The sequence below is a fragment of the Alkalimonas cellulosilytica genome, from assembly GCF_036325985.1.
GTDB classification, from domain to species: Bacteria; Pseudomonadota; Gammaproteobacteria; order Enterobacterales; family Alteromonadaceae; genus Alkalimonas; species Alkalimonas cellulosilytica.
The window spans coordinates 346,029-392,349 of sequence record NZ_JAUHLI010000001.1 but is presented as its reverse complement, the minus strand read 5'-3'; the positions used below and the strand labels follow the sequence as shown (position 1 = coordinate 392,349).

The following is a 46,321-nucleotide window of genomic DNA, read 5'->3' as shown; positions in this document are numbered from 1 at the left end:
GCTGTCATTCAAACTACAAAACACCAACGACCGCAAATAGCACACACAGACGATCAACGCTATGAGCGAAAAACGAGCGATAACGCCGCACCAATGGCGGCGTTCCCACCGCTCGATTAGCAAGGCACTGATGAGAATAGCGCCATAATCTAATCATAAATCAATAATTTTTGATTTAATTGTCAGCTTGATTAGATTACCCCCTTTATTTTAATCATATTTGATGCTATTTTGATTAGAATGAAGCAAGGGTAACACGATGAGTGTAAAATATAACTGGCAGCATCCCAACTGGCCCAAATTTACCTATAAGTCTGATGGATTACATAAAGTCATCGCACAATACAGGCATATTTCCTCTCATCTTCAAGGACAGGTTGCACAGCTTAACCAACATAATAAGTCTGAAGCTTACATTTATCTGATGGTGGAAGAGGCCATCAACACCAGTGAAATTGAAGGTGAAAACCTTAATCGTGAAGAGGTACGTTCCTCTGTTGCCCGTTATTTAGACTTAGATCTTTCGCAGCCAAAAGGTCTCTTCCATAAAGAGAATGGTATCGCGGCTTTGCTGGTTGATGTCCGGAATAAATTCCTCCATGACTTATCTAAAGCCATGATTTGTGACTGGCATAAACTACTCTTTGCCGGTCAAGAAAGACAATATGCGAAACGAAACGTCAAGGTTGGAGAGTATCGCACAGGGCCGGTAGATATTGTGTCGGGTCACGGCGATTACCAAGAGGTTATTTTTGAAGGCCCGCCAGCTGCGACCGTAGAGGCTGAAATGCCAGCCTTTATTGCCTGGTACAATGCCACCTCGCCATTAAATATAAAGAATGATGGCGATTACATGCCGGGCCCTGTGCGCTCTGCTATTGCCCATATGTGGTTTACTTCCATACACCCTTTTGGGGATGGCAATGGGCGTATTGCGCGCGCTATCTCTGAACATGCGCTTTTTCAGGATTTTGACATCCCGCCATTATTTAGCATATCGACAGCTATTAATGAAAACCGTGATGATTACTACCAAATGCTGGCTGAAAGCTCTCGACTAAACCCATCAGTAGATTTAACAAATTGGGTGAAATGGTTCGCTGAAACGACCCGGCAAGCGCAAGTCGACTCAAAAAATAAGATTGATTTCATCCTGAAAAAATCGATTTTTTGGGACCATCATAAAGAGACCGAACTGAATAAACGCCAGCATAAGATCGTGAGTAAATTTTTCGAATTTGGTGAAAATGGCTTAATCAAAAATGGTATTAATTCTGAACGCTATCAAAATATGACCGGCTGCTCTTCAGCCACCGCTACCCGTGATCTGAGGGATATGGTAGGCAAAGGCGTTCTGGAAACCTCTACTTCGGGTGGTCGCAGTATGCGTTATTATCTAAAGCTTATTGAGTCCCAACCCGTATTTGCAGTGCTTCCCAAAAGCAACGACAAGAAAATGCTTGAAATCAGCTTAAGTAAGCTTGCAGATGATATTAAGAGAAACATTGATTTTTTCAAAGGGCCAAATGCCAAGCTCAACAAACTGGTTAATAAGTACAAAGAGTTTTCTGATGGCGACGATCTTCACCTGAAGAGATTGGATCAGCTCTTGTCGCAATTAGATAATGGTGGCGATAGGCAAAATGAGTAGATAACGTTATTTGTTCACTTGACCAGGCCGATTCTCATGTTGTTCCATCTACGCACATGAAAATGGCTAATCTCATGTGCGGCGTTTTTGGGGTAAAAAATCACCTTCCAGAACTCGAGCCGAAATCCACCCCAAAAATGAATCCAGGTAGATGTGCTTCGCGCACATGAAAATGGCCGATCTCATGTGCGGAGTTTTTAGGGTGAAAAATCACCGTCCAGAATACAGCCGAAATCCGCCTCAAAAATTAATCCGGGTAGATTTCCTTCGCGCACATGAAAAAGGCCGATCTCATGTGCGGAGTTTTTGGGGTAAAAAATCACCTTCCAGAATTAGAGCCTCAAAATCCACCCGAAAATTAATCCAGGTAGATGTGCTTCGCGCACATGAAAAAGGCCGAACTCATGTGCGCAGTTTTTGGGGTAAAAAATCACGCTCCAGAATTAGAGCCTCAAAATCCACCCGAAAATTAATCCGGGTAGATTTCCTTCGCGCACATGCATGAAAAAGGCCGAACTCCGTCATGTGCGCAGTTTTTGGGGCATAAAATCACGCTCCAGAATTAGAGCCTCAAACCCACCCGAACATTAATCCGGGTAGATTTCCTTCGCGCACATGAAAAAGGCCGATCTCATGTGCGGAGTTTTTAGGGTGAAAAATCACCCTCCAAAATTAGGGCCTTAAATTCACCTAAAAATGAAACCGGGTAGATGTGCATCGCGCACATGAAAAGGGCCGATCTCATGTGCGGAGTTTTTAGGGTAAAAAATCACCTTCCAGAATCAGGGCGAAAATCACGCCCAAAATTTTCATGGATTAACTGGCTCAAATCTAATCTGACAGACATCCTGAAAATCGGGTCACTGTCAGAGCAAGTCTGAGCTAGTACAATTTAAAGCCACAAAATAATTGGAAACTTACATTACTCGATGCAATGCCGTACCCCGGCCTGCTGCGTCAAAAAGTCACTCCACCACTGCATCAGGTCGCGACGGCGCTCCAGGTAATGAGCTCGGTTGTAGGCGCTGCGTACCTGGTTCGGATCACTGTGTGCCAAAGCTGTTTCAATCACATCGTGATCAAATCCGCGATCATTGAGCACTGTGCTGGCCAGGGCGCGTAAACCATGCGCGACTAACCGTCCCCGGAAGCCATTCCGTTTTAGCGTGTTATTGACAGCCTCTTTGTTCGCATGCTCATGAATTGACGCCAAAGACGGAAAAATATAGCGGCTAGACCCTGAAACCGCCTGCATTTTTTGCAATAGTGTCAACATTTGCCTGGAAAGCGGTACCGCATGAGTACGCGCCATTTTCATTTTGTGCGCAGGGATCTGCCAAATTTTTTGCTGCCAATTGATCTCGCTCCAACAGGCAGTTGCCGCCTCACCTGGCCGGACCATGGTATGCAGCTGCCACTCAAACAGGCCTCGAATAAACAAATGAATATGGTCCTGACGCATGGTTGTGAGCAATTCTGGCAGCTCAGAAACATCGATGGTTCGCATATGCAGAGTACGCGGGGATAAAAACGCTGCTTTAATGCCTGCCAAACGATTGTGCTCAATAATCCCGACGTTAACACACCAAACCATTAATTCATTTAACCGCTGGCAAAGCCTGGAAAGCGTCTCGAGTTTTTTTAGCGCCTCTAACGGGCGCAACGCAGCAATGACCATCGGAGCGGTAAGTTTATGCACCGGTGTATCACCGAGTGACGGAAACAGATGCTGCTCGAACATCCGCTGCAAATTAAAGCCATATTTTTCTGAAATGGCCGGAAGCTTTACCCTAAACCAGTCCCGAGCAACCGTCTCAAGCGTCTGCTCGCGCAGCTCTTGTTGCTGTTGCCGCTGCTCCTTTTGAAACTCGATTGGATCAATCCCTTGCGCCAAAAGTTGCTCTTGTTCCAAACGCAGCTGTCGGGCATCTGCCAAGCCTACCGCTGGGTAAGTGCCCAATTTTAGGTTTTGCCGTTTTTTCCGCAAAGGATGGACATAGTTGAAATACCAGGTTCGAGTACCGGATGGCAAAATGCGCAATTGTAGGCCGTCTCCGTCATACAAGGTATAGCTGACTTCTTTAGGCTTGCTCTTTCTGATCAAGGTGTCGGAAAGGGGTTGAATGTGTCTAGCCATTAGCTTCCTCCTGCTTAAAAAGCCAGAGTAGCGCCCAAAATCTGCATGCTGAAATAATGAAACAACTGCATAAAAGTTTGCAGAAATACACGACCAACCAAACCCACACCGGACATTCACGCACAAATGCGCATCGAAATGTGGACAATTTAGGGTGCAAAAAAAGGGTTCTGCCCGGACGGATACCGTCATAGCACGATGGTTTGACCAAACGAAACAAGCCGGATCCGAGAACGGAATGGTGCCTGAAATGGCGTTCAAGCAAATGACGTAAGTACTTTGATAATGTTGAGTTTTTCACTGTTTTAGTAACACCGATTTTGATGGCGGCATCTCGTGTTACCATTCGTGTTACTAAAATCCGAAGATTTAGTCGCATCATGGTGGACAACCGAAGTAGCCGCAGGCCAAAAAAAGTGATTTACTACAGTGATTTAAATGCTTTCCAGGATAAACTCGGAACACTTTAGACGTCTAGATGGCTGCCCCAGCAGGAATCGAACCTGCAACTGCCCCTTAGGAGGGGGCCGTTATATCCATTTAACTATAGGGCAACAGCGCTGGATTCTACCAGAAAATGACTAGCAACCAAAAGCCTTGATTTATGGGCGGATTTGATTGAGTACCAGGTGAGGAATAAATGCACTGGCACTGCTGCTGATAGTCTGAGCATCCAGCTGAACGACCCGGGCCTGAACTTCCATCCCACGCTCTGTCGTGATGAGGGTACCCGTAAGCACAGCATCCATCTGTAGCTGTCTGGCCAGCAAGCGGGTATCGCGCGATAAGGCAAAATCGCCCTGGGCTCCAACCCATAACTGGCTGGTCAGCTTGTGCTCTACCACCAGAATGCCATGCTGTGGTAAGGCTGTACGCAACAGCTCGGCCAGTTGATTGCCCAGTGGCGTACTCTGCGTGAGACTTTCATCCAGCTCCACAAAGCTGCTTATGACTATCCGCTGTGCTTTGATGGCATCGCTTTGCGCCAACTGATAGGCCAATTGGTCTACATAGTGCTGCAAACGTTTCTGACTTTGGGGCAAATAAGGCAACCATGCTGCATCGGACGCATGATTTGAGGAGGCAACAGGTTGACGATACCAGCTTGCTGGCTCAGGCAGTTTGGCCGGATCATGTTCCATGTGCTGACAGTGATCATCACGACAGAACGAGAGCTGACTGCACCCACTCAGCAGTATCGGGCTCAATAATAGCATGGTAAGCAGTAACAGTCGGTGCATTAATCAGCGCCTTGTTTTAATAACACCCGGTGATGACGCTCGGAAGGCTGCAAACCGGCAATCACTGGCTGTGGGATAAAGCCTTGCGCAGCAGCCAGTACCCGCTTGGAGTCGATGCCTACCAGGCGGGCATTGACCATCACACCGGACTGATGACGCACCAGGGTTCCCGCCAGCACGTACTCGATGGGTTGCTCTTCGCGCAGTTCCAGAAAGTCCCGGCTAAAGACAAAATCGCCTTGCGGTGTTACCCGGATGAAGTCGGTGGTTTTAAAATCGATTTGATGCAAACCAAACTGATGCACTTCGTGGATAAAGCTTTCCGCCAATTGATTACCGAGCAGATCACTTTCATCATAAGGGCCATCCAGGTAGACAAAGCTGGTGACAGCAAAAACGGAATTGGCGATTTTGGGGTCCATCACAGCCATTAAGTCGTGCATCATGCCCTGGACATAGTGATTGAGCGACATACGCTGCTCACCCTGATACCGTTGCTGCAAGCGTGCCTCGGCGCGCCGGTTGCTGCTGTAGTTCGCTTGCTGTGCAGTCAGGCTCTGATAGTAACTGGTATCTGGTTCCGCTGCGGCTGGTGGTGGTGTTGCCCTTAAAGTGCGCTCCCGGTAATCCTGCCACTTCTGCTGCGACGCACAGCCACTGAGCAGCAATAAAGCGACCAGCCCGATAACACCCTGCAGGGTTATGCCGCCGTGCCTGATACTGCTGCCTATAATCTTGCTACGCCTACGATTGCTCAGCATGGTGCCCCCTGCTTTCGAGTTAATGAGATGACCGGTAGATCCTTTGTTGGCGCAGCTGCACCTGCTCGGCAGATCCCAACACAGCGGTTGGGATTTGATCGGCGGCAGCAGCCACTACCCGGTTTGTCTCTGTATCGACCAGCCGTGCATTAACTATAGTAAAATCTTCGTGTTGCGACAGGGTACCTGCAATCACATAACGCACCGACTGCTCCGCTGCCAGCTCGGACAATTGCCGGGTAAGCAAACTATCGTGCTGCGCATGCAACTGCAAGGCATTGCCGGCACGAAACTCAGTGACCTGATAGCCTAACTGGCTGGCCACTGTCAGCATGCTTTCCTGCAGCTGCAACCCCAGGTGGCGCATGCGCACATTGGTGTGATCCGGCTGCAAGGTTGCGCTGTCGGTGAAAGTAACCGCTGTCATGCTGCCATGCGGTAAGGGCGGCAAGCCGGTCAGCAGTTGATCGGCCAGTCGTTCGGTATAGAACAACACAGGATCAAGGCGTGGTTTTGCCTCTGGTGCGGCAGCTTGTTGCCTTACCGCTGTCTGGCTGCAGGCGCTCAACACCAGCACAATCATCAGGAGTAGCCCGTTTTTCACAATAACGCCTCAGCTTTTAACCACAGATAGCAGCGCTCATTCAAAATCGGTGCCAACACCACAACATCACACTGAAAACGGATACTGGATAGCCGGGTGGCACTGATAACCTTCCACCGCAAAATCATCCAGCGTGACCCAGGTTTCCAGATCTTGCAACGACTGGATCTTCGGGTTGATGGTAAGTTTGGGCGACGGGAAAGGCTGCCTTTTTAGCTGCACATCTCGCATCAGCGGCAATTGGTCTTCATAAATATGCGCATTGACGATTTTGTGGTAGGCCACACCCGGTTTTAAGCCACAAATTTGCGCCATCAGTGCCAAAAAGGTAAAGACCTGGACCTGATTGAAGTTCAGCCCCAAGGGCACATCGCAGGAACGCTGATAACTGGTCAGGTACAGCGTATCGCCCAGCAACGAAAAGTTGTGGGTGTGCATGCAAGGTCGCAGGCAGCCACGGTCAAACTCTCCGGGGTTGTAGAAGGTGATGATTTCACCACGATCATCCTTGCCCTGGCGTAAATCATCCACTACTTTTTTCAGCTGATCGATCACCTGCCCTTCCGGTCCGGCCCAGGCACGGCCCTGTACGCCATACACCCGTCCCATATCATCCAAGCCTTTGCGATGCGGGTTAGCCAGCCAGGCAGCATTGTCATTGGCATTGGCATCCCAGGTTTTGGTACCAAGGGCTCTGAAATCAGCCGCATTGCTGTAGCCGCGAATGTAGCCCAGCAATTCAGCAATGGCTGCTTTCCAGTAGCTTTTGCGGGTGGTAATCAGTGGAAACTCGTTGTCTGCTACCTGGTATTCCAGATCAGCATTGATCACGGTCAGGCAGCGCTTGCCGGTGCGCTCATTCACCACCCAGTGGCCTTGCTCGATAATACGCTGGCAAAGTGCCAAATACTGCTTCATAAGGCCCCCTTCTTGCCTGACTTTCCAGCTGGTTTGCTCGCTGTATCCCTGCCCGGTTGACGCAGCTGGCAATAACCAATCAGTGCAAGGCCGGCCAGGATCATCGGCAGGCAGAGCCATTGCCCCATGGTCATGCCCAATGACAAGACGCCCAAATGCGCATCCGGCTCGCGGAAGAACTCGACGATAAAACGTGCCACACCATACCCTAACAGGAAAACACCGCCTAAAGTGCCTTTCGCGGGTTTAAAATGACGTACCAGCAGGATAAGGATAAACAGCAGAATGCCTTCCAAAGCAACATGGTAGAGCTGGGATGGATGGCGCGGCAACGGGCCAGCCCCCGGGAATACCATGCCCCAGGGTACCTCGGTTACCCGCCCCCATAGCTCGGCGTTGATAAAATTCCCAATACGGCCAGCGGCAAGCCCAAGCGGGATCAGGGGTGCGGCGAAATCACCCAGTGCCAGGAAATCTTTTTGGTACTTACGGGAAAACCAGGCCATCGAAGCCAGTACGCCGAGCAAGCCACCATGAAAGGACATGCCACCGGTCCAGATTTTTACCAGATACAGCGGATCGGCCAAGAAGCTGTCGAACTGATAGAACAGCACATAACCGATGCGCCCTCCCAGAATAACGCCTAAAAAGCCGTAGAACAACAAGTCACTGACTTGCTGTGACGTCCAGCCGGAACCGGGTTTGGCTGCGGCACGATTGGCCAGCCACCAGGCCAGGGCAAACGCCACCAGATACATTAAACCATACCAGTGAATGGCCAGAGGACCGATGCTGATAGCCACCGGATCGATATTTGGGAAACTAAGATAAGATTGCGACATGGGATCGTTTACGTCCTGCTTAGGCAAAAAACATGCGAACGGCGACTAGCATTAAAAAAACACCAAAGAAGCGCTTAATTTTCATCACCGGCAACTGTTGAGTCAGTCGAGCTCCAATCGGCGCAGTGAAAATGGATGTCAGGATAATCCCCAGCATCGCTGGTAAATATATAAAGCCAAGAAAGCCATCACTCAACTGGTACTGCTGCCAACCGGCGATAACATAGCCCAGAGTACCGAAAAGTGCAATCGCCACCCCGCTGGCCGCAGCGCAGCCAATGGCCCGCTTCATATCCACCGAGTAATAATTGAGCACAGGGACAAATAAAGCACCGCCCCCAATGCCCAGCAAACTGGCCAAACCGCCCAGCACACCAGAAACTCCCACTATGGCCGGATTACCTGGTAAAGTGCGTTTTCCCACCACAGAGCGGGAGCCCAGCATCCGCAGGGCAATCAAGGTAACCGCCACCGCAAAAATCCGCTGCAACACCACACCATCGACCAGATGCGCCAGATAGCCAACACACCAGGCTCCAATAGCAGAACCTAACATAATGCGACTGGCCAGTGGCCAGGGGATATTGCCCCACTTGTGGTGGGCCCGAATGGAAGATGTTGCGGTAATAACAATTGAACCAAGCGAGGTCGCGATCGCTACCAGCATGGCATGCTCAGGCGCTACGATGCCAAAGGCTGGCAACAGCATCAGCAAAACCGGCACGACGATTAGGCCACCACCAATCCCCAGTAAGCCAGCCAACAAGCCAACCACAGCCCCCATCAAGGCTGAAATAACGATGATACTTAGCAAGAAAATTTCCTTTCAAAGACACTACCCGACTAGAGATACCTCGTCGTAGCAGCTTAAGAACGTAACTGCGATGTCAGATTTTTCTGCTCTAAAAAGCCATGTACTTTACGCCGAACCACCTTTGGCGACTCGCTGTTCAGTGCATCATTCAGCACCAACTGCAGCTCCTGCACACTTACCCGACGCAATAACCATTTTATTTTGGCTAGTTGGCTGCTGTTCATACTAAAGGAATCATACCCCATCGCCGCCAGTAACAAAACACCGGCAGGCTCGCCGGCCAATTCGCCGCAGACACTGGTTGGTAATTGCAGCGCCTGCAGCTGTTGTCCCATCTGATTCAATGCCCGCAGTACTGCCGGGTGCATCGCATCGTACAAGCTGGCGACCCTGGCATTATTCCGGTCCACCGCCAATAGGTACTGGGTTAAATCATTGGTGCCAATCGAGCAAAAGTCCACCTTAGTCGCCAGCTCTTTCAGTTGGTACATAATGGAAGGCACTTCAACCATCACACCAACTTTGGGCCGCACCAGCTCAAGCCCCAGTTCATCGCCGACTTCAAAGCAAGCTTGTTTAATCAGCCGCAGTGATTCGTCCACTTCCGACAACTCGGAAATCATCGGCAACAAGATATGCAGATTATTGGACGCAATATCGGCTTTAAGCATGGCTCGGATCTGCACCAGAAAAATCTCCGGATGATCCAATGTCAAACGAATCCCCCGCCAGCCCAGAAAGGGGTTCTCTTCATTGATGGCAAAGTACGGTAAAGGTTTATCGCCGCCCACATCAAGAGTACGCATAATGACCGGCTTGCCCGGATAGGCTGACAACATGTCTCGATACAGTGCAATTTGCTCTTGCTCAGTAGGAAACTGATTACGGATAATAAAAGGAAACTCGGTGCGGTATAAACCGACGCCATCACAGACATCATTATTCACCTGCTCCGGATCAACGGCTAAACCAGCGTTGATCATTAAAGCAAACCGATGACCACACACCGACTCAGCTGGCAGCGTGACTTCAGCCTGATAATGCGCCGATAATTCGGCATCTTCACTGATGAGTTGTTGATATTCAGCGTAAATAGCTTCAGCCGGATCCAGTAGAAGATGTCCCTGATAGCCATCGACAATCACGCGCTGCCCTTGCCATTGCATCAGGGAAAGCCCCTCGACCCCCATCACCGCTGGCACACCAAGTGCTCTGGCCATAATGGCAGCATGTGAGTTGACTGAGCCACGCAACGACACAATAGCCACCAGCTGCTGACGGGGAACTTCTGCCAACATGGATGCCGTCACATTCTCGGCCACTAACACCACTTTTTCCGGCAACTTGTGATGGCGCTGTTCGGTATCGAGCAAGTGAATCAGCACGCGCTCACCTAAATCACGTATCTCGGTGGCCCGCTCTTTAAAGTAAGCATCTTCCATGTCTTCAAACTGACGGGCGAACTTTTCTACCACCCGCTTAAGGGCACTCTTTGCACACCAGCCATCGGCAATTTGCTGTTCAATCTCCTGACCCAGACTGGCAGCATCCAGCAGTTGCTGGTACACATCGAAAATCGCTAAGGCGTCGGCCGGAAGATGCTCTGCCATACGCTCTGACGAACGCTTAAACTCGGCTTTGGTGATGCGAACCGCCCGATAAAAACGCGACAGCTCTTTATCCGGTTCTTCCGAGCGCTGCAATGAAACCGCATTAAAATCGCTGGCGGGCTGCAGTACATAGGCTTCACCAATAGCGATGCCAGGAGCCCCAGGCAAACCGTTTAATTGGCTGGAACGACTTTTACTGCCAATGCCGGGACTGGCTGCCTCACGTAACTCGGCATTGGCCAAGACAGAAGCAAGCTGGGCACCCAGGGTCACCAGAAAAGACTCCTCATCCTCACTGAACACCCTCTCCGTGCCCTGCTGAATGGTCAGCACGCCCAATACTTTGCGATGGTGGATAATGGGGCAGCCTAAAAAAGCTGAAAAACGATCTTCACTGACTTCCGGCGTCACTTTAAAGCGAGGATGTTGATGAGCAGCTGCCAGATTGATTGGCTCTTCACGTTGGCCAACCCAGCCAATCAAGCCTTCTGAAAAGCCAATAGCGACTTTACCGACGGCATCAGGATTGAGGCCGTCTGTTGCCATCAGCATAAAGTGGTGTTGGTCATAATCCGCCAGATAAACCGAGCAACACTCGGTATCGAGTGCTGACTTAATATTGCTGACCAAGCCAGAAAGTGCCTGGCTCAGAACCGGCTCTTGAGCCACATCCTGAACAATGCGCCTTAACTGACTGAGCATGGCCATGGTTTATCCATCCGAAAATTACCCTTTTTGTTTTCCTGTTTTACGGGGAAACGGCAAAGCGATCGGGGCAAACTCTTTCATGACTTTACGGTATACGTCTCGTTTAAAGGCTACGACCTGACGTACCGGATACCAGTAACTGACCCAACGCCAACCATCAAATTCAGGATGGGTTGTTTTTGCCAGATCCACGTCCCCGTCGGGGCAAGTCAGCCGCAGTAAAAACCATTTCTGCTTCTGACCTATGCAAACCGGGTTGCTGTCACGCCGAATCAATCGCTTAGGCAACCGATAACGTAACCAGTGCTTGGTCACTGCCAGGATTTCAACATCCTCAGGCTTGAGACCAACTTCTTCATTCAACTCCCGGTACATGGCTTGTTCAGGTGTTTCACCCTGATCAATGCCGCCTTGCGGGTACTGCCACGAGTGTTGTCCGTAACGTCTTGCCCAAAACACCTGTCCCTGGTGGTTGCAGATCACTATGCCGACATTGGCCCGAAAACCTTCGGCATCAATCACATAAACCTCGAGCTTTTCACTACAGCTATAGCAAAGATTCTTTCACAAAGTCATCAGTACGGCAATCGGTATTTTATAAGCAGTATAACCGAGGCAGTTATCCACAAACATAAGGACATAAAGTGCTTTATGTGCACTTCTTCACAGGCCGTGTGGATAATACTGTGCAAAAACAGACTTTATCCCATGAACAACTTATCATGTCTAAACTTAAGCTATTGGTTATCACAGAAATTTTTAGTATTTTCATTTAGTTAAGGTTATACTCAGCCTATCGCAGTGAATCCTGCTTGTGCATAACACAGATCGCTGGCTTTTTACCCAACGACGAATATTCATGCATGTTATGCTGCAAGGCTGTACAAAAGACTGGTTAACTTGATGAAGACACCTCAAACCCTTGATGAGCTGATGCTGCGTTGCCGCGCACTGGCAGGGTTAACTTTGGGTCAACTGGCTGCTGAATTAGGCCATCAAGTGCCGGTCCATTTAAAGCAAGACAAAGGGTGGGCAGGCCAATTATTGGAGCAAGCGCTTGGCGCCAGTGCCGGTTCCAAAGCAGAGCCGGACTTTCCTGAGCTGGGTGTTGAGCTAAAAACATTGCCCATCGACCAGCATGGCAAGCCGCTGGAAAGCACCTATGTTTGTGTTGCTCCCCTTACTGGCATTAATCAGCAACTATGGCAAGACTCCTGGGTGTGCCAAAAGCTTAGTCTGGTGCTCTGGCTACCGCTGTTGGCAGAGCGAAGTATCCCGGTCGCAGAACGGGTGATAGGGACAGGTTTTTTATGGCAACCGGACAGCAAAGAACAACAGTTGCTGCAGCAGGATTGGGAGGAGTTAATGGAGCTGATTGCGTTGGGCGGCATTGATCAGATCAGAGGAGCTCATGGCCAGGTCCTGCAGCTGCGGCCTAAAGCTGCTAACAGTAAAGCACTCACGGCCGCTATTGGCGAAGCAGGTCAACCTATTCAAGCCTTACCCCGGGGTTTTTACCTGAAAACCAGCTTTACGCAGCAACTGCTGCGCAAAGCATTTGGTTGATAGAGATTGGCCATTTATGCAGCGCCAGAGCATGGCAGGCAGCCAAACCTATCTCGCTCTAATGATCATATTTATCAATAATTTGCTGATAAACACCACTGGCTTTGATCTCAGCAAGGCCTTGATTAAATTTCTCCACCACGGCCTCGTCGACAGACGCCCGGCTAAACATCACATACACCTGTGAGCTCTCCAAGCGGATGCCGTGTGGCTCAATGTACTGATCCAGACCTTTGCGGCGTAAAATCGAGGCTCCAACAAAACTATCTTCTAAAAAGCCATCAATTTCTTCATCAATCAGGCGGGCCATATTCATTTCACTGATAATGGCTCCAACAAATTGTGGATGGTAATCATCGTTTGTATAGAGCGCTGTTATTTCATCACCGTAAAAATATTCATTCACAATCCCCAGTTTATGGCCAGCATGAACAAATTCAGTAATGGTGTTGTAAGGAAGATTGCCTTCATAGCGCCTTACATAAAGAATAAAACGCTCTTCACGGTAGGGATCGGAAAAATGCGCAAACTGTTGCCGGTCATCGGTCATCGACGCGCCCAGCACAAAGTCGACTTCACCATTGCGTAAAGCATTCAGCAGCTCAACCCAGGTGCCCTGGCGCATGGCAACGGAACACCCCATAGTGTTAGCAATCGCATGCACAATTTCAACATCCAGCCCGGTCACCACATTGCCAACCCCTACATACTGGTAAGGCTCCCAGGCATCAAAGCCCATGGTCAGTTGACAATCCTGGGTATGTGCTTTGTGCTCGCCTACCCGATAATCGGCTGCCTGTGACGCCGCGGTATCTTCCGGCGCAACCGGTGTTGGCACCTCAGGCTCACACCCCAACAAAAACAATAAAACAACAAAAAGTCCTGGCAAGAAAGGTTTCATATCGCACCTCTGCAATTTGTGTCTCCACTTTCAAGCTTAGTGTAGATTTGAAAAATTTCCTCTTAGGTCAACGACTTTTCCTTTTTTTCGTCCATACACTCGCTGGTCTCTGCTGGTTGGAGTTCCTTCTCTGCCGGCACGGTCAGCAAGGCTTCAGCTTTAGCCGGCGCGCCTGACAGCACAGCCCATCTACTCCGCCAATCGGGTGCTTGCTGCCAGTCTAGCCACATCAAACGCCACTCATCAAAGGTAATTACCAGCGGGTTGTTGGATTGAAAGTTGGTGGTAATACCATAGCGGCAAGGCTCTGTCTGGTCTTCCGGCTGGAAAGTACCAAATAACCGATCCCATACAATCAGCACACCGGCAAAATTTTTGTCGATGTACTTCGCATTGCAGGCATGATGCACCCGGTGATGTGAAGGTGTATTCAATACCCACTCCAGCCAGCCTAAATGCTGAATGGCCTGAGTATGCACAAAAAACTGAAAAGCCAGGTTAAGCGACACCACAGCCAGCACCAGCCAGGGTGAAAAACCAAGCAACATCATGGGCAACCAGAACAACCACATACCAGATACCGGATACATCAAGCTTTGACGAAACGCTGTGCTTAAATTCAACTCTCTGGAGCTATGATGCACGATATGGGATGCCCAGAACCAGCGAATATGATGCGATGCCCGGTGAAACCAGTAATACAAAAAGTCCTGCAGTACAAACGCCAGGACTAAGGTGTAGCCATTAAGCGGGATTTCAAACAGGCGGTACTGATGCAACCACCAATAAAAAGGCATCAGCACCAGTAAAGCCAGCAGCTCCCCCGCCTGATGCATCAGCGCCAAGACCGCATTGGCCAGTGTATCCCGCCAACGGTACCAATGGCGCCGCAGCCGCAAACCATACCACCATTCAAAGGCGACCAATCCCAGAAAAACCGGGCTTAGCGCCAACAAAATCCATTCAACCGGAATCATCCAGCACTGCCTCACTTAAGATTTATGCCATACTTATAGCAAAGTTCGCTACTAAGGGTAACGTTTCGCGGTCACTAAAGATGAATAAAAGGCAGACAATTTTACAACAGGCGATGTTCCTGGCTGAACACAGTGATTGGGAAAGTATCCGGCTACGGGATGTTGCCACTGGCATGAATATTCCTTTACTGGAGATCCATCAACACTTTTCGCAAAAAGACGACTTGGTGGATGCCTGGTTTGACTTGGCCGATCAGGCCATGCTGGCTTGCCAGCAGCAACCTGATTTTGAACACAACTCTGCTCAGGATAAGTTGCTCACAGCGATGATGCAGTGGCTGAATGCGATGGCATCGCACCGAAAAGTCACCCGACAGATGCTGTATTACAAGCTGGAGCCAGGCCATATTCACTTGCAGGCAGCCGCCTTACTTCGCATTAGCCGCACAGTACAATGGTTGCGGGAAATCGCCGATTTAAAGGCGCAAAATGTAAAACGCATCGAACAGGAGCTGGCTTTAACGGCTCTGTTCACATCTGGCTTTGTCCGCTGGCTGACAGCCCCCGAACCTGCTGTGACAGCAGCGCGTAACTGGTTAGAACGCGGCCTGCGACTCGGCCGCTGGCGAAACTTGTGGCATTAGCATCAGTATTCTTCTAAATAGTAGGTTATTTAAGGCTATTTTTGCCGCTTATTGTTCGTTTTCACCTTTGTTATAGTGATTGTTTCGTTCAACAAAGGGAGAAGATATGGGACTGCTAGTAGACGGACAATGGCAGGATCGTTGGTACGATACCAAGAAATCATCTGGCCGGTTTCAACGCCAGGATGCCAGCTTTCGCAATAACGTAACACCTTCTGAGCAAGTAGATGCCAGCCGCTATCACCTCTATGTGTCGCTCGCCTGTCCCTGGGCACACCGAACCTTGATTCTTCGTCAGCTCAAAGAGCTGCAGCCGCTGATTGATGTGACGGTCGTATCGCCCATCATGCTGGAGCATGGCTGGGAGTTTGACAGTGATGAGGGGGAAGCGGATCCTCTGTATGCAATGCACTATTTGCATCAGTTGTATACCAAAGCCAAACCGGACTACACAGGCCGCGTTACTGTGCCAGTGCTGTGGGATAAGCAAGCGCAACAACTGGTCAATAATGAGTCTGCTGATATTGTGCGTATTTTTAACCAGGCTTTTAACCTGCAAACCGGCAATCGACTGGATTTCTATCCTGCAAAACTGCAAGCAGCCATTGATGCCGTCAATGAATGGGTGTACCGGGATATCAATAATGGCGTGTACAAAGCTGGCTTTGCAACCAGCCAGGAAGCTTATCAGGAAGCATTCGATGCCTTGTTTAAGGCGTTGAATAGAGCCGAGCATCTGTTGCAGGAGCAACGTTTTCTGACCGGTGATTATCTGACGGAGGCCGATTGGCGCTTGTTTACTACTCTGGTGCGTTTTGACGCTGTGTATGTAGGTCACTTTAAGTGCAACAAACAGCGGATTGACGACTACCCTGCACTTAGCAATTATCTGCGTTCTTTGTATCAGTTGCCTGGCATCGCTGATACCGTCGATATGAACCATATTAAGCGTCACTACTACATCAGCCACCCGATGATCAATCCTACTCAGGTTGTACCGGTAGGGCCTGAACTGGACTTTACCAAAGCACACAACCGTGGTGACTGGAGATTAGAACAGGTTGTTTTAACCTGTGACGACTAAACGGCATCAATACAACTAGCCGGAGGGGATACTGGTTTCGCTTTTACCACTGCCAAGCCAGTACCCATCGCGAAACTTTTCTTGTAAAAATCGCAGTAACTCCGGCTCTGGAATGGCTTTGGAAAAATAAAAGCCCTGGGCAAAATCACAGTGATACTGGCGCAGAATACGCAACTGAGCACTACTCTCTACCCCTTCTGCGACCACTTTTAAATCCAGCTTTTGCACCATGGCAATGGTAGAGGTAATGATTTGGTAATCAGCATGGTTATCCAACATACCAAACAAAAAGCTTTTGTCGATTTTTATGGTATCAACCGGCATTTGTTTTAAATAACTTAGCGAAGAGTAGCCGGTGCCAAAATCGTCAATGGCAAAACCAAAGCCCATGGCTTTCAGCTGTTGCATGCTGCTTAGGGTTTCAGCGACGTTCTTTACCAAAGTGCTTTCAGTCAGTTCAAGCTCAAATTGACTGGCCAGCAGTTGGTATCGCTCTAGTTTTTGCTGCAAAAAATCGCATAAGTCAGGATCATCAAACTGATCAGCCGATAGGTTGATGGCAATTTTAAGATTACCATACCCCTGATCGGCCAACTGCCTGGCGATGATAAAACAGCGCTCAATCACCCAATAGCCCAAAGGAACCATCAGGTGGGAATTTTCAATCACACCGATAAAATCATCAGGCGGCACCATCCCACGTTCTGGATGCTGCCATCGGAGCAAAGCCTCAAAGCCAAATAAGCGTCCAGTAGCCACTTCGATTTGTGGTTGCAGGCTCAGGCTAAACTCTCCTTTTTCCAGGGCTCCGCGAACCTCGGACTCCAGCTGCAAGCGATACGCAAAAGCCTGGTACATTTCAGCGGTATAATGATGCCAGCTATTGCCTCCCTTAGCCTTGGCCTGGTACATCGCCAAATCAGCCTGACGGATCAGGTCTTCAGTGGGGGTGGCGCTATCGGATGTCAGACTGATGCCAATACTGGTCCCAACCTGAAAGCTTTCACCAACCACAATAAGCGGCTCTGCAAAAGCGGCCAGTACTGTGGCAGCTACCCTGTCCGTTTCCGTGGTATCCGTCATTTTGGTTAAAATAATAACAAATTCATCCCCACCAAAACGACAAACGGTATCGGCACTGTGAATACAAGCTCGCAAGCGTGTTGCTGCTTCCATCAAAAGTTGGTCACCAACAGCATGACCTCGGCTATCATTTACTTTTTTAAATTGATCGAGATCCAAAAATAACAAGCCAACATAAGCCGTTGACTCTTCCAGTGCTGCCAGTGCTTTTTTTAACTGATATTGCAGCATGTTCCGATTTGGCAATCCGGTCAGCAAATCATACATGGCGATGTTTTCCAGCTCTTGGGTATGTTGCTCGACCTGCTCATTCAACACTTCCAATTGCCAACTTAGTTTCAACGTCGCCTCATTGAGCGTGTCTACTTCATCCGTGAAAAAGGTAGATTGACGCTCGCTATCCAAACGAAAGCGGCTAAATTCCCTGTTGGCCAATAGTGGCAAGCGAGCAGCTAAGGTCATTAAGCGGGCACTGAGGCGTTGGGTAATGGCATAGGTCAGCAACGCCAGCAGTAAGAATGCCAACAACGCAATTAAAATAATGCGCTGTTGATAGTGCTGATTCGCCAGCACATAGTCGGTGATATCTTCAATCAGGATCAAATGAAACTGTCTGGGGTGTCGGGTATCCAGCGGCTGCATATGCGCAAAATAGTGCTGATGACCGGATTTCAGCCGTAGTCCATAACTGGCAATATGGTTGACATCGAGCATCTGCGGGAGCTCATAATACAAATCATTTAATAAGGACGCATTCGAGCTTGATAAAAGCAGTATTTCTGACGGCCGGGCTGTATCTGAACTCTGATGACTAACGATAGCAACTTCGGCTTGCAAAGACCGATTCAGATAGAACAGGATATCTACTAATGTGGTGGTCATGACTACCACAGCCATTTCATTGTCATCCAGCAACAGTGGCACCGCCAATGACTTCACGCAGTAATGATCACATAAGATATCACTTTGCGGCTGCTGCAAAATGAAAGCCTGTTGTACTAACTGTTCTACAGCCGCGGGGATGGCTGCCGAACTTTGAAACACAACCTCTGCAGGGTTGGCATACAACCAGACATGATCCACATTTAAATGCAAATGCAGGGTTTCTATTTGCTGCGCCAATGCCTGCTTAAAAGCGGTAAGCCCTGAGCCACTGGCGGATAACAAACTTAATTCCGCATACGACTCAACCCAAATCCGCAGTTGATTTTCAATCAACTGATTGTATTGACTAAATTGTTGTTCACCCAACACACGCTTATGCTGTTGCTGCTGAATGAACTCATCCTGCACACGCACCAATGAAAAGCTGGTAAGGCCAAAGGTCATGATAAAAAGCACCAACAACATGACGATCAGCAACTTCCATGGCAAGCTGATAAAGCGGCGCATGGTTTAGAACCAGTACATCAGTTGCAATGCCCACAACTGCCAGTAGCGATCCTGATTGGTGGCCAAATCAGGTAAAACACCGGGTGACAGCCGGCCAGTTCCCTCGATCCAGTGATGTTCAAGCTGCAGCCGGACACGGGGTGCCAGATCTTTGCTAGCTGCAAGGCTAATACTATGCTGATAACCAAAATAAGCTGGAATAGTGCCCTGAGAGCTTTGTTCTAACTGTTTTCCCCTACGATCATCTTTATTGGCTACAAAATAATCCAACGTCGCATTGAGCCGAAAATCGGGGCTGACTTTAAATAAGCCCTGCAGATAGCCTCCCTGGCCGAACTGCTGCACTTCAAACCCAGGCGCAAAGAAACCCTTGGTGTCCATTCGTTCCTGAAACAGTTCAGCCACCAACTGCCAGCGCTCTTGCAAATATTGTGCATTCAGCATAAACCTTTGCACCACAAAATCAGCATCCAGAAATGGCGATTCTCCAGCACTTCGGTAACTAAACTCAGAGTCGAGCAAGGAGACACCAAGTGTCCAGTTACTCAGCTCAGGTTGCCAAAACACACTAGCCTGATGTACATACTTTTGCCGTGACTTGCCTTGCACCTGATCACCAAGCAATAACCGGGTTTGCTTATCGGATAAAGGGGTAGCTCCCATACTCCAGTTCATCTCAAAATGCCCCGCAGCAGTATCAACACTGGCCTTGAAAGCCAAACCATCGCTACTGACCGCAATATCTCTGAACGTATCGAAATACACCGACTGAGGCAGCACAATGCTGGGGCGGGTCAGTGGGACATCACGGGTGCTGGAGTAGATCCAGTGTTGGTTTTTAAAACGTCCTGCATAAACGTTCAGCCGCCAATCCAATTGATTGACTAAGGCCCAGTCTACAAATAAATAATCCAACTTCAGACCGTCCGGATAACGATTTCCTCCATCCAGATAAACGACCTGCCCCGCCACACGCCAGTTGGGTTGCAGTTGCAAAGCGCCATTTAACCCAAGCTCCGTTAACGCCAAAGAAGGGTCACCACTGCGATTAATAAAGTTGCTTTTGTCGGCCTGAATAACCCCCTGTGCCAGAAAACCATGCCACTGCCATTCATGTGCCTGGCCAGGAGATACAAAACAGCACAGCACGGCAATAAGGCATGCCAAGGATCGTGAAGGAGGCAGTACCGCTGCCCGGTGATGTACGTTAAAGTATTTCAATGATACGAACCCCTGTGTCATCAGCACTGGCCGAGCGGTAACCGATACTGCCAGGTGTGAGTTGAATCAGCTTCACCAACTCCTGCTCCGATCCCGCTAGGTAAGGCCGGGTACCAATTCCGGAAAAGCTTAATCGATTCCAGATATTATCCAATTGATAAGGAAACATCCGTAGTTGTTCCTTACAAAAACTCTGATGCAATGGATGATCGTTGCTGAGCACGAAAACACGCACGGCGGAACCATCTGGCCATTGCGTCTGGCGCATGCTAAATAACGCCCGAAGCTGCGCAGGGTTTAGCTGCTGTAACTCAACTGTAGGATGGGCAATAACCTGGACCGCCTGGCTGGAAAGGCTTACGAAGAGAATCACGACCGAGAAAAAGTATTTAAACATGCTGCACCGGTACCAGAGTTCCAGATACGGCCAAAGTCCGACAAAGGCCAATTGGATCTGAATACATGTGAAACTGAACACAGTACGATCAGCTGCTTTGTCATCCTGCAAACAGTGCCTGTCGTACATACCGCACCATTTCATCGGAAAAACAGTGCCATAGCAAGCTGGATCATTCTTTTATTCGTTTATTATCATATTCCTGTTGACTGAATGCTCAAAAAATCAGTTTTTTTGCTCTATTTTTCACCAACTTAGCAAGAGGAACTTTGGCATTCAACAGACGTACTGCGTATACTGAGTAGTATGATGCACTAACCCAGGCTGGTAAAGCGAAAGCAGCAATTAGCCCAGTTCCGGACATCTGACTAAGGGCTATTGGCGTAATAGTCATCCAGATCATTCATCTATCAGGTAAACAGAGCCCATGCGTTATACCAATACAAAAAACTTCCAACACCAACAAACGGATAAAATCGGCGTTCTCCTTACCAACTTAGGGACGCCAGATGCTCCGACGCCCAAAGCACTTAGGCGTTACCTGGCTGAGTTTCTTTCAGATCCACGGGTCGTGGAAGTACCACGACTACTGTGGTGGCTTATCTTGCATGGTGTGATTCTGCGTATCCGTCCACGTCGTTCAGCCAAAGCGTACGCCACTGTATTTACCGACCAAGGCTCTCCACTGCTGTTCCATACGCAGCGGCAATGCGATGCAGTGCGTAAACAGTTGCAAACGCAAGGCCATCAACAATTGGAGGTTGCCTTTGCCATGCGTTATGGTAATCCCAGCATTCAAAGTGCTTTGAACGAACTCTTTGCAAAAGGCGTACGAAAGCTGCTGGTGCTGCCCCTCTATCCGCAATACTCAGCTTCAACCACAGCCTCTACCTTTGATGCCATCGCCAGAGATTTTATGCAACGACGTTGGCTGCCCGATTTTCGCTTTGTATCTCATTACCATGATTTCTCTCCCTTTATTGAGGCCGCCGCTCAGCAAATCGAAACGTTCTGGCAGCAGCATGGCCGGCCCGAGAAGCTGCTATTTTCTTACCATGGTATACCCAAACGGTATCTGCTGAATGGTGATCCTTACCACTGCGAGTGTTACAAAACGTCTCGTCTCATTGCTGAACGGTTGGGCTTAAACGAAAGCGATTACATCACCACCTTCCAGTCGCGTTTTGGCCGAGAGGAGTGGTTAAAACCTTACACCGACGAAACGCTGAAAAGCTTACCAAAGCAAGGCATCAAGAATGTGCAGGTTTTTTGCCCGGGTTTCTCTGCTGATTGCCTGGAAACCATTGAAGAAATAGCAGAAGAGAACAAAGACTACTTTATGCATGCTGGTGGTGAGCAGTACCATTACATTCCGGCACTCAACGATAATCCGGCGCATATCGATGCCTTGTGCCAGCTGATTGAAAGCAACCTGGCGAACTGGCAACTGCACCCTGATCCAGAGCGTCATTTAAGAGCTGGTAACATCGGTGCAGAGCAATAGCAACAGTGCAGCAGTGAGACGTTCATGACACCACGGATCGAGCCCGAGTTTGATTCAGCCCCCCTGCTAAAGCGCAAAGACTTTAGCACAGCAGCAGAAGAACGGTCGGTAGCCAAAGCGACCGCGAAACGTCGCTATTGGCCTTGGTTACTGCCATTGGCTCTGTTTTTGGCCGCGTGGCTGATTTGGCAGGAGATCCGTACCAGCTTTTATCAGGCACAGCTGCTGCATTATCTTGGTCGCAGCTTAAACAGCCATCTGACCCAGGGGCCGGCCAATGCCATCCAGTTTCCAACCTCAGGCCCTTACAACCAACAGCGTGGTTACAGTCTGGCTCCTCAGTGGCAGGCTAGTCTGGCAGAAAAAGGGTTTCGTATCACCGAGCAGCGTGCATTCTCACCAGCGCTGCTGCGTTACACCCAACTGGGCTTTTTCCCACCTTACGAGGAAAAACAGCAAACTGGCTTACAAATCAGGGATTGTCAGCTTGATACCATCTACCAGTTTGCCTACCCGCAGCGTCAATATGACGGCCTGCTGCAAATGCCAGCAATTATGCCGCAAATGTTGGCATTTATTGAAAACAAAAGCCTTCTAAGCGCTCCATCCCCCTTTCATAATCCAGCGATTGAGTGGCCCCGCTTGGGCTCTGCTATGCTTGGCCAGGGCCAGCAGTGGCTTGGTCGTAACGGCAATGCCGCTGGAGGTGGTAGCACCCTGGCAACTCAGTTGGAAAAATACCGGCACTCCCCTGCCGGACGTACCCATGGCTTCACCGATAAGTTTCGCCAAATGCTGTCCGGCAGTGTGCGGGCTTATCAGAGCTCTCCGGTCACCACAGCTCATCGAAACCAGCTACTGCTGCATTACATCAATACGGTGCCACTGGCGGCAGCACCTGGCTTTGGTGAAGTCCATGGTATTGCTGATGGGCTTTGGGCCTGGTTTGGTGCCGACTATCATCGTACCAGTCTGTTGTTAAGCGAGCTTGCAACCACCGAAGAAACCGCCATCGCTTTAAAACAGGTGCTGGCGCTGATGATTGCCCAGCGCCGTCCATCGTTTTATTTGCTGCAAGGGCATGCATCCTTGAATCAACTAACGGATTTGTACCTGCAGCTGCTGGCAGAAGAGCAACTGCTGGAGTATGAGCTGGTCACCTTAGCACTGAACACTCCCCTGCAGGTCTCCCCCCATCCCTGGCAAAGCAGGCATTTAAACCAGGATCATAAAGCCAGCCATCTGGTGCGTCAGCAGCTGGACCAACTGCTACAGCTTCGCCCCTACGATAGTGATCGGCTTGATCTTCAGATCACCAGCAGTTTGCATCTGGGCATGCAGCAACAAGTGGGACAGTTCTTACAACAACTTCGTAATCCGGAGGTCGCTTCAGCCCGGGGACTGGTAGGCCACCGGCTGCTCAATGCTGAGCAGCCGGGTAGAGTGGAATACAGTTTTGTGTTGTATCAACGCAAGCAGAATGGTTATCAGCTAAGGGTGCAGACCGATACCTCCACCGCAGCTTTTGATTTAAACAGCCAGAGCAAATTGGAGCTTGGCTCAACCGCGAAGTTACGGGTTCTGGTGAGTTATCTGGAAATAGTGGCCGAGTTGTATCAGCGCTATGCCGGTGAGTCGGCGACTGAGCTGCAACTGCTGGATATTGCACCTCAGGATCACATCAGTCGTTGGGTGATCGACCAACTGTTACTTTCACCGGATCAGGACTTGCCACAGTTGCTGCAGTTGGCACTGGATCGGCGTTACAGTGCCAACCCGGCGGAAAGTTTTTTTACCGGTGGCGGCCTGCATAGCTTTGGTAATTTTATGGCCGAAGACAACAACCGCACCCCTAGTTTGCTGGAAGCAACCCAAGAGTCCATTAATCTACCCTTTGTCCGCTTACTTCGTGACGTAATCAATTACAGCATTTACCACAAAGATACCCAGGGGCAGCAACTGCTGGCCGATGACGATGGCGCTCGCCGCTCCAACTACCTGAGCAGTTTTGCGGATCGGGAAGGAGCCAGCTACCTACAGCAATTCTGGCGAAAACACCGGCAGCAGGATAACAGCCAACGCTTGCAATTGTTGCTGCAAACATCCCGGCAACGAGCTGATCGGCTGGCTGCCATTTACTTGTGGCTGCACCCAGATGCCAGCCTACAACAATTGGACGACTTTCTGGCCAGAGAGTCGAGCGGTGGAATCAGCAGCAATCAACTGCAGCGTTGGCATCGAAGTTTCTCCGGCCGTCAGCTTAGCCTGCCTGATCACGCTTATCACGCCAGAGTGCATCCCCTTGAGCTTTGGCTGGTTGGCGTATTGCACCACCACCCCGACCTCAGCTGGCCAGAAGTCTTGTCGATGAGTGCGAAAGAACGGCAAGAGGTGTATCAGTGGTTATTCCGTACCCGTCACCGCAGCGCCCGGGATAATCGAATTAGCATCATGCTGGAAATCGAGGCATTCTGGGATTTGCATTACCGTTGGCAGCAGTTGGGCTATCCTTTTGATCACCTGGTTCCCTCACTGGCCACAGCGCTTGGCAGCTCGGGGGACCGCCCTGCCGCACTGGCAGAGCTGATGGCGATTATTATGAATGATGGTATCCGTTACCCCAGCCAGCCACTGCAGGAAATTTTGCTCGGAGAAGGCACTCCTTATCACACCCGCTGGCAGCAAGGTCAGCAGCAAGGGATCCGGGTGATGGAGCCCGAGGTCGCAGCGGTATTGCGCCAGGTGTTGCATCAGGTCGTACAAAACGGTACAGGCAGGCGGTTGCAAGGCAGTTACCTGCCGTTGGGACCAACAGGAGGTAAAACCGGTACCGGAGATAACCGGATTACTACAGTGAATAGCCGGGGCAACCGTATCGATCAGCGCAGCCTGAACCGGACCGCTACCCTGGTGTTTTACCTGGGCTCAGATTACTTTGGCACCTTAACGGCTTACGCCGCCGGTGCACAGGCCGAGCAATTGCGCTTTACCTCTGCACTGCCGGTGCAGGTGCTTAAGAGCATGGAGCCGGTATTGATGCCTTATTTGCAACAGGGATGCCCGCTGCCATAACCACCTGATTACGACCACCTGTTTTTGCCTGGTACAAAGCAGCATCTGCCCGGGCCAACCACTGTTCCCAGCTTTCTCCTGCTGCCAGTATGGCTACGCCGACAGAAGCACTCACCGCACGCTGGGTGCTGTGTAATTCTTCCGCTATCACAGCGCGCAGTTTTTCTGCCACCAGCTGCGCCTCTTCTGGCGTTATATCCTCCAACAGCACCACAAACTCCTCGCCACCGAAGCGATAAACCTGATCGCTAATACGGGTATGTTTGTGCAGTAGTTGCACCAACTCCACCAAAATCGCATCCCCAGCCTGATGCCCTTCACTGTCATTAATTTGCTTAAAATAGTCCAAATCAAACAACAGCATCGCGATATCTTTTTGCCGACTGCGCCGACCTGGCCCGGCAGCAAATTCCAGCGCCTGATCCAACTGACGCCGATTGGCTGCTCCGGTTAATGCGTCTTGGGCCGCCATCGACTGGAGTTGTCGCCGCTGCACCAACATCCGATAAGCGAATACGTAGGAAAAAAAGCTTGTTACCGCAGTAGTCACTACAAAGGAAACCAACTGAAAGCCATCGACAAACACCTGGCCTGGGAAAATAACAGCAAACAGCAACAAGGTAACCAGCACCAGCAGCAACAGCAGCAAAGCGCGTAATGGCGGCACCAAAAAGAAAATAAACACAATAAAAGGATAGGTCCAGAATAAGCCAACCGGCCCCAGGCCATAGACCACAATCACCACACCAGCGCAAAACATGCAGGCGACAAAAAAGCCGGCCGCTTTGGTATTTCCCGTCAACCAGGCATAGGCCACTGCCATCAGGGTAAATAGCACCAAAATACTGTCCACCACTGCAATCAAGTAGCTGCCATCCCAGTAACGGTAGATGGCATAAGGCGTTACGCAAACCAGCACCATGAACCCGACCAGGCTTAGCATCGCCAAATGAAAGTCTTGCTGCATTCGGGCAATCAAAACGACCTCTGCTGTTGTATTATCCAAGCCTACTATACGGACATCAGCAGCCTAAGTACAAGCTTAACTTGTCAGAGCTCTGGCCAATTGGGGGTAGTCGGCAATAACCCAATCCGCCTTGGCAGCAAACTGATGATTCGTTGTATTTAGCAACAAACAAGATTGAGCACCGGCATTTGCAGCCGTGGTTAAATCAAAATGGTAATCCCCTACATACAGTAAGCGATTGACGCCAGCACCATAGTGCGCAGCAATTCGATGCAAGCCTTCAGGATCGGGTTTAGCAGCACAGTCCTCACGGGTTAAAATCAATGAAATGGGGATGTGTAACTTCTGGATCATCCGCTGAGTGGCAGCCCGCATATTGCGGGTTAAAATGGCGGTAGGGATCGCCGCGGCATGGAGCTGACTCAGACAATCGAGCACGCCGGGTAGCACAATGGATCGCTCAGCTGCATCCATCTCATGCCGATGAATCACATCCAAAGCGTATTGACGACTGCGCTCATCCGGCAATAACGCCAGAGACTGCAACAAATCACTCGCATCGGGCCACCCAAGCTCCTGACGAATAGCGGCAAAATCAAGCGGGCTATCAACCAAGGTTCCATCGAGATCAAAAGCAACTACATCTATGTCAGCCCGTAACGAGCCGTTTAGCATCCGCATGGTGACATTACTCCGGCTAGAAAAATCGTCTTATCAATACAGCTCACTAGATTCAGGAGCGATCCCCAAACAACCATTGCCAGAAGCTGCGTTTACGCAACCGGTGGTACTCCACCCGCAAGCGATCGATTTGTTGCAGCTTTTGTTCGGCCTGAGCCAGCTCACCACTCAGCAGAGCCTGCTCAATCCCATCCAGCTTAGCGGCCACCCGCTGAAAACCCTCAATAAACTGCTCGGCCAGATCATCACGCATCGGCGCTTGCTGAGCCGCAGCAATGCCCTGTTGCATATGGCGCACGTGCACCAGACGTTGCTCGGTCGAGTTCGCCTCTACCGCCTGGCGATACTGAAATGAGAAGGTTTTCATGATGACTTCCAGGCTATCTGTCTGCGCGGTATAACCATACAGCTGACCACTCCAACCGACCAGAGCCACTAGCAATACCGCAGTGCTTTGTTTCATGGTGTTCCTCCAAAAAAATCACCACAAGATCCTACCATGTCACTTCCCGCGAGCCTAGCCAGAACGAAACTGGTATACTCACAAAAAAACCATCAGGATCCATTTATGACGCAATTTCCAGATGATGCCAATGGCGATATGTTGCAACTCCTGCTTGAAGCCGGCTTTGCACTTGAACAAAAGACTGAACTTGATTTTTATGTATTTTTTAAACGCCAGGAAAAAGCAGAAGCTGCACAGCCCGCTTTTTCAGCACAGTACTCCGAAGCCACACTAAGCCTGGCACTGGACAATGCCGGTCAGTGGGAGCTAAAGGTGACCCAGGAGCTAGCGCTCAGCTACCAGGCGATTACCGACTTTGAAACCGAGCTGGAGGCTTTGGCCAAAAAGTTTGGTGGTAAATACGATGGCTGGGGCGTACAAGAACCTGAAGAAACGACTTAACCAGCGATTTTGGCTGCCTGGCGCTGATAATGCAGGATCAGCGCAATTAAATAGACTTGCAACAAAGCCGTACCCAACAAGCCCAGCAGCGCCTGCCACTCGAGATATTTTTCGGTATACACATAAAGCGCCAGATTGCCCACAGCAAAGGCGCTCCAGCTAAGGGCTGACACACCAGCCGCATTTTTCACCCGCAGCAAATGCACTACCTGCACCAGAGTAGCCACCGGGAAAATAATGGCAGGTATCATCCCAACCCAATCTATCCAACTCATGGAGTGATCTCCTTTAACAAAAGGTATGAACCATGCATCCCAATCAACTGGAAAAAGCAAGCCATAAACTGCGGCCACTTAACAGTAAGCTGATCAAAAAAACCACCGCACCCATGCTATTTTGTCGCCAATTATTGCGGTATTGACCAAGTCGTGTTGTATTCATCACCGCCAGCAAACATAAGGTAATCACAGGCAGTAAAATGCCATTGGCCACCTGAGCAAACCAAATCACAGAGACAGGTCGCAGCCCCAACGAAGACACCACCACACCAATCAAAATAATGGTAAACCAGGTAAGTCGAAAGTGCTGATTCGATAGTTGCAAAATACCACGCAACGCATAAGCTGCCGCTAACGGAGCGGTTACGGCCGACGACAAACCTGCTGCAAGCAAGCCTAGTGCCATCAGGTAGGTTGCTAACCGGCCAAACAGAGGCTCCAGCGATACCGCCAAATCCGCAGCATTTTCAATGGCCAGGCCGCTGCCAAAATAAGCCGTCGCAGCGGTTGATACCACCGCCACCGAAATAAGCCCGCCAAGCGGAATGGAGGTGCGTATATCCGCATTGGATTGCTGCAGTGCTTTTGCTTTGTCCGGAGCTTGCTGCCATTTACTGGCGGAGCTGGCTGCATGCAAAAACAAAGAATACGGCACTACCGTAGTCCCTATCAGAGCAATGACCGTTAAGGTGGCACCGGTGGGAATCGTTGGCCAGAGCAGGCCTTGCACCATAGCAGAAAAATCTGGCCGGGTCAGCAACATGGTACTGACAAACGCCAGGCTCATCAGCAGCACCAAGCCAATCAGGCAGCGCTCTATCAGTTGGTAACTCCCGCGCCAAAGCACTAAAATCGCCATAACACCAATCAGCAAAGCCCAAGGATTTAAACCGGTATAAGCCCGGATGGTACGGATAAGCTGAGCATCCCCCCAAATCGCCTCAGCACCAAGACTGGCACCGGTAATGTTGCCTCCCTGATAGGCGCTATTGCCAATAACAACAGCAGCGACTACCAATGCAAACAACAGAAACTTAAGCAGCGGCTGGCTGACCAGCTGTCGCAAATTCTCGCCAAGCCCCATGCCTGTCACAATGCCAAGGCGCGCTGCCATTTCCTGCAAAATCATGGTGGCCAGTACAGAAAACAGCAAGGCCCATAGCAAAGCATAACCATAATTAGCGCCAGCCAAAGAGGCTGTCACCACCGTACCAGGGCCAATAAAAGCAGCCGCTACCAGAGTGGCAGGGCCAAGCCGGAACCAGGAACCCATAATACAGCATGTCCTTTCGAGCAAAGATTATCGCTTAGTATGCCTGTTGGTAGCTGCATTGCAATCGCCTCAACACAGTAAATATCGTAGAAGAAGCCCTTGTCTTTGGTTGCTGGCGTTAAGCGATCACCAGGGTAGGGTTTCCCTCCTTGATCCGAAACCACTAAATGAGTATCAACTAAAAAAACTGTTGATAAATAAAGCAATTGGCTTTCTAATCGATACTTGCTACTTTTAAAGTGTCGATGCTCATTCAGGAACGCTATGATTTTTTTTCTTCGTACAGCCCGACCACCACTCCCTGTTTTCTTGCTTTGGTTGAGTGCAGCATTTTGCTGTGTGCTGTTAACGCCACAGGCCTTTTCGATAGAAACCGATCCACAGCTTGAGCAACAGTTGGATGAGTACTTAAACAGCCTGGGGCAAGACCCTGAAGCATCGTCACTTCAGCTCAAGGCTATGGAGCAGCTGATACAGCCTGGTACCGCTCCCACCTCAGTCACCCGCTTTCATGCTATGAGAGTTTTTAACTTTTTATACGGCGACGATGAAGCCAAGTTAACCGATGCCCTTGAGCAACTCATCACGTTCGCCCGACAACACCCAAGCCCGGATGTGATGGGTGAAGCTCTGGCTACCAAAGTGGAAGTGCTGGTAACTCAGGGAAAGATGAATGAAGCCTACCAAACCATCGTCGAGTTGGAGTCCTATCTGGATGCAGTGAAACAACCCCGTATTCGTTATTACGCCAACAATCTTTTAGGACGAATTTATATCAGAGACAATCAGTTTGAGCAGGCCAGCAAACATTTACATGCAGCGATGGAAGCCGTGCTTGAAACCGACGATGGGCGTACCGACATCAGACGCACATTTTTACAAAGCCAACTGGCCCAATTGTATGCAGATATGCAAAATCTTGAGCAGGCTCTGGAGCTGATAAACCTGGCTATTGAGGGCATGCCAGATAGCATCAAGGATCATCTGGCTGAATACTATTTAACCAAAGGCTACATCGAAGGTGAGCTGGGTCAGCACGAAGCATCCATTCAAACGCATTACCGGGCACTGAAACAAGCACAGCAGTTTGGCTATCAAGGGATTGCGCTGCTTAGCCTGAATAATATCGGCGCCTCGCATATTCTGCTGCATCACTATGACCAGGCGATTGAGCCTCTGCAACAAGCGAATGAACTTGCCCTGCAGTTGGAAGATGAGTATACCCAACAACTGATCAGACTGAATCTTGGTTACATTCAGGTGATGCAGGGCAATTACGATCATGGCTTGCAGCAGATGCGTAGCAGCATCGAGTATTACCGTGAACATGGTCGTCGCTCCGACTTAGAGCGCTTCCTGACCGAGTTTGCCAAAGCGTTGAACCATGCAGGTTATCATGTCGAAGAGGCGGCTATTTTGCGTGAGCAACGGGAATTAAATAAAGAACTGTTCCAGGCTGATCGTGAGCGCATCCTGGCTGAAATGCAGCAACGTTATCAGGCGCGGGAGCAAGCGCATCATATTCAACGGCTGGAACAGGCCAATGCTCTGCAGGAGCGCACCATAGAGAACAAACAACTGCAAAACCGGCTGATTTTACTGGCTGCTTTTGCGACGGCTCTGGCGGGCATTTTGATGTGGCAACTGTACCGCAAGGTACGCCATGTTAACCGGCGGCTTAAAGAAGCGAACAAGCAACTCGAGTTTCAATCGCTGCGCGACCCGCTGACCGGCCTTTTTAATCGTCGCTCCTTTCAACAGCGCATGGCTAAACGTTGGCAACACAAAGAGCACCGCCATCATGGCGAAGAGCGCGATGCTTTGATTTTGCTGGATATCGACTTTTTCAAACAAATTAATGATCAGCATGGCCATGCTGCCGGTGACGAGATCCTGATCGAAGTGGCTAAACGCCTGACCCAGTCCCTGCGCCAACACGATCAGGCCATCCGCTGGGGTGGTGAAGAGTTTCTGTTGTATTTGCATCGCATCAGACCAAAAGATTTAACCACTCTGGTCGAGCGAACCTTGTATTTGCTGGCTGAAAAGCCCTTTACCGTCAACGGACAGCCTATCGTTGTTACCGCCACCGCCGGCTTTATTACCCTGCCCTTTGACGATATTCCGGAAGAGCAACTTAATTGGGAAAAAGCTTTGCAATTGGCTGATCTAGCCCTCTATGCCGGTAAATCCAAAGGCCGGAATCAGGCTTGCGGCGTTACCGGCCTTCACGTACCCTTAACGGACATTATGGCAAGCTTTGACGTGGAGAAAAACCAACCACTGACGCTGCAACAGCTCAAGTGCACTGAAGTGGCAGGCCCCAGCGTCAATCGCGCTTAGCCGTTTTAACCAAGGGAGAGTGCTCCGTGCAAGAAGAACTCCATATCAAGATCCGAAACCTTGAGGTGAGCGATTACCCACAATTAAAACGTCTGATGGATCGGATTTACACCGATTTGGGCGGTGCCTGGCCAAGACATACCATCGAGAAATTGATTCAGGACTTTCCGGATGGCCAATTTTGTGTGGTGGATCACGACACTATTGTGGGTGTCGCCTTGTCTTTGCAGGTTGATTACGACCGCTTTAGCAACCCCCATACCTACGATGAATTGATCAGCCAGCGGATGACCATCCTGAATAACCCGCATGGTGATGCCCTCTATGGCCTGGATGTCCTGATTGACCCCGATTATCGTGGTTATCGCTTAGGCCGACGCTTGTATGAAGTGCGCAAAGAACTGTGTCGCCAGCAAAACCTGCGCGCGATCCTCGCCGGCGGCAGGATCCCGAATTTTCATCAATACAGTGATGAAATGTCCGCTGCCGACTACCTTGAAGCGGTGAAACGCCGGGAAATTTATGATCCAATTCTGACCTTCCAGCTCTCCAATGACTTTCAATTAAAGCGCCTGCTAAAAAAGTATCTGCCCGAAGATGAAAAATCCCAGGGCTACGCCACCTTGCTGGAATGGAACAATATTTTCTATGAGCCACCTGGTCGCTTAATTGAAAGCCGTAAAACTCAAATCCGCATAGGTGCTGTGCAGTGGCAAATGCGTCAGGCCACCTCTGTGGATGAGGTCCTGCAGCAAGTTGAGTACTTCGTGGATGCACTATCCGACTACAAAAGCGACTTTGCGCTGTTTCCGGAGTTTTTTAATGCACCGCTGATGGGCCTTTGTGACAACAAATCCAACCAGACCGAAGCCATTCGGTTTCTGGCTGGGTTTACTGAGCGCTTCCGTCAGGAAATGTCCACTATGGCCGTGAGCTACAACATCAATATCATCACCGGCTCCATGCCCTTGTTGCTGGGTGATGATTTATTCAATGTCAGCTACCTATGCCGTCGTGATGGCACCGTTGAAATGCAAAGCAAAATCCATATTACACCGCATGAGCGTCGGGATTGGGTGATTCAAGGGGGCGACAAGCTACAGGTATTTCAAACCGATGCCGGCCGAATTGGCATACTAATTTGCTACGATGTGGAATTTCCGGAACTGAGCCGGTTACTGGCAGAGCAGGAAATGGACGTACTTTTTGTGCCATTCTGGACGGATACTAAAAATGGTTACCTGCGGGTACGCCACTGCGCTCAGGCCCGGGCCATTGAAGATGAGTGTTATGTGGTGATTTGTGGCAGTTGCGGCAACTTGCCTTCGGTCGACAATCTGGATGTGCAATATGCCCAATCGGCGGTATTCTCTCCATCTGACTTTGCCTTTCCACACGATGCGGTGATGTCGGAAACCACGCCAAATACTGAAATGCTGATGTTTTCCGATCTGGATTTGGATCGATTAAAGCAAATTCGCAATGAAGGCTCGGTAACGAATTTAAAAGATCGACGCCATGATTTGTATCAAGTAAGCTGGCTTGGTAAAAACAGCCTCAAAGAGACCTCTTCGACATGAAGCTTCTGATCACGACGATAGTTTTACTGGTACTGCAGTCTTTGCTGGTATTGAACTTCAGTACTCAGCTGGTACCTGCATCCATGCTGCAACTCTGGCTCCTGCTGCCGGCAGTTGCTGCCGCTGGTATTTGTATTTTTTTACACCTTCGTTATCAGTTAAAGAGGCTTTTCCCGCTGGCGACTTTGCTGATACACCTGTTGGCATTGCTGCCCTATATCGGTTTGGTGAACAACCCGGCAGAGGGCGAGCGTGCCATTCTGATCCTGGCGATGATCCCCCTTTATCAAAGTATTGCACTGTTGATTGTTGGCTTAATCGACTATGTACGTCGCCGCGAAGCCGGGAAACGCCTGGCGGCTCACCACAACCAACCATAGCGGCCAGCACAAGCAGATCGTGTTCTGTAACAAAATCAGATACACTTAGCCCATGGTGGTTTATCCTTTTCTTTTATGCACAAAGATCACATTTACGCTGAGCCGCTGGCGCACATTCAGGATTTTCGCTTTGACGATCAGGTAGCTGATGTTTTTCCGGATATGATTCAGCGTTCGGTACCGGGCTATCAGAGCATTATCCAAACCATTGGTCAGTTGACCAACCGCTACCAGCAAGCAGACAGTCATTTTTATGATTTAGGCTGCTCTTTGGGGGCTGCCAGCCTGGCAATGCGGCGCAATATTAGTATGACCGGCTGTAAAATCATAGCGGTTGATAACAGTACCGCCATGGTGCAACGTTGTCAGCGTCACCTCGAGGCTTTTCGCTCAGAGGTGCCGGTTGAGGTGATTGAGGGCGATATTCGTGAGCTGGCGCTCAGTAACGCTGCCATGGTGGTGGTGAACTTCACATTGCAGTTTTTAGCCAGACAAGACAGAGCCAGCCTGCTGACACGCATTTATCAGGCACTGAAACCCGGTGGCATTTTGTTGTTATCGGAAAAAATCATTAGCCCGCAGCCATGCAGCAACCAACTTTTGGTTGATTTGCATCACGACTTTAAACGGGCCAATGGTTACAGTGAGCTTGAAATCAGCCAAAAACGCACTGCCCTTGAACATGTGATGCAGCCCGATAGCATCGAAGCACACCAGCAGCGCATGCAGCAAGCCGGCTTTGCAGAAAGCACGGTTTGGTTTCAGTGTTTTAATTTCTGCTCCATGATTGCTTTTAAACAGCCCTGAGTACACATGACCGATTTATTTACCCCGTTTTACCAGCAAATCGCCAGCAACCGCTTGGCTCACTGGCTACAAACCCTACCCGCGCAACTGGCCCATTGGCAAAAAGATGCTCTGCATGGTGATTTTCATCGCTGGCAAAAAGTGCTGGCGCAGCTGCCTGAAACTTCCGTCTCACAGATTGAGCTGTCGGATACCATTAGGTTTGGCCTGGCCGATGCAATTGATGAGGGACAACGCAAACGGATTGAGTATTTACTTCGCCAACTGATGCCCTGGCGCAAAGGGCCTTTCAATATTCATGGCATCCAGATTGACACCGAGTGGCGTTCAGACTGGAAATGGCATCGGCTGCAACCGCATATTCAATCACTGAAACACCGTTTTGTGCTGGACGTAGGTTGTGGCAGCGGCTATCACCTGTGGCGTATGCGTGAAGCAGAAGCTGATTTTGTGGTCGGTATCGACCCATCACAGCTCTTTTACAGCCAGTTTGAAGCCATTAAACACTTTAACCCCGATCCCAAGGTGCATTTACTCCCGATTGGCTGCGACGACTTACCTGAATTACAAGCCTTTGATACCGTGTTTTCGATGGGGGTGCTGTACCACCGCCGCTCACCGCTGGAGTTTTTACAACAGCTAAAAATGCAGCTGCGCCCGGGAGGCGAACTGGTGCTGGAGACCTTGGTGGTGGAAGGCGATGAGCACACCGTACTGGTACCGGGTGAGCGCTACGCCAAGATGCGCAATGTCTGGTTTATCCCAAGTTGCGCCGCTTTGTGTCACTGGCTAAAACGGCTTGGATTTAAAAACCCCCGGGTAGTGGACTGCTCTCACACCAGTGTGCAGGAACAGCGAGCTACCGCCTGGATGGAAAATGAAAGTTTAATTGATTTTCTCGACCCAAATGACCATAGTAAAACGATTGAAGGTTACCCAGCGCCGCTTCGGGCAGTGATTGTTGCCGAACGCTAACAGCAGATACCCATAGGAGAGCGACTGTTTCATGCCTTATCGCCCTAAAACTACCATTGAGCAATGGCGTATCCTGCAAGCGGTTGTTGATGCAGGTGGCTATGCCCAGGCAGCTGATTTGCTGAATAAAAGCCAGTCCTCTTTAAACCATGCCGTAGCCAAACTGCAAAGCATGCTCGGGGTCGAGTTATTAGAGGTTAAAGGACGTAAAGCGTTTTTAACCGAAGCTGGTGAGGTGATGCTACGACGCTCTCGCATGGTAACCCAACAAATCGAAGATCTGGAACGTTTGGCCGACACCATTGATAAAGGCTGGGAACCGGAAATTCGTATCGCTGTGGAATTGGCTTACCCCAAACAATATTTGTATCAAGCGCTGCTGCAGTTTTACCCACAAAGCCGCGGTAGCCGGGTACAAATCATTGATGCCGTGCTCACTGGCACCGCTGAAATCATTCAGGAGAAACGTGCTGATCTGGTGATCACCGGCCTGGTGCCTAAAGGTCACTTAGGCGAGCCCTTGTATGTGACCCGCTTTATTCCGGTAGTCGGCAGCCAGCACCCGCTGGCAGAGCATAGCAAGTTGGAACTGGCTGAGCTTAGCCAGCAACTGCAAATCGTGATCCGTGATACGGCACAAAAACCACAGGAGCAAGGTGGCTGGTTAAAGTCCGAACAGCGCTGGACCGTCGATAACTTTTACGAAGCCATCGAAATTCTACAACTAGGGCTTGGCTTTTGCTGGCTGCCAGATTACACCGTGCAAGCAGGTTTAAAAGACGGTAGCCTGAAAGTGCTGCAACTGGCCAGTGGAGGAGAAAAGCTCGCCCCCATGGCTTTATTAAGCCCATACGAAGAACAATTGGGCCCCGGCAGTAAGCTGTTACGTCAGTGTCTGTTAGCAGCCCATCAATCGGAACAAACCAGGGAGAATCTATGCACGATCAACAGCTCAGGGACCTGATGGTTCAGTCGGCCAATGATGCCGTCAATTACGCCAGTGAAGAGTTCCAGCTGGAGCTGGACTTTAGCAGAGAGAGTCTGCTGCAACTGGATAGCTTAGTGTCTGCTTTGCACCAGCGGCAGAAAAAACAAGCGCACGCTCATGACTTACTGTTTACTTTGTGTACCATCCTGGGAGCTTACACGGGTGAAGTCTTTCGCCGCGAGCTCGGCGGTGAATGGTTTCACGATAAAAGCACACAAGATGCCCCCTACCTGTGCCTGACCTACCTTGACAAAGAATTTCCTTTTGCATCAGTTGTTTACCATAAAATCATGCAGGATGACAGCATCAGTATTGCCGGTTATGTCGAGCAGGCCATGGCAAATGCTACCCAGTAATGCTTTTGTCGCAATGATTATGCAGGTAAAATAGCGACCATTTTCAGCCCTTGTTCAATTGAGGAATGCCGTGAGCAACCAAAATCCATCCCTAAGTTACAAAGACGCCGGTGTCGATATCGATGCAGGTAACGCTCTGGTCGATCGTATTAAGGGGGCAGTCAAACGCACCCATCGCCCTGAAGTCATGGGTGGCTTAGGTGGTTTCGGTGCCCTGTGCCAAATCCCGGCTGGCTACAAAGAGCCAGTATTGGTCTCAGGCACCGATGGTGTGGGTACCAAGCTGCGTTTAGCAATGGATTTAAAACGCCATGATGGGGTTGGTGTTGACCTGGTTGCTATGTGCGTCAATGACTTGATTGTACAAGGCGCAGAACCTTTGTTTTTCCTGGATTACTACGCTACTGGTAAGCTGGATGTGGACACAGCGGCAACCGTGGTGGAAGGCATTGCCGATGGCTGTGCCCAATCAGGCTGTGCTTTGGTGGGTGGTGAAACGGCCGAAATGCCAGGCATGTACCATGGTGATGATTACGACATCGCTGGCTTTTGTGTGGGTGTGGTTGAAAAATCAGAGCTGATTGATGGCAGCAAGGTACAAGCCGGCGATCAACTGATCGCGTTGGCATCATCCGGCCCGCATTCCAATGGTTTCTCTTTGATCCGTAAGATCCTGGAGGTCAGTGGTCAGTCAGCAGATACCGAGCTAGCCGGTAAGCCGATTGCCGATCATTTGCTGGAACCCACCCGGATTTATGTAAAAAACCTGCTCAGCCTGATTAAACAGCACCCGGTTCATGCTCTGTGCCATATCACGGGTGGTGGTTTTTGGGAGAACATTCCCCGTGTTTTACCAGAAGGTAGCAAAGCAGTGATCAATGGGAGTAGCTGGCAATGGCCAGCCATCTTTACCTGGTTGCAGCAACAAGGCAATGTCACAACCCATGAAATGTACCGTACCTTCAACTGCGGTGTTGGCATGATTGTGGTGGTGCCTGCCGAGGCGCTACCTGCCGCTTTGACCATGCTGCAACAGGCTGGTGAAACGGCCTGGCACCTGGGCGAGATCCAGACTGCTACCGACAGTGAAGAGCAAGTGATCATCCGTTAAGGGCAGGCATGAAATCCATTGTTGTACTGATCTCCGGTAATGGCAGTAACTTGCAGGCAATTCTGGATGCCTGCGCTTCCGGCTTTATCGCCGGCAAAGTCACGGCTGTTATTTCCAATAAAGCCGATGCCTATGGCCTGCTAAGGGCACGAGAGGCCGGGAGCAGTGCCCACTGCCTGGCCCATAGCGACTATGCTAGCCGTGAAAGCTATGATCTGGCGTTGCAGCAGCTGATTGAGCAATTCACACCGGATTTGGTAGTACTGGCTGGCTTTATGCGCATCCTGTCGCCGGGCTTTGTACAGCACTTTTCCGGTAAATTATTGAACATTCACCCATCTTTGTTGCCGAAGTATCAAGGCTTGCGAACCCATCAGCGCGCCATTGAAGCTGGTGACCAAATGCACGGTTGCAGTGTTCACTTTGTTACCGAAGAGTTGGATGGTGGTCCGGTGGTATTGCAAGCCAAAGTCCCGATATTTTCTGACGACGATGCAGAGACAGTGGCCGAACGGGTGCATGAGCAGGAATACCGTATCTACCCTTTGGTGATCCGCTGGTTTTGTCAGGGACGTTTACGTCAGCAAGGCCAACAAGCCTTGTTGGATGATGAACCATTACCGCAATACGGATATGCCCATGACGATGATGAGTACGATCTCTGAATGGCGCCTGCGGGCGCCTTTTTTATGCTTACCGCTGCTGGTGGCACCATTCGCGGCGACATCGGCCCCGGACGAGCTGCCATTGGAGCTTGCCCCCTATCAAGCTGAGTATGTGGTCTACCGCAATGGCCGTAGTCACGGCAAAGCCGAGCGTGAGCTGAAAAAGGACGATGGTGTCTATACCCTGCGGTATCGTAGCGAAATCAGCTGGATGGTGTTTCGTGATCGCAGGGAAGAACAAACACAATTTACAATGCGTGGTGCGCAGGTACAACCGCTGACATACCGCATGAACCGCAGTGGTACCGGGCCAAGCCGTAACTACGTCCTGACCCTGGATCCAGTCAAAGAAGAACTGCGCGAAGGCAGCAAAGGTGAGTTGAAGTCCCATCAATGGGATGATAACTGGCTGGATCAGCTCAGTTATCATCAGCAACTGGCGATTGATCTGGCGGCCGGCAAGCGCACATTCAGCTATGAAGTCCTGAATCGGCGGGGCGATCCAAAAACCTATGATTTTCGGGTGGTCACCAAAGAGTTGCTGCCTCTGCCCTACGGCAATGTGATGGCCTATCGTATTGAGCGGGTCGAAGAAGATTCAGACCGGCAAATTTACGCCTGGGTTGCTCCAGACCTCGACTACTTACTGGTTCGTATCTGGCATGGCGAAAACAATGTCGAACAAGTCGATGTGCAGCTGCATAAAGTGCACTGGCAACAGACCAGCGAAACAGCTGCTATCTCAAAGCCTTAAATAGGCTCACCGTAACGAAACAACTGGCTTTCTCCTGGCTGCATTTTATGCCACTGCTCATTCAGGGTCAGTGGCTCAGTGGCAATCACAGTCACTACATCCTTTGGCGTAGTTTCACGGGAGAAATCAATATCGACATCCACATCCGATAAGCGGGCGATGCCAAAAGGCGCTCGCCGGGTGATCCAGTGCAATTTAGTGGTGCAGTAGGTCAACAGGTATTCACCATCGGTCAGCAGCATATTAAACACTCCTAACTGCTGCAGGGTTTTGGCTTTCTTTTGCAAAAAACGAAACGCGGCCTTTCGTGAACGAGGTTTGTTTGGGTAGCGTTTATCCAGCTCGCTCATCAAATAGCAAAAAGCGCGTTCACTGTCGGTGGTTCCAACTGGCTGGAAACGATCAACCGGCAGATTTTTGTAATCAAACAGCTGGCCATTGTGGGCATAGGTCCAGTAACGGCCCCAGAGCTCCCGGGTGAAAGGATGGGTATTTTGCAAACTCACCCTGCCACGGTTGGCTTGACGGATATGTGCTACTACAGCACAGCTTTTAATCGGATAGTCACTAACCAGACGGGCAATCTCAGACTCATAACTTGGCAGTGCATCTTTAAAGGTACAAACCCCTTTCCCTTCATAAAAAGCCACCCCCCACCCATCCCGGTGCGGTCCGGTCCGACCGCCCCGCTCTTTCAATCCTTTAAAGCTAAAACAAATATCGGTAGGCACATTTGCCGACATCCCGAGCAATTCACACATGAACTACAAACCCCTTTCTGATTGGCAGGCACGCTGATACAGCGCTAAAAGTGAGCCAACCGACTATACTTTCCCGTATCAACAGATGTAAAGCGCTTTGTACAAGTAAACAACCGAGCCCCATCGAAAGGCTTGCAAGTTGTCTGGGAAGAATATACTCTTAGAAATTAGTGGTCAGACCTCTTAGGAGATAGTTATGGAAGGGTTTGTGTTTAGCCTGATACTTCTGGTTGTGATTGGCATCCTGGCATATTACCGTGCCAGCCTGACGCTGTTCACCGCTGCAATTGCTGTTACTCTGGCAGCCGGCACTTTTGTCGGCCCGGTAGGCCTGGTGAGCTGGATTGTATTCCTGCTGATTGCCTTGCCACTGAATATCGCCTTTATCCGGCAGAGGCTGATCACCCAGCCACTGCTTGGGGTGTATCGTAAAATCATGCCGGAAATGTCCAGTACCGAAAAAGAAGCCATTGATGCCGGCACCACCTGGTGGGAAGCCGACTTATTCCGTGGTAACCCAGACTGGCAAAAGTTGCATAACTTCCCTATTCCCCGGTTAAGTGCGGAAGAGCAAGCCTTTCTGGACGGTCCGGTAGAAGAGCTGCTGGATATGGTCGATGACTGGGAGATCACCCACGACCGCGCTGATTTATCTCCTGAAGTCTATCAATACCTGAAAGACAAAGGCTTCTTCGCCATGATCATCAAGAAGAAGTATGGGGGTCTGGAGTTTTCTGCTTATGCTCAATCCTGTGTGCTGCAAAAGCTGACCAGCAAGAGCATGGTGTTGTCCAGCATTGTTGGGGTACCGAATTCACTGGGTCCGGGTGAGCTGCTGCAACACTACGGTACGGATGAACAGAAAAATCATTACCTGCCACGGTTAGCTAAAGGCCTGGATGTCCCTTGTTTTGCCCTCACCAGCCCGGAAGCAGGCTCGGATGCCGGCTCGATTCCAGATTTTGGCATTGTCTGTAAAGGCCAGTGGCAAGGCAAAGAAGTGCTGGGTATGCGTCTTACCTGGAACAAGCGCTACATCACGCTGGCCCCTATCGCTACTGTGCTTGGCCTGGCGTTTAAATTACAAGATCCTGACAAGTTGCTAGGTGACAAAGAAGATTTAGGTATCACCTGTGCACTGATCCCGGCAGACACGCCAGGGGTGAAAATCGGCCGTCGTCACTTCCCGCTGAATGTGCCCTTTCAGAACGGCCCAACTCAGGGTAACGATGTCTTTGTGCCGCTGGATTACATCATTGGTGGCGCCAAAATGGCAGGCCAGGGCTGGCGTATGCTGGTTGAATGTTTGTCGGTAGGTCGCGCGATTACCCTGCCGTCCAACAGTACCGCAGGTATCAAAGCGGCTGCGATGTCCACCGGTGCTTACGCCCGTATTCGTCGTCAGTTCAAGATCCCTATCGGTAAAATGGAAGGGGTGGAAGAAGCGATGGCCCGGATCGGTGGCTCTGCTTACATGGCATGCGCTTCCACCACCATGTCGGTTGGCTCCATTGATTTGGGCGAAAAACCCTCGGTGATTTCCGCCATTACCAAGTACCACATTACCGAGCGGATGCGCCTGGCGATGATTGATGCCATGGATGTGCATGGCGGTAAAGGCATTTGCATGGGACCAAACAACTATCTGGCCCGCGGTTATCAGGGCGCACCGGTAGCGATTACGGTAGAAGGTGCCAATATTCTAACCCGCAATATGATCATCTATGGTCAGGGTGCCATTCGTTGCCATCCTTATGTATTGGCGGAGTTGCAGGCTGCTTATAATGAAGACAACCGTGCTGCGGTCACAGCCTTTGACAAGGCCTTGTTTGGCCATATTGGCTTTGCCATCAGCAATTTCTTCCGTACCTTCTGGTTGTCATTCACCGGTGCAGCCTTTAGCAGTGCTCCCTACAGCGATGCCACCGCCAAGTACTACAAGCAAATGAACCGCTTCAGTGCTGCACTGGCGCTGATGTCCGATGTTGCTATGGGTACTCTCGGCGGCGATCTGAAACGCCGTGAGCGTATTTCCGCCCGTCTGGGAGATATTCTCAGCATGTTGTACCTGACCTCCAGCGTATTAAAACGCTTCCAGGATGAAGGTCGTCAGCCGCAAGATCTGCCTCTGGTGCAGTGGGCCTGTGAAGACAACCTGGCCAAAGCCCAGCTGGCATTGGATGAGTTGTTCGATAACTTCCCCAACCGTCTGGTGGGTGTGGTACTCAAACGTGTGGTGTTCCCATGGGGCCGCACCTTGCGTCGCCCAAGCGATAAAGTAGAGCACCAGGTTGCCCGCATTATGCAGACACCATGCGAAGCCCGTTCACGACTGGGTCACCACTTGTATCTGGCAGGCAAAGACAACAACCCGATTGGCATGGTAGAGCAGGCATTGCGTGATGTGCTGGCGGCAGAGCCTCTGTTTGACAAAGTCACTGAAGCGGCCAAAAAGCGTTTGCCTTTCTTCCGTCTGAATGAAGTGGCCGACTTGGGCCTTGAGCTGAAGGTGATTTCCGAGCAGGAAGCACAGATTTTACGAAAAGCAGAAGCCAGTCGCTTGCGCACCATCAACGTAGATGACTTCGACTTTAACTATCTGGCGGCCGACAAAGCGCTTTTGGCCTCCGAGCAGCAAAGCGCAGCCAAGGTCAATGCGGCATAAAGCCAAGCTTGATTTCAAAAAAACCCGGTTCCAACCGGGTTTTTTTATGCCTTCAAATGTTAACAGAACCACCTACCCCTCCCATCTATCTTAGCATTTGCCGAAAAATTTAATGAAAATGACACAAAAGACTTTTATAGTGACAGGTTCACATTGGACTCCATGCCCGCTTGGCATGAGACTGGCCAAGTGCTTACCGGGACGTACAGCCGTACCACGTCATAACCATAGAAAATAATACGGATACCGAACAATGAAACAACTACTGGCACTGGTGCTGCTTCTATGCACCTTTGGCTTGTGGGCGCAAACCCCCATCGCCTACTGGTCACAAAATTTCAATGAATTGCCGGATGGCAGTTTTGGGTTTAACCCGGACTCCTTTCCGCAGCAACCCGATCTGGGAGCAGGGACCATTTTTCTGACCGACTTTAATGAAGATACAGCAGCCAATGGCAGCTACATCACCATTCAGTCGTTTGCCGGCAGTACCATCAACGCTCTGCCTGGCTATGCAGCCGGTGGTAGCTTGTCGGTGCAAGGTGGACCAGCTACCAGCAACAATGGTGCTGCCATCGTCATTCAAATCAACAGTGCCGGTTATCAGGACTTACAACTCAGCTGGGCACAACGTGGCACCGCCACCGGCTTTAATGAGCGCCGCATCAGCTGGTCCATCGATGGCGAAAACTTTACCGAATTTGCCGTCGACTCAGGCGCCCTTGGCAGCAGCTTTCAGCTACGAAGCTATGACTTCTCCGCAGTAGCTGAACTCAACAATCAGACCAGTGTGTATTTTCGCATTGAACTGAATGGTGCTAGCAATGCTACCGGCAATAATCGTTTTGACAACCTGCTGGTCACAGGTACGCTGACTGCCGATGCCGACCGCATTACCCTGTATCAGCGTGATTTTGCCAGCAATCCTTTTGAAAAAGGCTGGCAACAGTGGAGCTTGCAGGGTGAGCAGCAGTGGCAATGGGATGGCGGCTTTAATAATGTCAGCTTCTCTGGCTTTGTTGATGGCAGCTGCAACGCCAATGACAGCTGGCTGGTATCACCGGCCTTTGATATCGACGGCCAAACCGGTGAGCGCCTGGCCATCGATATCGCACGAGGCTTTGCTGGCGTCAATAATCTGGATATTTACTACTCTACCCAATTCAGCGGCACAGAGCTTAATCCTGCAGACTGGGTGTTGCTAACCAGCATCAGTCCGGATGATTTTAGCAGCAACAATGTGCCAGTGCGCTTCGATGGCTTTGAGCAGCTTTCAGCATTAAGTGGCTCAGTGCATCTGGCACTACGGTATCAGTTTGACAGCGGCAACTGCAGCACCTGGCGTCTTGCCAATCTGTTGCTAACCGCAGAAAACCCGGTCGAGCCGGTTGTATTTAGCTGTGAAAACCCAGCCACCCGTATTCATCAGGTGCAGGGTGCCGGTTTCCAAAGCCCGTTGCAAGGTGCTGAAATTCAGCTGCAAGCGGTCGTGACCGCTGTGTTCCAGGAAACGGACAACGGCGGTCTGGGTGGCTTCTATCTGCAGGAAAAAGACCAGCATCATGACAATAACCCGATGACATCCGAAGGTATTTTTGTCTATGACAATGGTTTCGGTGTACCGGTGCAACCAGGTGATCTGGTACGGGTACGCGGCACTGTGGCCGAGTTTTTTGAAGAAACACAGTTATCCAATGTCAGTGAGTTGGCCGTTTGTGATAGCAATCTCCTGCATCTGGTCAGCCCGGTGGCATTTAACCTGCCAGCGACCAGCTTCGAACAGTTGGAGAGCATTGCCGGCATGTGGGTACATACCGCCGATGATTTAACCGTCACCGATGTGTTTAATGCGGTACGCTTTGGTGAGTTTACTGTCTCCAATGGCCGTTTATACAATCCAACCCAGATTGTCTTGCCTGGTTCAGCGGCTCAGGCCGTCATGGCCAGCAACCGGCTCAACCGAATCATCATTGATAATGGCCTGACTGGTGTGAACCGCCAGCCTTTCATCACCGGTGAAGATGGCATCAACGAAATTTCCGCCAGCAACCCGATCCGAAATGGTTATTTGCTGCAAGCTGGTTTGGATGGTGTGATGAGCTATGCCTTTGGTGCCTACCGGGTTCGCCATTTGAACACACCCACTTTTATCGCCAACAGCAACCCTCGAACGCATGCCCCTGAACTGGTAGAACAAGGTGATATCAAGGTAGCGACCTTTAATGTCGAAAACCTCTTTACCACCTTCGATCTGCCCGGTAACAGCTGCGGCCCGAATGCACTTGCCTGCCGTGGAGCTCGCTCTGAGAGCGAACTGGCCCGTCAGTTGGACAAGCTGGTACCTGCCATCCAGGCTCTGGAAGCGGATGTTCTTGCCTTGATCGAAATCGAAAATGATGCCGATGACTCTACTCTGGAGCATTTGGTGGCGGCACTCAATGCTGCAGCCACTACTGCGGACTGGAGCTATGTTGCCACTGGCTGGCTTGGCACCGATGCCATCAAACCGGCCTTTATCTACCGTGCCAACCGGGTCAGCCTGCATGGTGATTTTGCTGTACTGGACTCAAGTGTGGATCCAGACTTTGATACCTCGCGGCAGCGTCCGGCTCTGGCGCAAAGTTTTGCTACGGAGCAAGGCGCAGTATTTACCGCTGTAGCGGTGCATTTACGGGCAAAGTCCTGTGGTAGCGCCAGCGGTGTGAATGCGGATCAAGGCGATGGCCAGGGCTGCTGGAACCATTGGCGCACTCAATCTGCCGAGGCCATGCTGCGTTGGTTGGAAACCGATCCTACCAACTCCGGCAACAGCGATATGTTGGTACTGGGTGATTTTAATGCCTACGCCAAAGAAGATCCGCTGGCCGCAATGGAAGCCGCTGGCTATGTCAACCTGGCCGTGCAAAGCAATGACGGCGATTACAGTGTCTACAGCTACACCTTTATGGGTGAGTCCGGCAGTTTAGACCATGCGTTTGCCAGTCCGTCCATGGCAGCCAAGGTACTGGAGGCCAAATCCTGGCACATCAACTCGGATGAAATTCCGGCGTTTAACTACAGCGAAGGCCCCCTGCCTGGTGGCTTGGTGAAACCAGAAAGCTTCTATAACGCGGATCCGTACCGTACTTCGGATCATGATCCTTTGCTGATCGCCTTGCAACTAAGTGCTGTATTCCCGCCACTTGATGCAGAGCTCAGCCTTATCCGGGTGAATCGTGCCCGCTCAGGCTCAACGCTGGTGCAACTGCGAATTGATGGTGAAGCCAACGGTTTGGTGTTGTTGCGGGATGGTACTGTCATCACGACCATTCAACGCTCAGGCCGATACAATGATCAGTTCCGTAGTGATGCCAGCCAAGCTAGCTACCAGCTGTGTCATGCTCAGCACAATCAGTGCACTGAGCCGCTCACGGTTCAGTTCTAATCTTTAAAACCTACAAGCTCTTGATACCTGCTACGGTATCAAGAGCTTTCATTGTTAGCAGCTTGTATCGCTGACGCCAACTCAGCGCAATCTGTTTCAGAAATGGCGTGTCCTGATTTTAACTTTAGCTCCATACCTGCTGCCAGAGCAGATATCTGCTGCAAACCAAAGCTGCCAGCAGTACCTTTGATCTGGTGCAGCAAAGCTTCAAGCCCCACCTGATCTTGCTGCGTTCGCAATAAGCGCAGTTGGTCTAGCTGAGCAGGCAACTGTGTCAGA

40 protein-coding genes and 1 tRNA gene (1 of these 41 running past the window's edge) are annotated in these 46,321 nt (G+C 50.3%); 19 read left to right on the top strand and 22 right to left on the bottom strand.

The window, feature by feature from the left end:
• Positions 1 to 259: 259 nt before the first annotated feature.
• Complete coding sequence (locus QWY20_RS01825; protein ID WP_330127323.1) at positions 260 to 1,651, top strand: Fic family protein; 1,392 nt, start codon at positions 260 to 262, stop codon at positions 1,649 to 1,651.
• A gap of 922 nt (positions 1,652 to 2,573) precedes the next feature.
• Here the strand turns inward: QWY20_RS01825 and QWY20_RS01820 are convergent.
• The 10 genes from QWY20_RS01820 to rppH form a co-directional block, all read right to left on the bottom strand.
• Positions 2,574 to 3,788, bottom strand: a complete 1,215-nt coding sequence (locus tag QWY20_RS01820; protein ID WP_330127322.1) for a tyrosine-type recombinase/integrase — start codon at positions 3,786 to 3,788, stop codon at positions 2,574 to 2,576.
• 479 nt (positions 3,789 to 4,267) lie between these two features.
• Positions 4,268 to 4,342, bottom strand: a tRNA-Arg gene (locus tag QWY20_RS01815).
• Positions 4,343 to 4,390: 48 nt separating this feature from the next.
• The gene (locus QWY20_RS01810; RefSeq protein WP_330127321.1) at positions 4,391 to 5,029 is read right to left on the bottom strand and encodes a FlgO family outer membrane protein; all 639 of its coding nucleotides are present in this window, start codon (positions 5,027 to 5,029) and stop codon (positions 4,391 to 4,393) included.
• Positions 5,029 to 5,790: a FlgO family outer membrane protein gene (locus tag QWY20_RS01805; RefSeq protein ID WP_330127320.1), complete on the bottom strand. Its 762-nt coding sequence runs from the start codon at positions 5,788 to 5,790 to the stop codon at positions 5,029 to 5,031. The genes QWY20_RS01810 and QWY20_RS01805 overlap by 1 nt, the downstream gene beginning before the upstream one ends.
• 19 nt (positions 5,791 to 5,809) lie before the next feature.
• Entirely contained in the window at positions 5,810 to 6,394 is a 585-nt protein-coding gene (locus QWY20_RS01800; protein WP_330127319.1) for a FlgO family outer membrane protein, read from the bottom strand.
• 66 nt (positions 6,395 to 6,460) lie between these two features.
• Positions 6,461 to 7,312, bottom strand: coding sequence for a thymidylate synthase (locus QWY20_RS01795; protein ID WP_330127318.1), 852 nt, complete (start codon positions 7,310 to 7,312; stop codon positions 6,461 to 6,463).
• Positions 7,309 to 8,154, bottom strand: coding sequence for a prolipoprotein diacylglyceryl transferase (gene lgt, locus QWY20_RS01790; RefSeq protein ID WP_330127317.1), 846 nt, complete (start codon positions 8,152 to 8,154; stop codon positions 7,309 to 7,311). The genes QWY20_RS01795 and lgt overlap by 4 nt, the downstream gene beginning before the upstream one ends.
• Positions 8,155 to 8,173: 19 nt before the next feature.
• Positions 8,174 to 8,974: a sulfite exporter TauE/SafE family protein gene (locus tag QWY20_RS01785; protein WP_330127334.1), complete on the bottom strand. Its 801-nt coding sequence runs from the start codon at positions 8,972 to 8,974 to the stop codon at positions 8,174 to 8,176.
• Between the two features lie 47 nt (positions 8,975 to 9,021).
• Positions 9,022 to 11,280, bottom strand: coding sequence for a phosphoenolpyruvate--protein phosphotransferase (gene ptsP / locus QWY20_RS01780; RefSeq protein ID WP_330127333.1), 2,259 nt, complete (start codon positions 11,278 to 11,280; stop codon positions 9,022 to 9,024).
• A gap of 24 nt (positions 11,281 to 11,304) precedes the next feature.
• Positions 11,305 to 11,808, bottom strand: coding sequence for an RNA pyrophosphohydrolase (gene rppH, locus QWY20_RS01775; RefSeq protein WP_091341568.1), 504 nt, complete (start codon positions 11,806 to 11,808; stop codon positions 11,305 to 11,307).
• 381 nt (positions 11,809 to 12,189) lie between these two features.
• Here rppH and mutH point away from each other — a divergent pair, with 381 nt between their 5' ends.
• Positions 12,190 to 12,852: a DNA mismatch repair endonuclease MutH gene (mutH, locus tag QWY20_RS01770; RefSeq protein ID WP_330127316.1), complete on the top strand. Its 663-nt coding sequence runs from the start codon at positions 12,190 to 12,192 to the stop codon at positions 12,850 to 12,852.
• A 58-nt stretch (positions 12,853 to 12,910) separates the two neighbouring features.
• Here mutH and QWY20_RS01765 read toward each other — a convergent pair whose 3' ends face one another.
• Complete coding sequence (locus QWY20_RS01765; RefSeq protein WP_330127315.1) at positions 12,911 to 13,753, bottom strand: substrate-binding periplasmic protein; 843 nt, start codon at positions 13,751 to 13,753, stop codon at positions 12,911 to 12,913.
• A gap of 62 nt (positions 13,754 to 13,815) precedes the next feature.
• On the bottom strand, positions 13,816 to 14,730 hold the full coding sequence (locus QWY20_RS01760) for a sterol desaturase family protein (protein WP_407935384.1): 915 nt from the start codon (positions 14,728 to 14,730) through the stop codon (positions 13,816 to 13,818).
• A gap of 80 nt (positions 14,731 to 14,810) precedes the next feature.
• Between QWY20_RS01760 and QWY20_RS01755 the strand changes: the two genes are divergently transcribed.
• Positions 14,811 to 15,374, top strand: coding sequence for a TetR/AcrR family transcriptional regulator (locus QWY20_RS01755; protein ID WP_330127314.1), 564 nt, complete (start codon positions 14,811 to 14,813; stop codon positions 15,372 to 15,374).
• A 106-nt stretch (positions 15,375 to 15,480) separates the two neighbouring features.
• Positions 15,481 to 16,458, top strand: coding sequence for a glutathione S-transferase family protein (locus QWY20_RS01750; RefSeq protein WP_330127313.1), 978 nt, complete (start codon positions 15,481 to 15,483; stop codon positions 16,456 to 16,458).
• 15 nt (positions 16,459 to 16,473) lie between these two features.
• On the opposite strand, the gene QWY20_RS01745 is transcribed toward QWY20_RS01750, so the two are convergent.
• Genes QWY20_RS01745 through QWY20_RS01735 form a run of 3 tightly spaced genes read right to left on the bottom strand, consistent with a single transcriptional unit; the run spans position 16,474 to position 20,551 of the window.
• On the bottom strand, positions 16,474 to 18,933 hold the full coding sequence (locus QWY20_RS01745) for a putative bifunctional diguanylate cyclase/phosphodiesterase (RefSeq protein WP_330127312.1): 2,460 nt from the start codon (positions 18,931 to 18,933) through the stop codon (positions 16,474 to 16,476).
• A 3-nt stretch (positions 18,934 to 18,936) separates the two neighbouring features.
• Complete coding sequence (locus QWY20_RS01740; RefSeq protein WP_330127311.1) at positions 18,937 to 20,154, bottom strand: hypothetical protein; 1,218 nt, start codon at positions 20,152 to 20,154, stop codon at positions 18,937 to 18,939.
• Positions 20,141 to 20,551 carry a hypothetical protein gene (locus tag QWY20_RS01735; protein ID WP_330127310.1) on the bottom strand — a complete coding sequence of 137 codons (411 nt, stop codon included), beginning with the start codon at positions 20,549 to 20,551 and terminating at the stop codon, positions 20,141 to 20,143. Before QWY20_RS01735 ends, QWY20_RS01740 begins: the two co-directional genes overlap by 14 nt.
• Positions 20,552 to 20,978: 427 nt before the next feature.
• On the opposite strand from QWY20_RS01735, the gene hemH reads away from it, so the two are divergent.
• Both hemH and QWY20_RS01725 read left to right on the top strand, forming a co-directional pair.
• Entirely contained in the window at positions 20,979 to 22,055 is a 1,077-nt protein-coding gene (gene hemH, locus QWY20_RS01730; RefSeq protein ID WP_330127309.1) for a ferrochelatase, read from the top strand.
• A 24-nt stretch (positions 22,056 to 22,079) separates the two neighbouring features.
• Positions 22,080 to 25,127 (top strand): transglycosylase domain-containing protein, encoded by a 3,048-nt coding sequence (locus tag QWY20_RS01725; protein WP_330127308.1) that lies wholly within the window; start codon positions 22,080 to 22,082, stop codon positions 25,125 to 25,127.
• Here the strand turns inward: QWY20_RS01725 and QWY20_RS01720 are convergent.
• From QWY20_RS01720 to QWY20_RS01710, 3 genes are all read right to left on the bottom strand, one after another.
• Entirely contained in the window at positions 25,069 to 26,106 is a 1,038-nt protein-coding gene (locus QWY20_RS01720; protein WP_330127307.1) for a GGDEF domain-containing protein, read from the bottom strand. The two genes, QWY20_RS01725 and QWY20_RS01720, sit on opposite strands and share 59 nt — an antisense overlap.
• 63 nt (positions 26,107 to 26,169) lie before the next feature.
• Positions 26,170 to 26,775 (bottom strand): HAD family hydrolase, encoded by a 606-nt coding sequence (locus QWY20_RS01715; protein WP_330127306.1) that lies wholly within the window; start codon positions 26,773 to 26,775, stop codon positions 26,170 to 26,172.
• 52 nt (positions 26,776 to 26,827) lie between these two features.
• Positions 26,828 to 27,238, bottom strand: a complete 411-nt coding sequence (locus QWY20_RS01710) for a cytochrome b562 (RefSeq protein WP_330127305.1) — start codon at positions 27,236 to 27,238, stop codon at positions 26,828 to 26,830.
• A gap of 105 nt (positions 27,239 to 27,343) precedes the next feature.
• Between QWY20_RS01710 and QWY20_RS01705 the strand changes: the two genes are divergently transcribed.
• Positions 27,344 to 27,682, top strand: coding sequence for a ribonuclease E inhibitor RraB (locus QWY20_RS01705; protein ID WP_330127304.1), 339 nt, complete (start codon positions 27,344 to 27,346; stop codon positions 27,680 to 27,682).
• Here QWY20_RS01705 and QWY20_RS01700 read toward each other — a convergent pair.
• The gene (locus QWY20_RS01700; RefSeq protein ID WP_330127303.1) at positions 27,679 to 27,957 is read right to left on the bottom strand and encodes a hypothetical protein; all 279 of its coding nucleotides are present in this window, start codon (positions 27,955 to 27,957) and stop codon (positions 27,679 to 27,681) included. The genes QWY20_RS01705 and QWY20_RS01700 overlap by 4 nt on opposite strands.
• 43 nt (positions 27,958 to 28,000) lie before the next feature.
• Positions 28,001 to 29,233 (bottom strand): Nramp family divalent metal transporter, encoded by a 1,233-nt coding sequence (locus QWY20_RS01695; protein ID WP_330127302.1) that lies wholly within the window; start codon positions 29,231 to 29,233, stop codon positions 28,001 to 28,003.
• A gap of 264 nt (positions 29,234 to 29,497) precedes the next feature.
• Here QWY20_RS01695 and QWY20_RS01690 point away from each other — a divergent pair, with 264 nt between their 5' ends.
• The 10 genes from QWY20_RS01690 to QWY20_RS01645 all read left to right on the top strand — a co-directional run bounded on the left by QWY20_RS01690 (position 29,498) and on the right by QWY20_RS01645 (position 39,192).
• Positions 29,498 to 31,576 carry a tetratricopeptide repeat-containing diguanylate cyclase gene (locus tag QWY20_RS01690; RefSeq protein ID WP_330127301.1) on the top strand — a complete coding sequence of 693 codons (2,079 nt, stop codon included), beginning with the start codon at positions 29,498 to 29,500 and terminating at the stop codon, positions 31,574 to 31,576.
• A gap of 26 nt (positions 31,577 to 31,602) precedes the next feature.
• Complete coding sequence (locus QWY20_RS01685) at positions 31,603 to 33,156, top strand: bifunctional GNAT family N-acetyltransferase/carbon-nitrogen hydrolase family protein (protein ID WP_330127300.1); 1,554 nt, start codon at positions 31,603 to 31,605, stop codon at positions 33,154 to 33,156.
• On the top strand, positions 33,153 to 33,536 hold the full coding sequence (locus QWY20_RS01680; protein WP_330127299.1) for a hypothetical protein: 384 nt from the start codon (positions 33,153 to 33,155) through the stop codon (positions 33,534 to 33,536). The genes QWY20_RS01685 and QWY20_RS01680 overlap by 4 nt, the downstream gene beginning before the upstream one ends.
• A 75-nt stretch (positions 33,537 to 33,611) precedes the next feature.
• The gene (gene cmoA, locus QWY20_RS01675) at positions 33,612 to 34,343 is read left to right on the top strand and encodes a carboxy-S-adenosyl-L-methionine synthase CmoA (protein ID WP_330127298.1); all 732 of its coding nucleotides are present in this window, start codon (positions 33,612 to 33,614) and stop codon (positions 34,341 to 34,343) included.
• Between the two features lie 6 nt (positions 34,344 to 34,349).
• Entirely contained in the window at positions 34,350 to 35,318 is a 969-nt protein-coding gene (gene cmoB / locus QWY20_RS01670; RefSeq protein WP_330127297.1) for a tRNA 5-methoxyuridine(34)/uridine 5-oxyacetic acid(34) synthase CmoB, read from the top strand.
• 31 nt (positions 35,319 to 35,349) lie between these two features.
• Positions 35,350 to 36,282: a LysR family transcriptional regulator gene (locus QWY20_RS01665; RefSeq protein ID WP_330127296.1), complete on the top strand. Its 933-nt coding sequence runs from the start codon at positions 35,350 to 35,352 to the stop codon at positions 36,280 to 36,282.
• Entirely contained in the window at positions 36,255 to 36,662 is a 408-nt protein-coding gene (locus QWY20_RS01660; protein ID WP_330127295.1) for a hypothetical protein, read from the top strand. The genes QWY20_RS01665 and QWY20_RS01660 overlap by 28 nt, the downstream gene beginning before the upstream one ends.
• Positions 36,663 to 36,732: 70 nt before the next feature.
• A complete protein-coding gene (gene purM / locus QWY20_RS01655) occupies positions 36,733 to 37,773 on the top strand; it encodes a phosphoribosylformylglycinamidine cyclo-ligase (RefSeq protein WP_330127294.1) in 1,041 nt (346 codons plus the stop codon).
• 8 nt (positions 37,774 to 37,781) lie between these two features.
• Positions 37,782 to 38,438 (top strand): phosphoribosylglycinamide formyltransferase, encoded by a 657-nt coding sequence (gene purN / locus QWY20_RS01650; protein WP_330127293.1) that lies wholly within the window; start codon positions 37,782 to 37,784, stop codon positions 38,436 to 38,438.
• Entirely contained in the window at positions 38,413 to 39,192 is a 780-nt protein-coding gene (locus QWY20_RS01645; RefSeq protein WP_330127292.1) for a DUF3108 domain-containing protein, read from the top strand. The genes purN and QWY20_RS01645 overlap by 26 nt, the downstream gene beginning before the upstream one ends.
• Here the strand turns inward: QWY20_RS01645 and QWY20_RS01640 are convergent.
• A complete protein-coding gene (locus QWY20_RS01640; protein WP_330127291.1) occupies positions 39,189 to 39,953 on the bottom strand; it encodes a class II glutamine amidotransferase in 765 nt (254 codons plus the stop codon). The genes QWY20_RS01645 and QWY20_RS01640 overlap by 4 nt on opposite strands.
• A 196-nt stretch (positions 39,954 to 40,149) precedes the next feature.
• Here QWY20_RS01640 and fadE point away from each other — a divergent pair, with 196 nt between their 5' ends.
• Both fadE and QWY20_RS01630 read left to right on the top strand, forming a co-directional pair.
• Positions 40,150 to 42,618: an acyl-CoA dehydrogenase FadE gene (gene fadE, locus QWY20_RS01635; RefSeq protein WP_330127290.1), complete on the top strand. Its 2,469-nt coding sequence runs from the start codon at positions 40,150 to 40,152 to the stop codon at positions 42,616 to 42,618.
• Positions 42,619 to 42,871: 253 nt separating this feature from the next.
• Positions 42,872 to 46,042, top strand: a complete 3,171-nt coding sequence (locus QWY20_RS01630; protein ID WP_330127289.1) for an ExeM/NucH family extracellular endonuclease — start codon at positions 42,872 to 42,874, stop codon at positions 46,040 to 46,042.
• 38 nt (positions 46,043 to 46,080) lie between these two features.
• Here the strand turns inward: QWY20_RS01630 and QWY20_RS01625 are convergent, their stop codons facing one another.
• Positions 46,081 to 46,321, bottom strand: partial view of an ATP-binding protein gene (locus QWY20_RS01625; protein ID WP_330127288.1) — the end only. Its footprint extends 2,849 nt past the window's final position; the window shows 241 of its 3,090 coding nt (coding positions 2,850–3,090); its start codon lies beyond the right edge, outside the window; the stop codon is at positions 46,081 to 46,083.

Coding starts and splice junctions, on each gene's coding strand:
- QWY20_RS01735 (WP_330127310.1), bottom strand. CDS start 20,551: ATGTTTAAATACTTTTTCTCGGTCGTGATTCTCTTCGTAAGCCTTTCC.
- QWY20_RS01795 (WP_330127318.1), bottom strand. CDS start 7,312: ATGAAGCAGTATTTGGCACTTTGCCAGCGTATTATCGAGCAAGGCCAC.
- QWY20_RS01805 (WP_330127320.1), bottom strand. CDS start 5,790: ATGCTGAGCAATCGTAGGCGTAGCAAGATTATAGGCAGCAGTATCAGG.
- QWY20_RS01715 (WP_330127306.1), bottom strand. CDS start 26,775: ATGCGGATGCTAAACGGCTCGTTACGGGCTGACATAGATGTAGTTGCT.
- QWY20_RS01630 (WP_330127289.1), top strand. CDS start 42,872: ATGAAACAACTACTGGCACTGGTGCTGCTTCTATGCACCTTTGGCTTG.
- QWY20_RS01680 (WP_330127299.1), top strand. CDS start 33,153: ATGAAGCTTCTGATCACGACGATAGTTTTACTGGTACTGCAGTCTTTG.
- hemH (WP_330127309.1), top strand. CDS start 20,979: ATGCGTTATACCAATACAAAAAACTTCCAACACCAACAAACGGATAAA.
- QWY20_RS01725 (WP_330127308.1), top strand. CDS start 22,080: ATGACACCACGGATCGAGCCCGAGTTTGATTCAGCCCCCCTGCTAAAG.
- QWY20_RS01745 (WP_330127312.1), bottom strand. CDS start 18,933: ATGCGCCGCTTTATCAGCTTGCCATGGAAGTTGCTGATCGTCATGTTG.
- QWY20_RS01660 (WP_330127295.1), top strand. CDS start 36,255: ATGCACGATCAACAGCTCAGGGACCTGATGGTTCAGTCGGCCAATGAT.
- QWY20_RS01695 (WP_330127302.1), bottom strand. CDS start 29,233: ATGGGTTCCTGGTTCCGGCTTGGCCCTGCCACTCTGGTAGCGGCTGCT.
- QWY20_RS01755 (WP_330127314.1), top strand. CDS start 14,811: ATGAATAAAAGGCAGACAATTTTACAACAGGCGATGTTCCTGGCTGAA.
- QWY20_RS01765 (WP_330127315.1), bottom strand. CDS start 13,753: ATGAAACCTTTCTTGCCAGGACTTTTTGTTGTTTTATTGTTTTTGTTG.
- QWY20_RS01690 (WP_330127301.1), top strand. CDS start 29,498: ATGATTTTTTTTCTTCGTACAGCCCGACCACCACTCCCTGTTTTCTTG.
- purN (WP_330127293.1), top strand. CDS start 37,782: ATGAAATCCATTGTTGTACTGATCTCCGGTAATGGCAGTAACTTGCAG.
- QWY20_RS01750 (WP_330127313.1), top strand. CDS start 15,481: ATGGGACTGCTAGTAGACGGACAATGGCAGGATCGTTGGTACGATACC.
- mutH (WP_330127316.1), top strand. CDS start 12,190: ATGAAGACACCTCAAACCCTTGATGAGCTGATGCTGCGTTGCCGCGCA.
- QWY20_RS01710 (WP_330127305.1), bottom strand. CDS start 27,238: ATGAAACAAAGCACTGCGGTATTGCTAGTGGCTCTGGTCGGTTGGAGT.
- cmoB (WP_330127297.1), top strand. CDS start 34,350: ATGACCGATTTATTTACCCCGTTTTACCAGCAAATCGCCAGCAACCGC.
- QWY20_RS01820 (WP_330127322.1), bottom strand. CDS start 3,788: ATGGCTAGACACATTCAACCCCTTTCCGACACCTTGATCAGAAAGAGC.
- QWY20_RS01665 (WP_330127296.1), top strand. CDS start 35,350: ATGCCTTATCGCCCTAAAACTACCATTGAGCAATGGCGTATCCTGCAA.
- fadE (WP_330127290.1), top strand. CDS start 40,150: ATGGAAGGGTTTGTGTTTAGCCTGATACTTCTGGTTGTGATTGGCATC.
- QWY20_RS01700 (WP_330127303.1), bottom strand. CDS start 27,957: ATGAGTTGGATAGATTGGGTTGGGATGATACCTGCCATTATTTTCCCG.
- QWY20_RS01705 (WP_330127304.1), top strand. CDS start 27,344: ATGACGCAATTTCCAGATGATGCCAATGGCGATATGTTGCAACTCCTG.
- QWY20_RS01825 (WP_330127323.1), top strand. CDS start 260: ATGAGTGTAAAATATAACTGGCAGCATCCCAACTGGCCCAAATTTACC.
- cmoA (WP_330127298.1), top strand. CDS start 33,612: ATGCACAAAGATCACATTTACGCTGAGCCGCTGGCGCACATTCAGGAT.
- QWY20_RS01640 (WP_330127291.1), bottom strand. CDS start 39,953: ATGTGTGAATTGCTCGGGATGTCGGCAAATGTGCCTACCGATATTTGT.
- QWY20_RS01760 (WP_407935384.1), bottom strand. CDS start 14,730: ATGATTCCGGTTGAATGGATTTTGTTGGCGCTAAGCCCGGTTTTTCTG.
- QWY20_RS01645 (WP_330127292.1), top strand. CDS start 38,413: ATGACGATGATGAGTACGATCTCTGAATGGCGCCTGCGGGCGCCTTTT.
- QWY20_RS01810 (WP_330127321.1), bottom strand. CDS start 5,029: ATGCACCGACTGTTACTGCTTACCATGCTATTATTGAGCCCGATACTG.
- ptsP (WP_330127333.1), bottom strand. CDS start 11,280: ATGCTCAGTCAGTTAAGGCGCATTGTTCAGGATGTGGCTCAAGAGCCG.
- lgt (WP_330127317.1), bottom strand. CDS start 8,154: ATGTCGCAATCTTATCTTAGTTTCCCAAATATCGATCCGGTGGCTATC.